This is a genomic window from Roseateles sp. GW823-FHT07B05 (assembly GCF_058794515.1).
Genome location: NZ_JBXAGX010000001.1, coordinates 392,843 through 450,513 on the forward strand (window position 1 = coordinate 392,843; position 57,671 = coordinate 450,513).

Genomic DNA, 57,671 nt, shown 5'->3' on the forward strand with positions numbered 1-57,671 from the left:
GACGCGCTGCTGCGCGAGATCGCCCGCCGCATTGCCCGGGGCATCCGCGTCGAGGACCTGGCCGCGCGGCTGGGCGGCGACGAGTTCGTCATCGTGCTGGGCGGCGTGAACCGGCGCGACGACGTGGAGCCGGTGCTGGCGCGCATGCTGCAGTCGCTGGAGGCGCCGTTCGAACTGCCGGGCGGCGGCCACTGCGCGGTGGGCGCCAGCGTGGGCGTGGCGCTGTGGCCCGACGACGGCCGTCAGGCCGACGAGCTGATGGCCCGCGCCGACGAGGCCATGTACGCCGCCAAGCGGGCCGGCAAGCACCGCATCGAGTTCAGCTCGCCGACCTGAGTTCGAAGCGCTTGATGTCGCCGACGACGAACAGGTAGCAGCACACGGCCACCAGTGCGTTGGCGGCCACGAACACGAGTGCCGCGTTGAACGAGCCGGTGCCCTTGATGAGGTAGCCGATGACGATGGGCGTCGTGATGCCGGCGGTGTTGCCGAAGGTGTTGAACAGCGCGCCCGACAGGCCCGAGATCTCGCGCGGCGACGTGTCCGACACGACGGCCCAGCCCAGCGCGCCCAGGCCCTTGCCGAAGAAGGCCAGCGACATGATGGCGACGACGACGATGGAGCTGTCGACGTAGTTGCACAGGATCATGCTGGTGCTCAGCAGCATGCCGATGACGATGGGGGTCTTGCGCGCGAAGGTGAGGCTCTTGCCACGGCGCAGCAGGCCGTCGGAGATCAGCCCGCCCAGCACGCCGCCGGCAAAGCCGCAGATGGCCGGCAGCGCGGCCACGAAGCCGGCGCTGAGGATGGACATGCCGCGCTCCTTGACGAGGTAGACGGGGAACCAGGTCAGGAAGAAGTAGGTCAGCGTCGTGATGCAGTACTGGCCCACGTAGACGCCCAGCAGCATGCGGTTGCCCAGCAGTTGCTTGATGTAGCCGAGCTTCGGCGTGTTGGGCGCGAAGCTGCGGCTCTGGTTGCCGGGCTGGTCCATGTTGACCAGCGCGCCGCCGGCGGCGAGGTAATCCAGCTCGGCCTGGTTGACGCCGGGATGGGTGCGTGGCGTGTAGATGGTCTTCATCCACACGATGCTGAGCGCGACGCCCAGCAGGCCCATGACGACGAACACCGCCGGCCAGCCGTGGCTGTGCGTGATCCAGCCCATCAGCGGCGCGAACAGCACGGTGGCGAAGTACTGCGCCGAGTTGAAGATGGCCGAGGCGGTGCCGCGCTCGGCGGCCGGGAACCAGCTCGCGACGATGCGGCCGTTGGCCGGGAAGGACGGCGCCTCCGCTGCGCCGACGAGGAAGCGCAGCGCGAACAGCGTGACGACCGCCAGGCCCACGTTGGCCGTGATGAAGCTGATGCCGCCCTGCAGCAGCGTGAAGACGGACCACAGGCAGATGCTGCACGCGTAGACCAGCTTGGAGCCGAAGCGGTCCAGCAGCCAGCCGCCGGGCAGCTGCGCGATGACGTAGGACCAGCCGAACGCCGAGAAGATGTAGCCCATCGTCACGGCGTCGATGCCCAGCTCCTTGGACAGCGCCGGACCGGCGATGGACAGCGTGGCGCGGTCGGCGTAGTTGATCGTCGTGACGACGAAGAGCATCGCGAGGATGCCGAAGCGCTTCCTCGTGCGGGTGGCGCTGTGGCTGGCTGCTTGCGCCAGCGAGGCGGTGGTGGTGTTCATGGAGTCTCCGGGCAATGCAGCGGCTGCGCCTCTGGCCGGGCGCTTGCGCTGAGTGGGGGTGTCAGGCCTGCCGACTAGGCTTGCGTGTAGGCCGTCTTGACCGTCGTGTAGAACTCGGCGGCGTAGCGGCCCTGCTCGCGCGGGCCGTAGCTGCTGCCCTTGCGGCCGCCGAAGGGCACGTGATAGTCCACGCCCGCCGTCGGCAGGTTGACCATCACCATGCCGGCCTGCGAGTGGCGCTTGAAGTGCGTGGCGTGCTTCAAAGACGTGGTGGCGATGCCGGCGGCCAGGCCGAACGGCGTGTCGTTGGAGAGCTGCAGCGCGTGCTCGTAGTCGCGGGCGCGCAGCACGCTGACGACCGGGCCGAACACTTCCTCGCGGTTGATGCGCATCTCGGGTGTCGTGTCGGTGATGAGCGCCGGCGTCAGGTAGAAGCCCGGCGCGCCGTCGGCGTTGTGCTCGATGCGCTCACCGCCTTGCGCCAGCTTGCCGCCTTCGCTCTTGGCGATGCCGATGTAGTCGGTGTCCTGGCCGAGCTGGCTGGCGTCGACGACGGGGCCGATGTCGGTGCCGGCCTTGCGGGCGTCGTCGACCTTCAGCGCCTTCATCTTCTCGACCATCGCGGCGATGAAGCGGTCATGGATGCCGTCGGTGACGATGAGGCGCGACGAGGCCGTGCAGCGCTGGCCCGTCGAGAAGAAGCCGCTGTTGACGGCCGCATTCACCGCGACGCCCAGGTCGGCATCGTCCAGCACGATCATCGGGTTCTTGCCGCCCATCTCCAGCTGGAACTTGGCCATGCGCGCGACGGCGGCGGCGGCGACCTTCTGGCCGGTGGCGACCGAGCCGGTGAAGCTGATGGCCGCCACGCGCGGGTCGTGCAGCAGCTTCTCGCCGACGACCGAGCCGCGGCCCATGACGAGGTTGAACACGCCGGCCGGCAGGCCCGCGCGCGACAGGATCTCGGCCAGCGCCCAGGCTGAGCCCGGCACGAGGTCGGCCGGCTTGAAGACGACGCAGTTGCCCCAGGCCAGCGCCGGCGCGATCTTCCACGCGGGGATGGCGATGGGGAAGTTCCACGGCGTGATGAGGCCGACGACGCCGACCGCTTCACGCGTGACTTCCACGCCGACGCCGGGGCGCACGGAGGGCATGGTCTCGCCGCCGGGGCGCAGCGCCTCGCCGGCGAAGAACTTGAAGATGTTGCCGGCGCGGACCACTTCGCCGATGGCCTCGGGCAGCGTCTTGCCTTCCTCGCGGGCCAGCAGGTCGCCCAGCTCGGCACGGCGGGCCAGGATCTCGGTGCCGACGGCGTCGAGGATGTCGAAGCGCTGCTGCGGCGTCGACAGGCTCCAGGCCGGGAACGCAGCCGCGGCGGCGGTGATGGCGAGGTCGGCCTGGGCCGCGTCGGCCTGCGCGTATTCGCCGATCAGGTCGCGCGTGTCGGACGGGTTGATGTTGCGCGAGACGGCGGTGCCGTCGAGCCATTCGCCGTTGATGAGGTTCTTGAACATCGGTGCTGCTTTCAGTTCAACGGTCCAGGGCGGGCCGCTTGGGGTTGAAGGTCCAGCCAGGGATCAGGTATTGCATCGCGATCGCGTCGTCGCGCGCGCCCAGGCCGTATTGCTTGTAGAGCGCGTGCGCCTTTTCGACTTCCACCATGTCCAGCTCGATGCCCAGGCCCGGCTTCTTCGGCACGGCCACATGGCCGCCAACGATCTGCAGCGGCTCCTTGGTCAGCCGCTGGCCGTCCTGCCAGATCCAGTGCGTGTCGATGGCCGTGACCTTGCCCGGCGCGGCGGCGCCGACGTGCGTGAACATGGCCAGCGACACGTCGAAGTGGTTGTTCGAATGGCTGCCCCAGGTCAGGCCCCAGTCGCGGCAGGTCTGCGCCACGCGGACCGAGCCGGCCATGGTCCAGAAATGCGGGTCGGCCAGCGGGATGTCCACGCTCTGCAGCGACAGCGCGTGCGTCAGCTGGCGCCAGTCGGTGGCGACCATGTTGGTGGCCGTCGGCAGGCCGGTGGCGCGGCGGAACTCGGCCATCACCTCGCGGCCCGAGAAGCCGTCTTCGGCGCCGCAGGGGTCTTCGGCGTAGGCGACGATGCCGCGCATCTGCTGGCCCAGGCGGATCGCGTCCTTCAGCAGCCAGCCGCCGTTGGGGTCCAGCGTCACGCGGGCGTCGGGGAAGCGCTCGTGCAGCGCGCGGACGGCCTCGACCTCCTCGTCGCCGCGCAGCACGCCGCCCTTCAACTTGAAGTCGTTGAAGCCATAGCGCTCGCGCGCGGCCTCGGCGAGCTTGACGATGGCCTCGGGTGTCAGCGCGACCTCGTGGCGCAGGCGGAACCAGTCGTTGTCGGCGCCGGGCTCGGAGTGATAGGGCAGGTCGGTTTTCTTGCGGTCGCCGACGTAGAACAGATAGCCCAGCATCTCGACCGACTCGCGCTGCTGGCCTTCGCCGAGCAGCGCCGCGACCGGCACGTCCAGGTGCTTGCCCAGCAGGTCCAGCAGCGCCGACTCGATGGCCGTGACGGCGTGGATGGTGGTGCGCAGGTCGAAGGTCTGCAGGCCGCGGCCGCCGGCGTCGCGGTCGGCGAAGGTCTGCTGGATCTTCTGCAGCAGGCCCTGGTGGGCGCCGATGGGCTGGCCGACGACGAGGCTGCGCGCGTCCTCCAGCGTCTGGCGGATCTTCTCGCCGCCGGGCACCTCGCCGACGCCGGTGTTGCCCGCGCTGTCGGTCAGGATCAGCAGGTTGCGCGTGAAGAAGGGCGCATGCGCGCCGCTGAGGTTGAGCAGCATGCCGTCACGCCCGGCGACCGGGATGACACGCAGCTCTTTGATGACGGGGGTCGAGGTCATATCAGTACTTCAAAGATGGTGTGCCCCACCAAGTGGCACCCATGGAACTGGCTTTGCCAGGCCATCGGGTGCGCCCCCTTGAGGGGGAGGCGCGTGAGCGCCTCGGGGGTGGGCTCAATCAGTCTGCGGTGATCTTGCGGTCCGTGATCACTTTCTTCCAGCGCTCGAACTCGGCGTGCTGGAAGGCGGTGAACTGCTCGGGCGTGTTGGCGACGATCTCGAAGCCCTGTTCGACGAGCTTGGGCTTCACGTCGGCCGCGTTCAGCGTGGCGACGATGGCCGCGTGCAGCTTGCCCTTGATGTCCGCCGGCAGGCCCTTGGGCGCTGCCACGGCCTGCCACGAGTAGACCTGCAGGCCCTTGATGCCCAGCTCGTCCATCGTCGGCACGTCGGGTTGCACCGGCGAGCGCTTGGCACTCGTGATGCCAAGCGCTCGCAGCTTGCCGGCCTTGATCTGCGGCAGCGCGGTGTTGATGTTCATGAAGCTGGCGTCCACCTGGTTGCCCAGCAGGTCGGTCATCACGGGGCCGCCGCCCTTGTAGGGAATGTGCAGGCCCGAGGTGCCGGTCTGCTGCCAGAAGAGTTCGGCGGTGATGTGGTCGCTGCTGCCGTTGCCGCTGGAGCCGAAGCTCATCTTTTCGGGGTTGGCTTTCAGGAAGGCCAGCACCTCGGCCATCGTCTTGTGCGGCGACGCGGCGGGCACCACCAGCACGTTGGGCGCCTGCACGGCGACGGTGACGTAGTCCAGGTCCTTGGTCGGGTCGTAGGCCAGGTTCTTCAGCAGGTGCGGGCCGATGACCAGCGGGCCCAGCGACGTGACGAGCACGGTGTAGCCGTCGGCGGGCGCACGCTTGACCGCCGTGGTGCCGATGGTGCCGCCGGCGCCACCGCGGTTGTCGACGACGAAGCTGCCGCCGAGCTTCTCCTGCAGCTTGACGCTCAGCAGCCGGGCGATGGCATCGGTGGAGCCGCCGGGCGGGAAGGGCACCAGCAGCGTCACGGGTTTGGCCGGCCAAGCCTGGGCCAGCACGGCACCCGTGGCAGCGAGGCTCAGCAGCACGGAGGTCAGCAGTCGCTTCATCGTCTTGTCTCCTGGTGGTGTCGTTATGGGACGAGAACCTTACTGCGGACCCAGCTTGGCGATCAGCGCGCCGAGCGCGTCGACTTCGGCCGGCAGCAGGTCGCTCAGCGGCGGGCGCACCGGCCCGGCGCTGTGGCCCACCAGCGTGGCACCGGCCTTCACGATGGACACGGCGTAGCCCTCGCCCTTGTTGCGGATGGCCAGGTAGGGCAGGAAGAAGTCGCGGATCAGGCGGTCGCAGGTGGCGGTGTCGCCCGCCGCGTGCGCGTTGTAGAACGCCATCGCCGTCTTGGGGATGAAGTTGAAGACGGCCGACGAGTAGACCGGGCAGCCCATGGCCTTGTAGGCACCGGCGAACACTTCGGCCGTGGGCAGGCCGCCCAGGTAGGCGAAGCGGTTGCCCAGCGTCTGGCGGATGGCGACGAACTTCTCGATGTCGCCCAGGCCGTCCTTGAAGCCGATCAGGTTGGGGCAGCGGTCGGCCAGCACCTGCAGCGATTGCGGCGTCAGCTTGCAGGCGCCGCGGTTGTAGACGACGACGCCGAACTTGACGCTCTTGCAGACGGCCTCGACGTGGGCGATCAGGCCTTCCTGGCTGGCTTCGGTCAGGTAGTGGGGCAGCAGCAGCACGCCTTGCGCGCCCAGGCGCTCGGCCTCCTGCGCGTACTGGATGGCGACGCGCGTGCCACCGCCGGCGCCGGCGAGGATGGGCGTGCGGCCGCGGCAGGTGTCCAGCGCCACCTTGATGACGTCGCTGTATTCGCCCGGCTCCAGCGAGAAGAACTCACCCGTGCCGCCGGCCGCGAACAGCGCGGACGCGCCGTAGGGCTGCAGCCACTCCAGGCGGTCGGCATAGGCCTTGGGCGCGAAGTTGAGCTGGGCGTCGAAGTCGGTCAGCGGGAAGGACAGCAGGCCGGCTTCGAGGACGGCTTTGAGTTCTTGGGGCGACATGGGCGGGTCTCCGTGTGGGGTGTGCGTTGAAGGAAGGCTCGACGGCCGGTCGGCGCCGACTGTTTAAGTTGTAGGTCATCGTACAACTTGGATCAAATCCACAATGATTGGGGAAAACCCGCAATTCGCGTTTCTTTGCGGGCCGGGCGCCGGGCCGCTCCCAAGCCGGCCCGCGTTGGGCGATGTGCTTGCGGCTCAATGCCGCGAGCATCGCCGTCCCCTTGGGGGACCGGCTGGGCTCGCCAGCGTTCAGCGGGGCGAGACCGGGCGAGGGGCTTCCGTTGCGCGCCGGCGGCGTTCGCGGCTGTTGCTGAGGTGGGTGCGCATCGCCGCGCGGGCCGATTCGGCGTCCTGGTTCGTGATCGCGTCCAGGATGTTCTCGTGCTCGGTGTTCACGCGGCGCATATAGGCCTGGCGCTCGGCGCTCATCTCGGCGGCAGGCTCCAGCCGGGCGCGCGGAATGATCTGTGCGCCCAGCGTCGCCATCAGGTCGGCGAAGTGGCTGTTCTGCGTCGCGCGGGCGATCTCCAGGTGGAACTGGAAATCGGCAGCCACCGAGTCCAGCCCCGATTCGACGGCCGCAATCACCGCGTCCAGCGCCTTGCGCAGCGCGATGAGGTTGGCCTCGCTGCGGCGCTGGGCGGCCAGACCGGCGGCCTCGGTCTCCAGCCCGATGCGCAGCTCCAGCACGGCGATGACGTCCTGCAGCGTGCTGAACTGCTCCGGCGTGATCTTGAACGACGGCCCGTCGCCCGGGCCCAGCACGAAGGTGCCGATGCCGTGGCGCGTCTCGACGAGGCCCGCCGCCTGCAGCTTGGAGATGGCCTCGCGCACGACGGTGCGGCTGACCTCGAACTCTTCCATGATGGCCGCCTCGGTGGGCAGCTTGTCGCCGGTCTGCAGCTGGCCGGCGCGGATGCGGTCGCCCAGGGAGTCGACGAGTTCGAGGGCCAGCGTGCGGGGCCGGCGGCGGCCAGGGACTTGATTCAAGGGTTAACCCGAGGTTTTGAAACGAGCAGGGCGTCTAAAGTGACGTAAGTTGTACGACAACTAGACGACGTACAACACCACTGCACTTTAGCCACTCTGCCGCCGGACATGACTGCCGTTTCCCCCCGCCCCCCGCTGACCATCCGCATGCGCGACGAGGACAACGTCGCCATCGTCGCCAACGATGGCGGCCTGCCGGAAGGCACGGTGCTGCCCGCCGGCGTGCCCGGCGCCGGCCTCGCGCTGCGCGACAAGGTACCGCAAGGCCACAAGGTCGCGCTGAAGGACTTCGCCGAGGGCGACGTGGTGCTGCGCTACGGCGTGCCCATCGGCTATGCGCTCAAGGCCATCCCTGCCGGCAGCTGGGTGCACGAGCGCCTGCTGCAGATGCCGTCGGCCCGCGCGCTGGAAGGCCTGCCCATCGCCACCGTGAAGCCACCGGCCGCCGAGCCGCTGGAGGGCTACACCTTCGAGGGCTACCGCAACAAGGACGGCTCGGTCGGCACGCGCAACATCCTCGCCATCACGACCACCGTGCAGTGCGTGGCCGGCGTCGTCGCCCAGGCCGTGGCGCGCATCAAGGCCGAGCTGCTGCCGCTGTACCCGAACGTTGACGACGTCATCGGCCTGGAGCACAGCTACGGCTGCGGCGTGGCCATCGACGCGCCCGATGCCGTCATCCCGATCCGCACGCTGAAGAACATCTCGCTGAACCCCAACTTCGGTGGCGAGGTCATGGTGGTCAGCCTGGGCTGCGAGAAGCTGCAGCCCAACCGCCTGCTGCCGCCGGGGTCTTTTCCCATCGTCGACGAGCGCGGCGCGGACGCCGGCCCCGAGACCGTCTGCCTGCAGGACGACGCGCACGTCGGCTTCATGTCCATGCTGGACGACATCCTGCGGACCGCGAAGCCGCACCTCGAACGCCTGAACACCCGCCGCCGCGAGACCGTGCCGGCCAGCGAACTGGTGGTCGGCGTGCAGTGCGGTGGCAGCGACGCCTTCTCCGGCGTGACGGCCAACCCGGCCGTCGGTTTCTGCGCCGACCTGCTGGTGCGTGCCGGCGCCACCATCATGTTCAGCGAGAACACCGAGGTGCGCGACGCGGTGGAGCAGCTCACCAGCCGCGCCGCCAGCGCGGAAGTGGCCGACGCCATCATCCGCGAGCTGGGCTGGTACGACCGCTACCTGGACCGTGGCCGCGTCGACCGCGCCGCCAACACGACGCCCGGCAACAAGGCCGGTGGCCTGAGCAACATCGCCGAGAAGGCGATGGGTTCCATCATCAAGAGCGGCAGCTCGGCCATCAGCCATGTGCTGTCGCCCGGCGACAAGCTGCGGCCCGACCAGCGCGGCCTCGTCTACGCCGCCACGCCGGCCAGCGACTTCATCTGCGGCACGCTGCAACTGGCCGCCGGCATGAACCTGCACATCTTCACGACCGGCCGCGGCACGCCCTACGGCCTGGCCGAATGCCCGGTCGTCAAGGTCGCCACGCGCAGCGACCTCGCGCGCCGCTGGCACGACCTGATGGACATCAACGCCGGCCGCATCGCCGACGGCGAGATGACGATCGAAGAGGCGGGCTGGGACATGTTCCGCCTGCTGCTGGACGTGGCCAGCGGCCGCAAGAAGACCTGGGCCGAGCACTGGAAGCTGCACAACGCGCTGGTGCTCTTCAACCCGGCGCCAGTGACCTAGGCTGCCTGTGTGACGCTTTTGCGGAGCGAGCAGCTGGCCGCAGCATTGCCGGGAATCCGCCCCGCCGCCGGGTGGGACTCCCGGCAATGCAACGACGAGCGCACGCTTCGCAAAAGCAACCTCGACCCTGCATAGGGAGATTCCTTTCACCCTCTCGCCCTATGCTCGGTGTCCATGAGCACCCAGCCCAACCTGCCCGAAACGACCACCGCGCTTGACGGCGTCACGCAAGTCGTCGCCGAACCCCTGCGCTTCAAGGCCAAGCTGGCCATCGGCGAGAACGCCTACGCGTCGCTGCGCATGATCAACCGCACCCGCGAGATCTGGGATGTGCTGGGCGCGGCTGGCGGCGGGGCCGCGCTGGCCAAGGCGGCGGCGCTGGGGCTGGGCGCGGCAGCCACGCCGGTGGGCTGGGTGGCCATTGCGGCGCTGGCCTCGGGCGGTGCCTGCTACGGGCTGTACCGCTGGCTGGGCAACACCAAGGGTGACCGCGTCATCGAGATCCCCCGGTTCCTGAACACGCCGCTGGACACGCTGGGCCTGGCGCTGTTCGACCTCATCGCGCCGCTGGCGCTGCGGCTGGCGGCGGTGGACGGCGTCATCGAGCCGGCCGAGCGCGCCGCGCTGGCCGCGCACCTGGTGGACGACTGGGGCCTGGACGCCGGCTTCGTGGCCCAGGCCATTGAGCGAATCGAGCCCGGCGTGCTGCAGGGCACGGTCGAGGAGATGGCGGCCGAGCTGTCGGCCTTCCTGCATGCCAACCCCGACTGCAACCACACGGCGATCGCCACCGACCTGGGTCAGTTCCTGCGCCGGCTGCTGGAGGCGGGCGGGCCCCTGTCGGAGGCCGAGGAGGCCGCGCTGGCGGCCAGCGTTGCGCAGCTGATGCAGGTGCCCGACACCGCGCTCGCGCGGGCCTGGGTCGGCGCGAAGGCCGGGGCGGGCAAGGCGGCCGATCAGCTGGGCTCGACGGCCCGGGACGCCGCGGGCCTGTTGAATGCCTCGGCCAAGGAGGCCGCCGCATGGACGCTGGAGCGCCTGCCGACGCAGCAGGAGCTGCAGGCCGTGGCCGGCGCCGCGGCTGCGCAGGTGCAGCAGTCGGCACAGAAGGCCGCGTCGTGGGCGCAGGAGACGGTGCCCGTCGCCAGCCAGCAGGTCGAGGAGCTGGCCAGGCGCTCGCTGGACCTGGCCAGGACCGGCCTGGAGCAGTTGAAGAAGAAGTCGAAGCGCTAGGGGGAGGCTTGCAGATCCTCCCCAGGCAAGGCTGAACGCGGGGCGCCGTGGCGGCCCCGCGTCGAGGTGGCCTTACTGCCCCGCGCGCACCAGCCTCAGCACGCGGTTGCCCGCGCTGCCGGACAGGCCGACGTTGCCGTCCGTGAAGTCCACGTACCAGACGAAGCCGGCCACCGTGGCGGCGGACGATGTCCACACGCTGCTGTTGGGCGTGCCGGGGAAGCGTGTGTGCTGGATGGCGGGGCTGCTGCAGCGCCAGTTCACCAGCGAGGCCAGCTCGTTGCGGTTGGGCACGCGCCAGTCGTTGTAGGTCTTGCCGGCGCCCGCCGCGTCGGCGTTGACGGCCGTGGCGCGGGCCAGCGCGGCCGAGAAGCTGGCGTGCGTCGTCGCCGTGCCGGTGCCGCAGCTGGCGCCGGACAGGCCGTCCACGCACTGCATCCACATCAGCCCGGTGCGGGCGTCGGTGACGGTGCCGTTGCCGTGGTCGGTGTAGCGCGGCGTGGTGGCGTTGTCGCAGTCGGCGTCGGCCGCGGCGGTGCCGGCCACCAGGCGCGTCGCGAAGGTCTTGCCCAGCGGGTTGGTGGCAGGCTCGAAGGCGACGGCGCCGGAGCCGAAGTCCACCACCCAGTTGGCGCGCGTGTCGCCGGCGTAGGCGGTGCCGGTCCACGACGGCACGGCGGCCGTGGTGCCCAGCTTGGCGTCGATGCGCGCGCCGGTCGTCGCCCCGGCGTCCACCAGGCTGGCCAGTTCGGCCGGCGTGGGCAGGCGCCAGTCGGCGCGGCCGCAGCGGTTGGCGGCGTTGGCCGCATCGGCCAGCACCTGCGCGGCGGCCAGCGTGTTGGCGGTGGCCGAGGCGGCGTCCCACAGCAGGCCGGTGACCTGGTCCTGCACGCAGGCGCCGCCGCTGGTGGCGGCGAACGAGAAGCCGACGCGGCCGTCGGCGCCGTCGTTGGTCAGCGCGCTGGCGTCGCGGCCGGCCGCGGCGTCCTGGCCGGCGATGTCGGTGGCCGAGCAGGCGCCCAGCGCGTTGGCCTTGTTCAGGCACTGCGTGATGCCCGTGTCGTTCAGGCCGCCGGCGAAGGTGTTGACGATGCTCGCGCGGTTGGTCGTCGTGCGGCCTTCGAACTCGGTCGTGATGTCCAGCCGCTCGTTGGGCTCGAACGTGGTGTTGGCGCAGGTCGTGATGGGCACGGTCACGCTGCTGGCGCCGGCCGGCACGGTGGCGGTGGCGCGCGTGGCGGTGATGTAGTCCACGCCGACGCTGTTGCAGCGGTCGCCGCCGGTGGCGTCGCCGGTGGTGGCGGTGACGGCGGCGGTGGAGTAGATGACGTCGGCCGGGCCGGTGGCGCCGGCGGCCAGCGTGATCTTGAGGTTCAGCGGCGAGCCGGCCAGTGCCGGGTCCACGGTCACCGTCAGCGGGCCCTTGGGCGGCGGGGGCGGGGGCGGCGTGCTGCCACCACCGCCGCCACCGCCACCGCCGCAGGCGCTCAGCAGCGCGGCGGCGCCAAGCAGGCCGGCGACGGCGACGGGCGACAGGCTGCGCGCGGCGCGGCTGGCAGGGGCGGGCGGGGCGATGAGCGGGCGCGGGGCCGGGCGGTGGGCGAGGGTCATGGCGTCCTCCTGGGGGGTTCTGGCGTCTGTGGGGGCGGCGCGGCCGAGGCGCCGGCAAAGGAGAGCTGCAGCTTGAGCTGGTGCTCGCGCTGCGCCTGGGCATGCAGGGATCGGGCCTGCTGCCGGGTTGTCTGCCAGCGTAGCAGCGCCAGCGTGACATCCAGCAGTCGGCCCGCGCGTGCGGGCCACCAGCGGCAGGCCGCGCGCAGCGCGCCGGCCAGCGGGCCCAGCGCCTGCTCGACCCAGCGGGCCTGCGGGTACAGCAGCACGCAGGCGTCGATGGCGGCGTCGGGCGCGGCGTCCTGCACGCGGGCCAGGAACTGGGCTTCCGCGCGCGGGCCGTCCAGCGGCTCGATGAACAGCACCTCGACCCGTGTGGCCGGCGCCCGGCCCTCGGCCTCGTCGGCCTCGCGCCGCTGCGCGAGCACGCGCTGCGGGCCCAGCCCGGCCAGCACCCAGGCCTCGGCCTTGGCGCCGGGCAGGTCGGCAAAGCGCGCGGCCGACGCGAGCTGGCGCAGCACGAACAGGCGGTGCACGCCGGCCGGCGCGCCGAACCCGGCCTGGATGCGGGCCTGCCAGGCGGCGTCGTCGGCACAGGCTTCCTGGCGGGCCGCCGACGGCGGCGCGGCGGTGGCGGGCGCGGCGACCAGGCCGTGGCCGCGCCACAGCGGCGCCGCGAGGCCGTGGAGGTCCACCGCGGCGCCGCCCAGCCGGTGCGCGCTGGCGGCCAGGCCCAGCACGCTGGTGCGCTCGGTGGCGCGCGTGACGGGGCTGAGTGCGAGGCCGGCGCGGGCCTGCACGGCCTGCGTGAGGTGGGGCATCAGCGTGCGGTCGGGCAGCGTGCGGGCGATGCCGTCGTCCAGGTGCACCTGCGTGCCGGCGACGGTGTAGTCGCGCCCGGGCTGCAGCAGGTCGCGCACCGCCAGCGCCTGGCGCAGCAGCCATTCGCCGCGCTCGGTCTGGCGCCAGAGCGGCGGCAGCCGGGTGATGAGGTCGGCGGCCAGCGCGGCGCCGGCGGTCGTCCACAGCAGGCCTTGCTCGGCGCTCAGCGTGTAGTGCTGCGGCGCCTGCAGCGCGTCCACGGCCGTGCGTGCCTGCAGCAGCGCCTCGCCCAGCGCGGTGCTGTCGTCGGGCACGGACAGCAGCACGGGGTTCACGGCGTCGTCGAACAGCACGCGGTCCAGCTCGTCGATGAGCACGGCGAACACGCCGCGCGTGACCAGCAGGCCCGCGCCGGCCTCGCCCTGCAGCCGCGCCTCCAGGCGTTGCGCGTCGCCGCTGCCGCGCTCGCGGCGGTCGCGGGCGAGGTCGGCGGCCAGGCGGCGGGCCGGCACGATGACGACGTCGGCCGCATAGGCGCGGCGCAGCGCAGCGCCGTTGGCGTCTGAGCCGGCGGGCGCGGCGTTCAGCCCCAGCGCGGCGAACCGTGGCAGCAGCGCGCGGGTGGCCTGCGCGGCGGCCTCGTCGTCGGCCGTCACCAGCATGCAGGGGCGGCCCGACGCGGCCCAGGCGGCGGCGGCCAGCGCCAGCGCCGGGTGGCGGTCCGCCGCGCGCGGCAGTGGCACGGCGCCTTGCAGCACGAGGTGGCAGGCGGCGTCGACGAGCGCGGGCGGCAGCTGCCAGGCGACCTGCGCCGCGGCCAGGCCCTGAGCCAGCGCGGCGTGTTCGGCGGCGGTGTCCTCGCGGTTCAGCGCGCGGCGCAGCGCATGGCCGGCGTCGCGCAGGCTGGCCGCGGGGTCGAACACATGGGGCAGCGCGGCGTCCACGGCGGCGCGCAGCGCTGCCACTTCGACCGCCCGCCCGGCCGGCCGCGGCGCCAGGCCGCGTGGCTCCGCCTGCTGCTCCCGTGGCGGGAACCAGGGCGGGGTCAGCGTCGCCTCAGAGGCCATAACGGTGCTGCAGCAGCTGCTGGAAGCCGGCCCACAGCCGGCTGCCCAGTGGCTTGGCCGCCACGGGCACGCGCAGCACGCCGCTCATGCCGTGCAGCGCCAGGTCGGCGGGCAGCGCGCGCGGTGCGAACTCGGCCTGGATCTCGAAGAAGGCCTCGGCCGCCGTCGTGCCGGTGCTGTCGTCGGGGCGGATGGCCACGTCGCCGCCGCCGCCGAAGCCCAGCGACGGCGACATCAGCCGCTGGCGCTGGTAGGGCACCATGCGCAGGCTGGCCAGGTGCAGCGCCTCGCCGCGGCGGCCGGCCAGCCGCAGCTCGGACTGTGCCGCCGGCGGCAGCGCGCTCAGCTCGGCGGCGTCGGCCTGCGGCAGCACGGCCGCGAAGCGCAGCGCGCTGCGGTCCACCACCTCGCCCACGGGCTGCGCACGGTCCACCCAGGCGCCCAGGCGCTCGTGCAGCTGCGGCGCCACCCACTCGCCATCCTGCGGCGCGCGCAGCACCAGCGCCGCGAGCAGCTTCTCGGTCTCGACGAGGCGGGCGTTCAGCGCGTCCAGCCGCGCCTGCATGGGGCCCACCTCGGCCGGCACGCCGCTGAGCGCCAGGCCCAGCTGGGCGCGCGTCTCGGCGATCTGGCCCTGGATGAGGTCCAGCTGCAGCGCCAGCTCGGGGCTGTCGAAGCGGGCCAGCAGCTCGCCCTTCCTGACGCGCTGGCCGTGGCGCACCGGCATCTCCTGCAGCCGCGCGGCGATGGGCAGGTACAGCGGGCTGCTCTGGCGCGCTTCCAGCACGCCCGGCAGGCGCAGCGCATGCGGCAGCGGCAGCACGAACAGCAGCAGCCACAGCCCCAGCACCATCGCGCCCATGGCCGCGAAGGCACGCGTGCGCAGCGTGCCCGAGGCCATGCGCAGCCAGGCCCACAGCTTGGTGGCCGGCATCAGCACCATGGTGATGACCGTGGTGGCGGCCATGACGACGCCGACGCCGAACCACTGGTCCGTCACATAGGCCAGCACGCCCAGCGTGACGACCCAGCGGTAGCCGAAGGCCAGCGCGCCGTAGACGGTGAACCAGACGCGCTCGTGGCGGTCCTGCGCGGGCTCGGGGTGCTCGCGCTGGCCGAACAGGTACTTCGAGCCGTAGTGCAGCCACTGCGCCTGCGCCTTCTGGTAGAGGTTGGGCATCTCCACCAGGTCGGACAGGATGTAGTACGCGTCGTAGCGCAGCAGCGGGTTGCCGTTGAAGATCAGGCTGGACAGCGAGCCGACGATCATCACGTTGAAGGCCATGCTGTGCACGGTGCCGTCGGCGGTGGAGGCCCACACGACGCAGGCGATGGCGGCCAGGAACAGCTCGGCCAGCATGCCGGCCGCGCCCACGTAGGCGCGCTGCCACTTGTTGCGCAGGCCCCAGCTCGCCGACGCGTCCACGTAGGGCAGCGGCGCCAGCACCAGCACCATGACGCCAAAGGTGGGCACCTGCCCGCCGTAGCGCTTGCAGACGAAGGCATGCGCCAGTTCGTGCACGACCTTGACCAGCGTCGTCGCCAGGTACAGCCACGGCAGGTTGGACAGCGACAGCAGCCCCTCGCTGCCGTTGCCGATGGCGCCGGTGTGCTCGAACGCCGTCGCCGCGCCCCAGGCCACGACGGCCAGCCACACGGCCCCCGCGACACGGCCCGTGCAGGCACGGATGAACGGCAGCATGCGGTCCAGGTACTTGTCCAGCCCGAACAGCGGGAAGCGCCAGAACATGAACGACAGCAGCTTGCCGATGAACTCGCGCGAGCGCTGCTTCTGCAGCCGCTCGGAGATCGCGTCGGCGTGCGGCTGCTCGCGGAAGAACAGCAGGCTGGACAGGTGCAGCTGCGACAGCAGCCGCACGACTTCCTCCTGGCCGGGCGTGCCCTCGGGGTGGCGGCGGGCCAGGTCTTGCCAGACCTCGTCGACGGTTTTTTCGCCATCGAGGGCGCGCAGGAATTCGTAGGCCTGCGGCGTGACGCGGTAGAACCGGTGCGAGTAGCCGTCTTCCAGCAGCACCCAGGGCTGGCCGCGGTAGCGCTGGGCCTGGGCTTCCACGGTGGGCAGCAGCGCGACGCGCGACTGGGCGACCTGGTACCAGCTGTCGGAGAGGGTGCCCTGGGTCATGGGGCTTCTCCGATGGCTGGTTGATGCGAGAGGCCCATGCCGGGACGTCGCCCCGGCGGGCGACCTTCTTTTTGAGCGACCAAAAAGAAGGCAAAAAGTCGCCCCCGAACCGCCCGGCCCTTTGCTTCGCAGCGGGCTGCCCTGCGGTGCTCGGCCCTTGCGGCCCCGCGCAGAACTCGCTCCGCTACGCTGCGCTCAAACAGCTGCGCGGAGTCGGTTGACGAAGTGCGCTGCGCGCACGGCCTCAAGGGCCTGCGCTCCTCGGCGGGCTCAGAGGGGGGGTGATGAGCAGCCGCTGCCAGCAGGCTTGCGGGCTTGGCCGTCGGCATCAAGCTGCGCATGGAACAGCAACTCGTTGCCATGCCGTCACCACCACAGCCACAGCCGCAGCTGGTCGACCAGCCGATGCGTCAGCACCCAGATGATGCGGCGCGGGCCGGCCTCGATGCGGGCGTTGCCGCTCATGCCGGGCCGCCACCAGTCCGCCGGCTTGGACAGCAGCTCGGCGCGCACCATGAACTGGTTGCCTTCCTGGCCCTTGATCTGCGCAACCGGGATGACCGCCGCCACGCGCAGCGGGATCTTCTCGTCGGGCCGCGTCATCAGGCTCAGCTCGCCCAGCGCGCCGGCCTTCAGCTGCGCGGCGTCGCGCTCGGGCACCTGCAGCGTCGCGTACAGCTTCTCGACGCGGGCGAGGCGGTAGAGCTTGTCGCCCTTGCGCACCGGGGCGCCCTGCAGCTCGCGCTTCTCGCCCTCGACGACGACGCCGTCGAACGGCGCGCGGTTGGCGGCCAGCTCGATGAGCTCCACCGTGCGCGCCAGCCGCGCCTGCGCCTGCACCGTGCGCGCGTTGCCCACCTCGGCCTCGGCCAGCGCGCCTGAAGCGCGCGCCTTGTCGGCCTCCGCCGTGTAGCGCTGCACCTCGGCGCGGGCGTCGGCGGCCTGGTTCTGCAGGTCGCGCACGTCCAGCTGCGCCAGCAGTTCGCCTTCCTTGACGGGCTGGCCGGCGCTGACCAGCGCTTCCTCCACGCGGCCGTCGAACTGCGCCGACAGGATGCGCGTGCTGTCCGTGGCCAGCTGTGCGCTGGCGCCGACGCGGTAGTCCCAGTCGACGAACAGCGCCACCAGCAGCGCCAGTGCGCCCACGCCGGCGCCCAGCTTCAGGCCCAGGTGCTGCGGCCCCAGCCACAGCCGCGCGCGGCGGCGCAACTCGTCACTGGCGCGCAGCGTCAGCGCGCGTTCGCGCCAGTGCAGGCTTTCCAGCCAGGGCAGCGCCGCCCGCAGCGCCAGTCGCAGGCGCGCCAGCTGGTCGGCCGGCAGCGGTTCGCCGTCGAACACCATCAGCACGGCCGCGCGTGGCGCGCTGTGGCCGCTGGCCAGTGGCAGCGACGCCAGGCTGACGTCGCCCAGCGACTGCTGCAGCAGCCGGTGCGCGGGCAGCGCCTGCGGCGCGGTGCGGTCGACGCCGGCCAGCTCGGTGCCCGGTGTGTCGGTGGTCTGCACGGCGTCGACGCGCAGGCCTTCGTCATGGTCCAGCGCTTCGTCCAGCGCACCCTCGGTCAGCACGACGGCGTGGGCGAAGCGGTCCAGCTTGTCGCGGTGGCTGAGCGCCACGAGGCGCAGCGCCGCGCCGGCCTCGGCGCGCCAGCCCAAGGCGACCTGCTGCGCGCCCAGCGTGCTGGCCAGCGCGTTGACCAGCGCCAGCGTGGCCGGCTCGAAGCCGTCGTGGGCCTGCGCGAACAGCACGGCGTCCAGCAGCGGCGCCCAGGTCGCCAGCGGCGCGTCGCCGGCCGCGGGCGTGGCCGACGCGGCGGGGGCTTCGCCCGGGGCGGGCAGGTCGGCCACCAGTTGCGCGCGCAGCACCAGCTCGTTCAGGTGCGGCCGCTCGCGGTCGGGCAGGCACAGCAGCCACAGGTCGCTGGCCGCGCGCTCGGGCTGCACGGCCACCAGCCACTGCGTGGCGCCCTGTGCCGAGCGCTGCGGCAGGCTGGCGAAGCCCTGCGTGCGGGCGCGCTGGGCCAGCGCGGCCAGGTCGGTGGCGAAGTCGGTGCGCAGCGGGTCGGGCGACGGGTCGCTGGCGGCGGCCTCGTCGTGCGCCTGGGCCAGCAGCCGCCAGGCGCCGTCGGCCTCGGCGAGCCACCAACCCTGTTGCGCGCGCATCAGCCGCGCGAGCGCGGCGATGACCTGCGGTGCGTAGCTCGCCTGGCCGGCGGCGCCGCGCAGCGCGTGCAGCGCCAGCACCAGCTCGCGGGCGCTGTAGGCGGGGAGCGCGGTTACGACGCCGGGCGCGCTCACTTGGTGGCTCCTCCGTCCAGCTTGACGATGCCCTTGCTGCCCGCCGCGATGCGCCCGCCCGTGTTGGCGAAGCGCACGCGCACCTCCACGAGGCCGCTGGCTGCGTCGGTCACCGGCGAAATGAGGCTGACGTTGCCGTTCACGGTCTCGCCGCCGTCAATGGCGATCGGCAGCGCCTGGTTCTCCTTCAGCTTGCGCGCGACGGCGGCGGGCAGGTTGACGCGCAGGTGCAGCACCGACGCGTCCACCAGCTCCACCAGCGTGTCGCCGGGCTTGGCCCATTCGCCGATGGCGATGCCCACCTTGGTGACGACGCCGGCCACCGGCGCCGTCAGGCGGCGCTGCTGGCGGTCGGCCTCGGCGAGCTGCAGCTCCAGCTTCTCGCGCGCCTTCTGCACCTGCAGCTGCGCCAGCCGGCCGCGCGTGGCGATGAAGTCCAGCTCGTTGCGGGCCGCGTCCTCGCGGCTCAGCGCGCCGCGGCTGGCGGCCAGCTTGCGCGCGTCCTCCGCCAGCGGCTGCACGACCTTCAGGCGCTCCTCGGTGGCGCGCAGCTCGCTCTGGTCCTCGACCTGCGTGCGGCGGCGCTGTTCCTCCAGCGCCTGCGGGCGGTCATCCAGCTGGATCAGCGTCTGGCCGGCGCCCACCTTCTGGCCCGGCTCCACCGCCACCTTGGCGACGACGCCGGTGACCGGCAGGCTCAGCGCGAGTTTGTGGCGGGCATGGACGATGCCGACATAGTCGGCCGCCAGCGCAGGGCCTGCGGCAGCAGCGAGGAGGAGAAGGAGGGCAGAGGCTTTCATTCGATGAGTTGCACGTCGTGGGCGGCCAGCAGGCTGCCGTCCACCAGTTGCAGCGCCACGCGGGCCAGCGCCCAGCGGCTGGCGCCGTCGATGTAGCGCAGCCGCGCGTCCAGCACGTCGGCCTGCAGTCGCAGCAGCCGGTTGCGCGGCGTCGCGCCCAGCGCGAACTGGTCGCGCACGCCGGCTTCCAGCTGCTCGCGGGCTGTCAGCTCCTCGCGCAGCTGCGCCAGCTCGCGGCCCAGCTCGCCGAACTGCGCGGCGCGGTTGAAGTAGTCGCTGGCCAGCGCCTGGCGCACCGAGTGCACCTCCAGCGCCGACTGCTCCACGCGCAGCTGCTGCGCGCGGTACTCGGCCTGCGCGCGGCGGTCGCCGCCAAGGGGCACCTCCATCGCGACGCCGATGGTCCAGTCGGGGTTGCGGCCCTGCGTGGCCTTGATGGCGGCGTCCATCGGGCCGTAGGTCAGGCTGTTGCTGCTGTAGCTGGCCTGCACGTCCAGCGCCGGCAGCTTCTTGCTGTAGGCCAGGCGCATGCGCGCATCGGCCTGCTCGCGCTTGAGCAGCGCCATGCGCAGCGGCGGCCAGGCGGCCTCGATGTCGGGCAGGCGCTCGGCCAGCGCGGCCAGCTCGCGGGCCGGGGCCGGCGGCTCCAGCTCGGGGTCGGCCAGCGTCCAGCCAGCATCCTCGGGCGGCAGGTCCAGCAGCACGCGCACCTTGGCCTCGGCGTCGAACAGCGCCTGCTGCCCACGCGCCAGCTCGGCGCGGCGGGCCGACAGCACGGCCGTCGCCTCGTCCAGCGCGGCGGGCGGCAGGCGGCCGCCGTCCACGCGGCTCTTCACGTCCTCGGCGGTCTCCTGCGCGTTGTCCAGCGCGGCGCGGCGCAGCGCCTGCGTCGAGCGTGCCCGCCACAGCTGCCAGTAGGCCGACAGCGCCTCGCTGCCGATGCGCAGCACCTGCTGGCGGAACTGCCAGCCGCCGATGTCGCGCTCGTAGCGGGCGACGCGCAGGTCGGTCTCGACGACGTCGCGCCCCGCGCCGCGCAGCAGCGGCTGGCGCAGCGACAGCACCAGCGCGCCGGTGGCTTCGGAGTCGCCGGTGGCGAAGCTGGCCGACGCGATGACGTTGCTGCGCCGCTGGTTGCTGCGCCAGGCCAGCGCCACTTCGGCACCGGTGGGCGCCTTCACGCGCACGCCGGCCTCGCCGGCCAGCACATGCTCGTTGAGGCGCGTGATGCCGCCCAGGGCGGCCGTCAGGCGTTCCTCGACGGTGCGCTGGCGGTTGCGGCCCTCGCGGCGCAGGTTGGCGTAGGCGATGGGCATGTACAGGCCCGTCTCGGCCTCGGCCGCCTGCTCGGACACGCGCGACTGCAGCCGTGCGTACAGCACCTCGGCGTTCTGCTCCAGCGCGAGCTGGGCCAGCGTCTTGGCGTCCAGCCGCACCGGGCGCTGCGCGGCCGGCTTGGGCGGTGGCACATAGGGCTCGTAGCGGACGGGCGCAGGACCGAACTCGCCCGTCTGCTGCGCGTCGCTGCGGTCAGCGCCCGCGAACGCCGCACCAGTGCAGGCCGCCGCCGCGGCCACCGCGCCGAGGGCATGGCGCCAGGCCGCGGTGCGAGCAGGCATCAGGCTGCCTTTGCGGGCGCGAGGCGCTTGTCCTTGAGCTGCATCAGCCGCTCGATCTGCGCCAGCGACATCAGCTGCGCGTAGATGGCCGGCAGGAAGCGCTTGGCGCGCAGCTCCAGGAACTTGTCGTTGGAGAGGTTGTTCAGCCGCTCTTCGTTGACGACCCAGCAGCCGGCGATGTTCTTCTCGCGGTCGCCTTCACGCACGCGCATCTGCAGCGGCGTGAACATGTTCAGCTCGGCCAGCGTCTTGGAGAACTCCAGCGTGATCTGGTCCATCTGCTGCAGTTCGGCCAGGTAGCGCTTGACGTTCTCGATGACCTGCGTGGGCTCGCCCTTGTCGTCGAACAGCGGGCTGCCTTCGCCGTCCTTGCCGTCCACGCTGACCAGGCTGCTGCCTTCGTCCAGGCAGATCGTGAAGTGGCCTTCGGTGCCGCTGCCGGCCAGCGCGAAGGGGTAGCGGCGGATGATCGCGGGGATGTAGCTCGCCTCCCACTTGCCAGCGTCCGACACGAACAGGTTCTCGCCGGCATCCAGGCCCAGCAGCGTCACGGGGCGGAAGGCGTCCTTCTCCTTGTCCTCGACGAACACGATGGGGTAGACGGCCGCGGCGCGGGCGAACTCGTGCATCGTCAGGTATGCGATGTGGAAGTCCTTCGCGAAACCGAAACCCGTGATCTCCTTGATGCGGGTGCGGGCGTGGCGCTCACGGTTGACGGGGACGACTTTCTCGAACATCACGAATCCTTCTGGCGGGGTATCAAACGAGGCGCGGCGGTCCATGCAGCAGCCCTGCGCGCAAGCGCTTTTCAGTATCGACGATGGGGCAGGGGGTCGGACACAGGAAAGTCCTAGGCCGCCGGATGTCGCATCGGCCAGGGCAAAGGCGTCTGCAATTTGACGGCCTCTACCCGACCCACTTGAACGCGGGTTGAACGGGTGGTTTGGCTGAAAACTCTCATGGGATTGCCATTGCGCTGACGTTATGCTGCCGAGTATGTTTGCCCACCTCATCGCCCACCCAGCCAGCGCTTGCGCCGGCCATGGCGCTGAGGTGCGCGCGTGAGCGGTCTCGTCCGTCTGGCGCGCGCAATGCGCGACGCCTACAAGCTGGAGGTGCTGGAGCCGCGCGTGCTGCTGTCGGCCGACCCGGTGCTCGGCGCGGCGCATGCGGTGGTCATGCAGCCGGTGGACCCCTACGCGACGTCCGTCGACGGCGCCTACGACCCGGCCGATGCGCTGGCCCAGCATCCGGGCCAGGTGCCGCATGCCAGCCTGCCGGACGGCTGGCAGCAATGGACGCCGCCGCCGGCTGACGCCTCGCCGTCGGGCAACCAGACCTTCGCCGTCGACGCGCGTGCGTTCGACGTCGGCTACTCGCAGACGGCCAGCGGCTTCATGGCCGGCACGGTCATGCTGGACCAGGCCGCCAACGACCCGGCCGAGTTCAACGTCAGCAGCAGCGGCCCCACCATGCATGCGCTGGCGCTCGTCGGCCCGGGCGGCTCGCAGGCCGTGACGACGACGCCGGCCACCGACCTGACGCTGGCCAGCGGCGACGTCTTCGAGATCGAGATCGACGGCACGGGCTCGGACCGCCTCGACGTGTCGGGCGCCGTGTCGCTGAATGGCACGCTCAAGGTCAGCCTCATCAACGGCGCCACGCCCGCCGATGGCCAGATCTACACCTTCCTGTCCTACGGCACCACGCTGACCGGCAGCTTCGCCGAGGGCGAGGGCCTGGTCAGCGTCGGCAACGGGCTGTTCTTCGAGATTCAGCACGACACCACGGCGCATGAGCTCAAGCTCGTGGCCCACCGGCTGGACGCCCCCAGCGCCTTCGCCGTCAACCTGCTTTACGGCGCCGCCGGTGCGCAGGGCCAGGCGCTGGCCGACCAGGCGGGCGAGTGGTTCAACGCGAGCTATTTCGCGCGCAACGTCGGCTTCACGATTGCCAACGCGTCGCTGGACCTGGGCCAGGGCGTCAAGCTGTCCGGCTCGCTGGCGGCCAGCTACACGCAAGGCCTGTCGTTCAGCGACGGCAGCGGCACGCACACCTACGACGTCTGGAAGATCGGCCTGGCCAACGGCGGCGGCTACCTGGGCCTGGACGCCAACGACGCCAGCAAGCCGGGCCTGACCTTCGGCACCATCGACGCGGCCGTCGTCATCCTGGACGGCCAGGGTGCCAACGCCGCCGGCTGGCTGCTGGCCGAAGGCACGGCGGGCAACATCGCGCTGCAGGGCGTCAATCACCTGACGCTGGCGGCCAGCAGCCTGTCGCTGGAATTCAGCCTGGGCCTGGGGCAGCTCAACGGCCAGGCCAACCACGCCGGCATCAACCTGTCCGCGCAGGCGCAGAGCCTGCTGGTGGACGGCACCACCTTCACCTTCGACGGCGATGGCGCCCTGGGCGACTTCGCGTCCATGAGCGGCAGCGGCGTGTTCAGCTACGACCCGGTGACGCTGAGCGGCACCTTCGGGCTGGCCGTGTCGGCCGGCTCGCTGACGGCCGTGGGCGAGCACATCGAGGCGCGCCTGACGACCGGCAGCATTGCGGCCGGCGTCGCCGACGCCGGCTTCGGTGCCGTCATGACGGCCGGCAGCGGCCTGGCGCTGGAGGCCAGTGGCGGCTTCTATCTGTCGGGAGGCGGCTTCGCCAACGTGTCGGCCACGTCCGCGCTGCTGCGCCTGAACATGACCGGCGCCGACCAGAGCGGCCACGTGCTGACGGCGGGTGCCATCAGCCACACCTTCGGCACGATGCCGACCAGCGGCACGCCGGCCGTCGACATCCGCGGCCTGAGCGCCACCATCGCCGACACCTTCAGTCTCAGCGGTGACTACGCCTTCGGCCGCGACGCCAACACCGGCGGCATGGCCATCATCGCGGCCAACGCCAGCGTGCAGCTGGTGGCGGGCAGCTTCAAGGCCGGCGTCACCGGCGCCAATGTCGCCATCGCGATGAACGCGACGAGCGGCGGCGTGGAGCTGGTGGAGTCCAGCGGCTCGCCGTTCCTGCAGCTGGGCAGCGACGTGTCGGCCAGCGCCAGCTCGGTCGCGCTGCGCTGGAATGCCAGCGGCGCCGACGCCAGCGGCCGCGTGCTGTCCGTGGGCAACGCCAGCTACACCTTCGGCAGCGACTTCAGTGCCGGCCTGCAGCAGGTCAGCCTGACCGGTGCGAACCTGACCATCGGCGAGTTCTTCAACGCCACCGGCAACCTGGCCTTCGAGCGCAGCAGCGCCACCGTGCTGCTGGCGGCCGACAACACGACCACCGCCGGCGTCGATGAAGCGACGGCCGGCGTCGCCGTCGACCGCCTGCTGCTGGGCGCCCACGGGCTGACGGCCAACGCCGGCATCCCGGGTGGCCCGGGCCTGGCGCTGGCCGGCGTGGATTTCGCGCTGGCGCTGATGAGCGTGCGCAACGACGCCACGCGCAGCTGGACCAGCCTGCAGGCCAGCGCCACCTCGGTCAGCCTGAACGGCCTGGCCGGCGTCACGCTGAGCGGCAGCAACCTGTCGGTCAGCATCAACACCGCCCGCAACGCGGCCGATGCGGTGGTGGACTACGCCGCCGGCCGCACCGCGCTCAGCGTGCCCACCGGCGCCTCGCCCATCACGCTGAACATGGATGGCGCGCGTGGCCGCCTGATGCAGGCCGCCGGCACGCTGACCTTCGACCTCTACGAGTTCGTGCGCCTGACCGGCAGCCTGGCCGTCATGCGCAGCGACCAGACCGTCACGCTGGACGGCGGCGAGGTCGTGCAGACCCGCATGCTGACCGTCGGCGCCGCCGGCATCACGGGCTTCGCCGGCATGAATGCCGGCCAGGCCAGTGCGATGGGTCTGAACCTGACCGGCCTGGACGTCGCGCTGGCGATGTTCGCCGACCGCAACAACGCCGCGCGCAGCTGGACCAGCCTGCAGGCCACGGCGGCATCGGTGGGCCTCATCGGCGTGGACGGCGTGACGCTGACCGGCAGCAACCTGGCCGTCAGCCTGAACCAGGCCACCGTGCTCAGCGACAAGGTCGTCGACTACGGCGCCACCGCGCTGGCCGTGGCCACCGGCAGCAGCACCAGCATCACGCTGAACATGCCGGGCAGTGCCGGCGAGCTGCTGCGCGCCAGCGGCACGCTGTCGCTGGGCGTGTTCGACTTCTTCAGTGCCAGCGGCAGCCTGGCCATCGAGCGCCGCGACGACAGCGTGCAGCTGGCCGACGGCAGCACCGTGGCGACGCGCCTGCTGGCCATCGGCGGCGCGGGCCTGGGTGGCTTCGCCGGCAACAACGGCGCCTCGGCCGAACGCGTGGGCCTGGAGCTCACCAACCTCGAATTCGGCTTGGCGCTGCAGAGCAGCAAGGCCAGCCCGACACGCAGCTGGACCAGCCTGGACGCCAACGTCGCCAGTGCCGCGCTGGTGGGCGTCAGCGGGCTGACGCTGTCGGGCAGCAACCTGGCGGTCACGATCAACCAGGCCAGCCAGGCGGGCGACCAGGTCGTCGACTACGCGGCCCGCAACCTCGTCGTTGCCACCGGCAGCAGCACCTCGCGCACGCTGGCCCTGGCCGGCAGCGCCGGTGAGACGCTGCGCGCCAGCGGCACGCTGGCGCTGGATGCCTTCGGCTTCGTGCAGCTGGGCGGCGGCTTCACGCTGGAGAGCCAGGACTCGACGCTCAAGCTCGCCGATGGCTCCACCGTCAACACCCGCCTGCTGACAGTCGGCGGCGCCGGCATCAGCGGCTTTGCCGGCAACAACGGCAACTCGGCCGACCGCGTCGGCCTGACGCTGACCGGCGCCGAATTCGCGCTGGCGCTGCAGAGCGACAAGGCCAATGCCGCGCGCAGCTGGACCAGCCTGCAGGCCAGCGTTGACAGCGTCGCGCTGGTGGGCATCAACGGCCTGACGCTGGCCGGCAGCAACCTCGCGCTCAAGCTCAACCAGGCCCGCCAGGCCGGCGACCGGGTGGCCGACTACGCGGCGCAGAACCTCGTCGTCGCGACCGCGCCCGGCAACACGCTGACGCTGGACATGAGCGGCGCCGACGGCCGCGTGCTCAAGGCCAGTGGCGTGCTGTCGCTGGATGCTTTCGGCTTCGTGCAGCTGGGCGGCAGCTTCGCGCTGGAAAGCAAGGATTCGTCCGTCGTGCTGGCCGACGGCAGCACCGTCACCACGCGGCTGCTGGCCATCGGCGGCAGCGGCATCAATGGCTTCGCCGGCAACAACGGCAACTCGGCGGACCGCCTGGGCCTGGAACTGACCGGTGCCGACTTCGCATTGGCGCTGCAGTCGGCCACCGCCACGCCGGCGCGCAGCTGGACGACGCTGCAGGCCAACGTCGCCAGCGTGGGCCTGGTGGGCATCAGCGGCCTGACGCTGTCCGGCACCAACCTGGCGCTGCAGCTGAACCAGGCCCGGCAGCTGAACGACAAGGTCGTCGACTACGCCGCGCAGAACCTCGTCATCGCCACCGGCCCGTCCGGCAGCCGCACGCTGGACCTGTCCGGCGCCGAAGGCCAGATCCTCAAGGCCAGCGGCAACCTCGCGCTGGACGCTTTCGGTTTCGTGCAGCTCAGCGGCGCCTTCGCCATCGAGAGCAAGGACGCCTCGGTCACGTTGGCTGGCGGCGAGGTTGTTCAGACCCGCCTGCTGACCGTCGGTGGCGCCGGCATCAACGGCTTTGCCGGCAACAACGGTAGCTCCGCTGACCGTCTCGGCTTGGAGCTGACGAACGCCGAGTTCGCGCTGGCGCTGCAGTCCAGCAAGGCCGCGCCGGCTCGCAGCTGGACCAGCCTGCAGGCGTCGGTCGGCAGCGTGGCGCTCGTCGGCATCAATGGCCTGACGCTGGCGGGTACCAACCTCAGCATCCAGGTCAACCAGGCCAAGCAGCTCAACGATGCCGTCGCAGACTACGCGGCGCAGAACCTTGTCGTCGCGACGGGTCCGGGCAACACGCTGACGCTGGACATGGCGGGCAGCGAGGGCAAGATCCTCAAGGCCAGCGGCAACCTGGCGCTGGACGCGTTTGGCTTCGTTCAGTTGTCCGGCGGCTTCGCCATCGAAAGCAAGGACGCCTCGGTCACGTTGGCTGGCGGCGAGGTTGTTCAGACCCGCCTGCTGACCGTCGGCGGCGCCGGCATCAACGGTTTCGCCGGCAACAACGGCAACTCGGCGGACAAGCTGGGCCTGGAGCTGACGAACGCCGAATTCGCGCTGGCGCTGCAGTCCAGCAAGGCCGCGCCGGCACGCAGCTGGACCAGCCTGCAGGCATCGGTCGGCAGCGTGGCGCTGGTGGGCATCAACGGTCTGACGCTGGCCGGCACGAACCTCAGCATCCAGGTCAACCAGGCCAAGCAGCTCAACGATGCCGTCGCCGACTACGCGGCGCAGAACCTTGTCATCGCGACGGGTCCGGGTAATACGCTGACGCTGGACATGGCCGGTGCCGAGGGCAAGATCCTCAAGGCCAGCGGCAACCTGGCGCTGGACGCGTTCGGTTTCGTGCAGCTCAGTGGCGCTTTTGCTATCGAGAGCAAGGACGCCTCGGTCACGTTGGCCGGCGGCGAGGTCGTGCAGACGCGCCTGCTGACCGTCGGCGGCGCCGGCATCAATGGCTTTGCCGGCAACAACGGCAACTCGGCCGACCGTCTCGGCCTGGAGCTGACCAACGCCGAGTTCGCGCTCGCACTGCAGTCCAGCAAGGCCGCGCCGGCTCGCAGCTGGACCAGCCTGCAGGCGTCGGTCGGCAGCGTGGCGCTCGTCGGCATCAATGGCCTGACGCTGGCCGGTACCAACCTCAGCATTCAGGTCAACCAGGCGAAGCAGCTGAACGACGCCGTCGCCGATTACGCGGCGCAGAACCTTGTCGTCGCGACCGGGCCTGGCAACACGCTGACGTTGGACATGGCCGGCAGCGAGGGCAAGATCCTCAAGGCCAGCGGCAACCTGACGCTCGATGCTTTCGGCTTCGTGCAGTTGTCCGGCGGCTTCGCCATCGAAAGCAAGGACGCCTCGGTCACGTTGGCCGGCGGCGAGGTCGTCCAGACGCGCCTGCTGACGGTGGGCGGCAGCGGCATCAACGGCTTTGCGGGCAACAACGGCAACTCCGCCGACCGTCTGGGCTTGGCGCTGACCAACGCTGAGTTCGCGCTGGCGCTGCAGTCCAGCAAGATCAACCCGGCGCGCGGCTGGACCAGCCTGCAGGCCAGCGTCGACAGCGTCGCACTCGTCGGCATCAATGGCCTGACGCTGGCGGGCAACAACCTCAGCATCAAGCTCAACCAGGCCAAGCAGCTCAACGACGCGGTGGCCGATTACGCGGCGCAGAACCTCGTCGCCGCGACCGGCCCGGGCAACACGCTGACGCTGGACATGGCTGGCGCCGACGGCAAGATGCTGAAGGCCAGCGGCAACCTGGCGCTGGACGCGTTCGGCTTTGTGCAGCTGTCCGGTGGCTTCGCCATCGAGAGCAAGGATTCGTCGCTGGTGCTGGCCGACGGCACGACGGTGCAAACCCGGTTGCTGACGGTAGGCGGCAGCAACATCAACGGCTTCGCCGGCAACAACGGCAACTCCGCCGACCGCCTGGGCCTGACGCTGACCGGCGCTGAGTTCGGCCTGGCGATGCAGAGCAGCAAGGCCACGCCGGCCAAGAGCTGGACCAGCCTGCAGGCCAACGTCGCCAGCGTCGCGCTGGTGGGCATCGACGGGCTGACGCTGGCGGGCAGCAACCTGTCCATCAAGCTCAACCAGGCCGCGCTGCTTGCCGACCCGGTGGCTGACTACGCCGCGCAGAACCTCGTCGTGGCGACCGGCCCGGCCGACACGCTGACGCTGGACATGGCCGGCGCCGACGGCCGCATGCTCAAGGCCAGCGGCACGCTGGCGCTGGACGCGTTCGGCTTCGTGCAGCTGTCGGGCAACTTCGCCATCGAGAGCAAGGATTCGTCCGTCGTGCTGGCGGACGGCACGACCGTGCAGACCCGCCTGCTGACGGTGGGCGGCAGCAACATCGCCGGCTTCGCGGGCAACAACGGCAACTCGTCCGACCGCGTGGGCCTGGAACTGACCGGTGCCGAGTTCGCACTGGCGCTGCAGTCCAGCAAGGCCGCGCCAGCACGGGGCTGGACGACGCTGCAGGCCAGCGTCGGCAGCGTCGCGCTGGTGGGCATCGACGGCCTGACGCTGGCGGGCAACAACCTGGCCATCCAGGTCAACCAGGCCAAGCAGCTCAACGACAGCGTCGCCGACTACGCGGCGCAGAACCTGACGGTCGCCACCGGCACCAACGACACGTTGACGCTGACGCTGGCCGGCGGCGAAGGCAAGGTGCTGAAGGCCAGCGGCAACCTGCAGCTGGACGCCTTCGGCTTCGTGCAGGTCAGCGGCGGCTTCGCCATCGAGAGCAAGGACTCGTCGGTGGTGCTGGCCGACGGCTCCACGGTGCAGACGCGGCTGATGACCATCGGCGGCGCCGGCATCGATGGCTTCGCCGGCGCGTCGGGTGGCACAGGCCTGCAGCTCACCAACCTCGAGTTCGCGCTGGCGCTGCAGAGCAGCAAGGCCACGCCGGCGCGCAGCTGGACCAGCCTGCAGGCCACGGCCGGCAGCGTCGCGCTGGTGGGCATCGACGGCTTCACGCTGACCGGCAACGACTTGGCGCTGCGGATCAACCAGGCCAAGCAGCTGGGCGACAAGGTCGTCGACTACGCGGCACAGAACCTCGTCGTCGCCACCGGCCCCGGCAACACGCTGACGCTGGACATGGCGGGCAGCGAAGGCAAGGTGCTGAAGGCCAGCGGCACGCTGACGCTGGACGCGTTCGGCTTCTTCCAGGTCAGTGGCGGCTTCGCCATCGAGCAGCGCGACCAAGCCGTCACGCTGTCCGCCGCCACGAACGCGCAGGGCGTGCAGACCGCCGCACCGGCCACCGTCAACGCGCGGCTGCTGACCATCGGCGCCAGCAACGTGCGCGCCTTCGCCGGCATCAACGGCGGCACGGCCGACCAGATCGGCCTGGAGATGACGGGCGCCAACTTCGGCGTGGCGCTGGTCACCGAGGTTGGCGGCGCGGCTCGCAAGTGGACGTCGCTGGAAGCCACGGCCCAGCAGGTCGCGCTGGTCGGCATGCCCGACGGCCTGACCATCCAGGCCAACGACCTCAAGGTGCAGATCAACCGCGCCGGTCAGGTCGTGCCCGCCGGCGCCAAGCCGGCCGTCATCGACTACGCGTCGGGCGCCACGGCGATGACCGTCGCCACCGGCCCGGCCAGCGGCATCACGTTCGACATGCCGGGCGCCAACGGCCCCATGCTGACGGCCACCGGCAACCTGACGCTGGACGCCTTCGGCTTCGTGCAGGTCAGCGGCGGCTTCGCCGTCGAGAAGCGCAGCACCACCGTCACGCTGGCCGCCACGCGTACGCTGCCGGCGCAGAACCTGGCCGTCGACGTGCTGACCTTCGGCATGGACAACGTCACCGTGTTCGCCGGCGTCAACGGCGGCACGGGCGACGCGGCCGGCCTGCAGATCGCCGGCATCGACCTCGCACTGGCGCTGGTCAGCTCGCAGGCGGAGCCGGGCCGCAAGTGGACGGCGCTGCAGGCCAACGCGACGTCGGCCGGCTTCGTGGGCCTGTCGGACCTGCTGCCGACGATCCGCAACCTGACTGTCGAGCTGAACCAGGCCAGCCGCGCCAACGACCGCGTCATCGACTTCTCCGCCGCGCCGCTGACCGTGCTGATCGGCCCGGGACAGACGGTGGACATCGACATCGACGGCGCCGCCGGCGAGCTGGTGCGCGTCGAAGGCGACATCACGCTGCAGCTGTTCGACTTCGCCTACCTGTCGGGCCGCATCGGCTTCGAGAAGTACAGCCCGACGGCGCCCCTCACGCTGGCCACCGCCACGGGCGTGCCGCAGCAGGTCACCGCCACGTCCATGCTGGCCATCACGGGGCAGGGCGTCAGCGTCTTCGTCGGCTACGCGGACGGCGGCTTCGACACCAGCAAGACGCCCGACCAGCAGGCCAGCAACCTCTACGGCTTCGGCGTCAGCAGCGCCGACTTCGGCCTCCTCATCGCGAAGGCAGGCGGCCAGTCGTACACGGCCGCCAAGGCCAACCTGGCGCGCGTCGCGCTGTACGGCTTCGATCCCAACGACTTCGAGCTCAGCGCCAGCGACCTGCAGCTGGAGATCAACCGTGCCGACGCGCAGGGCCGCAGCATCGACTTCGTGCGCAGCTTCGGCGCCGGCGGCCTGGCCCTGGGTTCCACGGGCGCCGTTGCGCTGGACTTCCGCGGCGGCGACCGCATCGGCGTGTTCGCCCGCGAGGCGGTGCTCAAGGTCTCGGACTTCCTGTACTTCCGCGGCGCCATCGGCTTCCAGAAGGCGGACTTCGGCAACACGCTGCGCGCCGGCAACGGCCTCGTGCCGGTGCTGGGCGCCAAGGGCTTCAGCATCGCCGGCAGCGGCATCGATGCGTTCGTCGGCTACGCGGATGGCGGTATCGACCCGAGCAAGTCCTTCGCCGACCAGTCCGGCAGCCTGTACGGCTTCGGCGTGCAGGGCCTGAGCTTCGGCTTCCTGAACGTCAAGGACCAGGCCGGCAAAACCTACCGCGCGCTGCGCGCCGATGCGAGCAACGTCTCCATCTACGGCATCGACGAGAACGACTTCACGCTCAGCGCCAGCGACGTCCACATCGAATACAACAGCGCGACGCCGGGCGTCGGTGGCGTCATCACGCCGCTGAACTTCGCCGGTAGCCGCGCGCTGGACCTGCCCACCGGGGCCGACCCGGTGACGCTGAACTTCTCCGGCGAGCGGCTGATGCTGTCGGCCGCGCAGGCCACGCTGGCGATCTCCGACTTCGTCCTCATCCAGGGCAGCTTCGCGTTCCAGAAGGCCAGCTTCACGGGTCTGCGCAACACGTTGGGCCTGCCCATCCTGAACGCCCGCGGCTTCACGGTCGGCGCCAGCAACGTGGACATCTTCGTCGGCTACGCCGACGGCGGCCTGGACCGCACGAAGCGCTTCCAGGACCAGACCGGCCAGCTCTACGGCCTGGGCGTGCAGGGCGTGGACCTGGGCCTGCTGATGGCCAACGCCGGCGGCATCAAGTACACCGCGCTGAAGGCCCATGCCGATGCCATCGGCGTCTACGGCTTCGATGCCAAGGACTTCGAACTGTCCGCGAACGGCGTCGACATCGAGGTCAACACGGCCAGCGGCGTCGCCCGGCCCATCGACTTCACGGCCGGTGGCAGCACCGGCTTCAACGTGCCCACCGGCGGCGCGCCGGTCGTGCTGGACATGTCCGGCCACGTCATCGCGGCCAGCCTGACCGATGCGCGGCTGACCATCAGCCAGTTCGTCCACATCGACGGCAACTTCGCGTTCCGCAAGGCCGACGACACCCGCCTGACCGTCAAGGGCCCGCTGGGCGTCAGCATCCCCGACGTGAAGATGCGCGCCATCGAGATCGGCGCCAGCGACGTGCATGCCTTCGTCGGCGTGGGCGGCGGGGATGGCACCGACCCGAACGCCATCGGCCTGGTCATCAACGACTTCGACTTCGCGCTGGGCCTGTACAAGGCGCTGCCCGACGTGCTGAACCCGGCGACCAACGTCGTCGCGGGCACCAAGTTCACGGCACTGAAGGCGTCGGCCGCGCAGATCGGCTTCGTCGGCTTCGACCAGTTCATCGAGTTCTCGCTGAATGACGCGCTGGTCGACGTCAACACCAGCAGCAACCCGCTGTACATCGTCGACTTCGCGGCCGGCGGCGGCCACGCCATCGCCACCGGCGGCAGCCCCATCACGCTGAACGCCGCCAACCGCGTCGTCAGCGCCACGGTGGGCCAGGCGCGCGCCAGCGTGGCCGGCATCGTCAGCCTGTCGGGCGGCTTCACGTTCCAGAAGCAGACCGTCGACGACGTCAACTTCAACGCCGTCGGCCTGAACATCGACATCCCGGCCGAGGTGCTGGTCGTCGCCGGCAAGAACGTCAACGCGTTCGCCGGCATCAACGGCCCCTACCGCCGCGACACCAACGGCGACGGCGTCATCGACGCCAGCGACACGCCCAACGACGACGCCATCGGCTTCGCCATCGACAGCCTGGACTTCGCGCTTGCGATGCTGACGCCCACGCCGGGCGCCGGCATCACGCTGCCGGGCAAGTTCTACGCGCTGACGGCCAGCGCCGGCCTGGCGGGCCTGGTGGGCACCGACCCCTACCTGACGCTGCAGGCCACCGACGTCAAGCTGGGCTTCAACGGCGCCTTCCTGGGCAAGTACCCGGTGCCCAGCGCCTACGTGGACTTCAGCAAGCTGCCCGGCGGCGGCCTGGCCATTCCCATCGGCAGCGATGCCGAGGCCTTCAAGCTGAACTTCGACAGCAACTCGCTGCGCATCGCGATGACGGCGACGCTGGGGCTGTTCGACCTGTTCTCGATCAGCACCAGCTTCGACTTCGACTTCGAGCTGCCGTCCACCGGCCTGCTGATCCCGACCATCAGCCTGAAGAAGCTCACCAGCTTCCTGCCGGACAAGTTGCCGGGCTTCGACTTCCTGGACGGCGCGCTCGGGTTCCTGAAGAACCTGGAGCTGTCCATCGGCTTCGATCCCAGCCTGGGCCTGACGCTGTTCGGCTCCATCGAGCTGCCGGACCTGAGCCTGAACATCGGCAACTTCGTCCACATCCACGGCGACTTCAAGCTCAACCTCGGCGAGACCTTCACCGCCGACATGTACACCGGCCTGCCGGCCGAGCTGTCGCTGATCGAGAAGTTGCTGCCCGCCGGCACCGCGACCACCATCCTCAACGGCCTGAAGGCCATCGGCGGCCTGTCCAGCGACTACTCGCGGCTGTCCAACGTCACCTTCAAGGGCCTGAGCTTCGGCGCGGCGGACGTGGACGTCTTCATCGGCGTCGGCGACCCGGACTTCAGCCGGCCGCTGTCCGACCAGAGCGGCCTGATCGGCTTCGGCCTGCAGAACGTCGACCTGGGCCTGGGCTACTACAAGGCCGACCTGCCGAGCTTCTTCAACGCGCAGAACTTCCTGTCGCTGCAGCTGCATGCCGACCAGATCGGCACTTACGGCTTCGGCGACGTGCTGACCATCCGCGCCACCAACGTGACGCTGGAAGTGCAGAACGGCGGCAAGCTGTTCGGCGGTGTCATGCGCTCGACGGCGGACTACTCCAGCATCCGCACCGTCGACAGCGGCGGTGTGACGCGCGTCGGCTACGAGATCAAGACCGGCGGCACGCCGGTGCGGCTGACGCTGCGCGGCAACGACCTCATCGGCATCGACATCGGCCTGGCCGAGATCGCCGTCGCTGACTTCCTGTTCCTGCGCGGCTCGCTGGCCTTCCGCCAGGGCGACGTGTTCAACGTCGCCGTCGACATGGGCGGCCTGCGCCCGCTGCTGGAAAGCCTGGGCGTCAATGGCGACAGCCTGCCGCTGCAGGTGTCGGCGATGACGCTGGGCGGCTCGCACCTGACCGGCTTCGCCGGCGTGGGCGGCCCCTACCGCTACGGCCCCGACGCCAACAACGACGGCCTGCCCGACAACATCAACGACGGTGCGGTCGGCCTGGCGCTGGACGACGTCGACTTCGGCCTGGCCATCATGACGCCGGCCATCGGCAAGTTCATCCCCGGCCTGGAGCAGTACTCGCCGCGCTTCGTGACGGCCAAGGCTGCCGTGGGCTACGCCGGCCTGGTGGGCATCGACCGCAACCTGCTGGACGTGCGGGCCGAGGACGTCGAAGTCAACATCAACACCTTCTACGTGCCGTCGCTGCCCGCGCCGGTGCAGGCGGCCATCCAGCTGTTCGGCCCGCCGGCCATCAACTACCAGCTCAGCCCGTCGTTCAAGGACTACACCGAGGATACGAACGGCAACGGCGTGCTGGACACCGGTGAAGACAGCAACCGCGACGGCAAGCTCAACGCGCATGGCTTCGCGCTGCCGGCCGGTGGTGGCAACACCGTCTTCATCGACTTCACCGGCGACCTGGTACAGGCCAAGGTAGGCTACGCCGCCATCAACCTGGCCGGCTTCGTGCAGATCTCGGCGTCGATGGCGTTCACCAAGCGCGGCTCCGAGCGCGTGACGCTGGACAACGGCGAGGAAACCACCGTCACGACGCTGGCCATCGGCATCAACGACGGCTACGGCTTCATCGGCGTCGGCGGCTACTGGCGCGACAGCAACGGCGACGGCCGCATCAACGAGGCCGACAGCCCCGACACGTCGGCCGTGGGCTTCGCCATCGAGGACCTGGACGTCGGCCTCATCGTCGCCAAGGAGCTGGTCATCACGGCGCAGGGTGCGTCGGTGGGCGTGTACCTGGCGGCCAACGCCAAGGTCACCAGCATCGGCCTCGTCGGCGTGCCCGACGTGACCTTCCGCGCCGACAACCTGGCGCTGGAGCTGAACACCGGCGTGCGCATCCAGATCGGCACGTCGCAGTTCACGCAGGACAGCGCCTCGGGCGCCGTCACGCTGGGCGGCGGCGTCAGCCTGACGGGCAACTTCACCGTCATCGACTTCTCGCGCGCCAACTGGAAGAACAGCCACGGCGTCATCTCGCCGGGCTATGCCATCGAGACCGGCAACCCCGACGAACCCATCGTGCTGCTCTACAACGAGCAGTTCCTGCGCCTGTTCGGCGAGGCCGAGATCGACGTGTTCGGCCTGGTCAACATGACCGGCGTGTTCGACGTGCGCGCCAGCGCGTCGCAGGGCATCTCGGTGTTCGTCGACGTGCAGGCCCGCGTCGGCCCGTCCAGCGCGCCGCTGTTCACGACGCATGCGACCGGCCTGCTGGTCATCCGCAACGGCATTGCGATGCGGCTGCAGCTCGAAAGCAACCTGGACCTCGGCCCCGTGGCCAAGATCCATGCCGAGCTGGAGCTGACGATGAACAGCTTCGGCCAGGAAATCGTCTACGAGGTGCCGGACGAGTTCCTCGACAAGGTCGACTTCCCGGTCTACACGATCGCCGCCACGCCGCCCGGCAAGCCCAACTGGACCGGCCCCTACATGGCGCTGACCGGCAACGGCTCGCTGGAGCTGCTGAGCGGCCTGCTGGACCTGCGCGGCGACTTCGGCGTCATCATCTCGACGAGCGGCGTCGAGCTGGCCGTGTCCGCCGTGCTGGACCTGCCCATCCTGGAACCGCTGTCGGTCACGGGCACGCTGGGCATCGTCTCCGGCGGCATCTACGGCAGCCTGGAAGTGGGCGGCAGCGGCGCCGACTCCAAGATCATCGACGGCGGCGGCATCTTCGACGTCACCGGCCGCTTCCTGCTGCAGATCAACACGACGACGCAGAGCCAGCAGGTGCGCGGCCGCGACGCCAGCGGCAACGTCTACAACGCGCAGGGCCAGCCCGTCATCGTCACGCTGCAGCCGCAGATGCTGCGGCTGAGCGGCGCGGCGTCCATCAACGTCGGCCCCATCTCGCTGGAAGGCGGCATGGACCTGCTGATCGACCAGCGCGGCCTGCAGGCCAGCGGCAACGTCACGCTGGACCTGGGCGACTTCGGCGAGATGGCCTTCGCGCTGGACGCCGCTTTCGGCACCGACTCCGGCAACAACCCGTTCTTCGCGCTGCGCGTGCAGACGCGCCTGGAGTTCGGCATCTCGGTGCTGAACGTCAAGGCCGACGCGCTGCTGCAGATCAACACCAGCAGCAGCGCCTACACGACGTTGTCCGGCCACACCATCGCCGGCAACACGCTGTTCGACCTGGGTCTCAGCGGCCGCATCAAGCTGCTGGCCTTCGACATCGACTTCGGCGGTCGCGTCAGCATCGTCAACGACGTCTTCAAGCTGGAGTTCAACGGCCGGCTGAACTTCTTCAACGCGCTGACCGTCGAGGTCGGCGGCTTCGTCAGCAGCGATGGCCAGTTCGAGATCCGCGGCACCGCGTCGCTGGACATCCACCTCGGCCCGCTGCACCTCGAAGCCGGCATCAGCATGCTGCTGTCCAGCCGCCCGCGCTTCGCCGCGTCGGCCTGGGGCTCGCTGGACTTCGAGCTGGACTTCGGCCTGTTCAGCATCGACTTCACGATCGCCGGTTTCCGCGGCGAGATCGACATCACGCCGGCCAGCGCCTACCTCGCGGCGCAGGCCACCGTCATGGGCATCACCGTGTCGGGCAGCTATATGTGGAGCTTCGGCGCGCCGCCGGACATCTCCCACCTGGCTTCCGACGGCACGCTGTACCTGCACATGGGCGACCAGTCCGGCCGCTACGGCAGCGGCAAGCTGTACGACGACACGACCAACGAGTCGTTCAACGTCGACCAGGACGGCCAGACCATCACCGTGCAGTCGCTGGGCCAGACGCGCACCTACGCGGCCAGCCAGGTCAAGCGCATCGTCGCCAACGGCGGCACGGGCAACGACTTCGTCTACATCGGCCCCGACATCAAGGCCGACCTGCAGATCGACCTGGGCGCCGGCAACAACAACTTCATGATCCTGGGCGGCGCGTCGTCCAGCGTCATCCGCGGCGGCAACGGCAAGAACAAGTTCGTCGGCGGCAGCGTCAACGGCATCCACTTCTACGGCGGCTCGGGCAACGACACCTTCATCGGTGGCGACGGCGCCGAGTTCGTCGACATGGGCGGCGGCGACAACCGCATCTGGGGCAATGGCGGTGATGACACCTTCACCATCACCACCGGCACCAACACCATCGACGGCGGCGCCGGCAACGACACCTTCCTCGTCAGCGGTGGCGGCACGCTGAAGCTCGACGGCGGCGCCGGCTTCGACCGCGTCGTCATTTCGCCCATCGCCAGCACACAGCCCATCCAGCTGAACGACCACGCGCTGGTGCTGACGTCCGCCAGCGGCCGCCGCAACATCGACTTCAACGACAGCGTCGACCGCATCGAGATCACCGACCAGAACGCCGTCCGCACGACGCTGGTCATGACCAACGGCGCGTCGTGGGGCGCCACGTCGCTGTCCATCGACGCGGCCGGCATCGTCGACATCACGCAGGCGCAGCTGGTGGCGCCGCAGGCGCTGTTCAGTGTCAGCGCGGCGGGCGTGGATGGTGTCTTCAACACGCAGCTGGGCCAGCTGTCGGTGCTGAACCGCGCCACGGCCGGCCCGCTGGCCGACATCGTCGTGCGCGAGGCCGACGACCTCACCATCGTCGCCGACGGCCGCGCCGGCGGCGGCCTAGCCACGGCCGGCGGTGCCATCGACGTACGCTTGGCCGGCCGCGAAGCGCTGTTCGCGCACCAGAGCGGCCTCATCAGCGCCGGCGCGGGCAAGTCCATCTCGCTGATCGCCGACGACATGGACCTGGCCGCCGGCACCGACACGGTTCGCGGCAGCGGCACGCTGCTGATCCGCGCGACGGCCGACGTGCAGGGCTACCGCATCGGCGGCGCCGGCCAGACGGCCTTCGCCAACGACAGCTCCATCGGCGCCGGCAGCAGCGGCACGATGGACCTGGGCATGCGCGACCTGTCGGCGCTGCGCACCGGCTTCTCGCGCGTCACCATCGGCCACCGTGCGCCGGGCGTCGTCATGACGGTGGGTGACGCCAAGAACACGCTGATGTTCGACAAGACGTTCTCGGCCCGCTTCGAGGACGACACGCTGCTGCTGGCCGACCGTATGGTCATCGCCGGCGACGTGCAGTCCAGCACCTCGCTGGAGCTGCAGGCCTACACGGTGGACGTGCGCAGCCACAACGTGCACGCGCCGCTCGGCGTGCCGGACTCCGGCGTGCGCGCCCGCGACCTCGTCGTCAACGCGACCGAGCAGGTCGCGCTGGGCGGCTGGCTGATCGCCAACCGCAGCCTGGCCATCAACGTGACGGGCAGCACCGGCACCGGCGCCATCGTGGGCTACAGCGACGGCCCCAACGGCTTCACGGCCGACAAGGGCTCCAGCCTCTACGTCACCGACGCCGGCGCCACGCTGAGCGTGCACACCAGCGGCTCCATCGTCGCCGCCACCTTCATCGAAGGCCAGGGCGCCGGCTCGCGCATCAGCCTGGACGCCGGCACGACGCTGACGCTGCGCGAGGGCGGTGCCGTCATGGCGTCGGCCGCCAACAGCCATGTGGAGCTGACGGCCACGCGCAGCATCCGCCTGCTGAGCGGCTCGGCCGTCGCCGTGGGCGCCGCGTTCGCCGCCGACGGCACGACGCCGCTGCTGACCGGCGCCGGCTCCACGCTGACGCTGCGCTCCGCCGGCGAGCTGCAGATGGCCGGCATCGTTGCCAGCGCCGACGCCGCCACGCTGGATGTGGGCGAGGTCACGTCCGACTACGCCGACTACTTCGACACCTTGCCCGGCCGCACGCTGGCCGCCATCTCCGACCCGGCGCTGGTGCGGGCCGCGCTGGCGCAGCTGGCCCAGGGCGGTCTGAGCCCCGCACTGCTGGCCGCCATCAGCGGCGCCGGCATCACGCTGGGCGCCGGCGCGGCGGTCACGTCGCTGGCCGACTACACGCCGTTCGCGCAGCTGTCCGACGCGCAGAAGGCGCAGGTCGCGCAGAGCCTGGGTTACCTGAGCTATGCCCACGGCGGCTTCTTCAACGCGCAGACCGGCGTGTTCCGCCCCAGCAGCTACGACGCGGCCACCGACACGACGACGCTGACGCTGATCGAAGGCCATGCCGTCGGCTACGACGCCGCCGCCATCAACTGGGGCGCCGCCGGCGTACCGGCCGCGAACGCGACGTTCGAGCAGCTGCCCCCCGCGCAGCAGGCCGCCGTGGCCGCGCAGCTAGGCTACACGGTGCTCGGCGGCGAGGTCTACTACAAGGCCGGCAGCGCGCCGCGCAGCGGCTTCCTGCAGGGCGTGTCGCCCGACTACGACAGCACGCTGATCGACTGGGCCGGTGCCGGCGTGGCCGCACCCGCTGGCCACGTGCCGTTCGCGCAGCTGACGGGCGCGCAGAAGCTGGTCGTCGCCAACGCGCTGGGCTACCGCTTCGACTACAACGCCATCTCCGGCGACACCTGGGCCGCGATGCCGGTGGACTACGCGTCCGTGCCGCGCGAGACCTGGATCGCCGCCTTCTCGGGCAACTTCTCGGTCCTCATCACGGCCGCCCAGTGGGGTGCCGCCGGCGTGCCGGCCCCGGGCACCGAGTACGCGGCGCTGACCAGCGACCAGCGCGCGGTGGTGGACGGCATCGTCGAGTTCGCGCCCAGTGCAGGCACGGCCTACGCCGACCTGTCGGCCGACCAGCGCAGCGTCGTCGACCGCCTGACCCACCCGGGCGAGGAAGTGCTGTTCAAGGACCTGACGACCGCGCAGCGCGCCGTCGTCAACGGCTACCTCGACACCACCACGGACACGGTTCGTTTCTTCAACTACGCCGCCAACCCCGGCAAGAAGCTGGTCACGACCTTCAGCGAAGGCACGCTGACCGACTACAGCAACGCCGACATCTACTGGGGCAGCGCCGGCGCGCCGGCCGCCAACGCCAGCTTCGCCGACCTGACGGCCGCGCAGAAGGCCGTCGTGGCCCACGCGCTGGGCTACGACGTCGAGCAGGGCCCGTCCTTCTACAAGGCCGGCGCTGCCGCGTCGGTGCAGCTGGTGCACGGCTTCACGGCCGGCGGCGCCGACTTCGACACCGCCACCATCGACTGGGGCGGCGCCAGCAAGCCGGCCGCCGGCACGTCGTTCGAGCAACTCACGCCCGCGCAGCGCGACGTCGTCGTGGCCAGCCTGGGCTATGTGCAGCTGCACCAGCAGGTGTTCGTCAACGCGTCGGCCACCGATGCCGCCAAGCGCATCGTGGCGGACTTCGCCGAAGGCGCCGGCAAGGACTTCGACACCGCCAGCTTCGACTGGGGCAGCGTCGCGCCGGCCGCGCCGGGCACGGCCTTCCAGCAGCTCACGCTGGCCCAGCAGGACCGCGTGCTGGCCACGCTGGGCTACGCGCGCTGGGACGGCGTCGTCTACGTCAATGCCAACGCCGCGCCGGCCGACCACTTCCGCCTGAGCTTCGCCGAAGGCAGCGACTTCCGCATCGACGACGTCTTCTGGGCCGCCCCGGCGCCCGGCACCGACTACGCCGGCCTGACGGCCGCCCAGCAGTTCGCGGTGCGCGACCAGACCGGCTTCGAGCTGAACGAGGGCGCCGTCTACTACAAGGCCTCCGCCGCCGCTGGCCAGCAGCTGCGCACCGGCTTCACGCTGGGCGTGGACTACACCAGCGCCTCCGCCGGCACCGCCAACACGACGCGCTGGGTCATCGCCGACGGCAGCACCGCCGCCGACGGCTCGCCGCTGCGCTACCTGGCCTATGCCTACGACGGCAACGGTGACGGCACCGTGGACGAGGTGCGCATCCTCGACCCGCATCCGCTGTTCGGCCAGCGCGGTGCCGGCTTCCTGCTGACCGGCACCGTGACGACGCTGCGGCCCAACGCCGACTTCGTCATGCGCACCGAAGGCGACGTCATCATCCAGGGCAACATCAACCTGCTGGGCGCCGGCTCCGACCTGGTGCTGGAGTCCGACCGCTGGGTCTACTGGCAGGGCGAGGGCCGCATCAACGGCGACATCACGCTGATCGGCCACGGCGCGCCCGAGGCCGGCAAGGCCCAGGCCGGCACCAGCGTCTACGTCAACGCCAGCTCCACGCTGAACTCGCTGGCGGCTGGCAGCCACATCACCATCACCGGCGCGCAGGACGTGGAACTGCACGGCGCGCTGGTGGCCGGCGGCATCGTCGGCGGCACCGGCATCGAATGGCTGGGGCCAGACTCCACCATCGCCGTCACCGCCGGCCAGCAGATCCTCGTCGACACCGCGCTGTCGGCGGCCAAGTCGGTCACGCTGCACACCACCGGGCTGCCGGGCGCCGACGACAACGGCCAGGCCGTCGTCATGACGACGGTGGCGGGCCTGAACGTGGCCGGCCTGGCGTCCAGCACCGCTGGCGTCAACGGCGTCGACATCCGCAGCGTCGGCAGCATCTCGCTGATGGGCAACATCCGCTCCGGCGCTGTCGTCACGACGACGCCGGGCGCCGACGGCAAGCCGGTCGACAACTACGTCTGGTCGGACGATCCGTTCGGCGTCTCCATCAGCACCGACGGCAAGCTGTGGCTGGGCGGCATGGTCAAGGCCGTCAGCGGTGCGCTGGTGGAGCAGGGCGTCACCATCCGTGCCGGCAGCGCCGTCACGCTGGCGGGCGGCATGAGCAGCGACGGCGTCGGCTTCGCGATGCCGGGCGGCGCGCGCATCACCGTCAACGACGCCGACGGCCGCATCACCATCACGTCGCGCCAGGGCGCGCTGGTCAACGGCATGCTGGCGGCCGGTGCCGAGCTGGTGGATCACTACGACCCCGACGGCGCGCTGCTGGGCAGCCTGCTGCACAACTTCGGCGGCAACTCCAGCGTCAGCATCCAGGCCGGCGGCCAGGTGCGCCTGGGCCGCGAGATCCAGGCCGGCCGCACGATCGACGTGCGCGGCGGCACCGCCAGCTTCGACCCCAACTCCACCGACCCGTTCAACGGCTACGGCATGGTGCTGGGCGGCAACGTGCGCCTGCACACCTGGCAGAACGACAGCACCATCTCGCTGTCCGCCGACGGCAACCTGAAGGTCAACGTGTTCGGCAGCAGCGTGCTGCAGCCGGATGGCAGCACCGTCGTCACGCAGCTGCGCGAGGTGCTGACGGCCGACGGCTTCACGCAGTACAACGATGCCCACCTGACGGCGGACAGCGCCTTCCTGCTGACCGTCAACCTGGGCAACGACAGCAGCGGCATCCTGGTCTCGGCCGTCGTCACCGTGCGCGCGGCCGACACCGCCGGCAACCAGGGCGTCGACAGCCTGCGCACCGACCTCATCAACGCCATCCGTGCCGCCTTCGCGGGCCAGCCGCAGAACGTGCTGGACAAGCTGCCCACCGTGCTGCTGGACGACGGCCGCCTGGTGCTGGCCGGCAACAACCCGTTCACCATCGCCGCCGTGACCGGTGGCGGCGCCGAGCGCCTGGGCTTCACGCAGATCGCGTCCACCAACGCCACCGCGGGCGCCGTCATGTCGGCCCGCCCGTACGCCATCGACGCGGCCAACCCCGGCTCCGTCGTCAAGCTGGGCCGTGCCGGTGCGCCGTCGGGCGAGATCACCATCGCCGGCGCCATCCGTGCTTACAGCGCCATCGAGCTGTACGCCGGCACCAGCGCGGCGGGCACGTCGGCCGTCACGTTCACGGCCAGCAGCCTCATCGAGACGATGTCCGGCAGCATGCGCTTCGCCCCCACCGGCGCGGCCGTGCTCAGCGGCGAATTCATCGCGCGCGGCGTGGGCTCGGACATCACCGTCGACGCCCGCGACACGCTGACGCTGGGCGGCAGCTTCACGGCCCAGCGCGACATCATCATCAACGCCGGCACCACGGCGCGCGCCGGCGAGGTCAGCCTGCACACGCTGGGCACCAGCAAGCTCGTCACGCTGGACGCCACCGGCCGCCTGCTGCTGACCGGCCTGAACGACGTGCTGATCGACAGCGTCGTGGGCGGCGGCGCCGGCCAGCTGGGCCCGGTGCAGATCACCGCCACGCAGGGCACGCTGACGCTGGGCGCCACGTCGGGCCGCATCGACAGCGGCGGCCTCATCACGCTGAGCGGCGGCGACGTCGACATCGCCGGCGCCATCAACAACCGTGTCGCCACGCCGGCCAGCTACGACGACGAGTTGACCATCACCGCCGCGCGCAGCATCAACCTGCACGGCACGGTCACGCTGGCGGGCTCCCTGCGCGCCACGGCCGGCGCCAACCTGAACATCTACGACACGGTGCTGTCGGCGCTGGGCAACGGGCAGCGCCTGGTGCTGGCCGCCAGCGGCGGCGTCAACATCGGCAGCGTGGGCGGCCAGACGCGCGCGGCCATCCTCGAAGCCGACGCGCTGCTGCAGATCTCGGCGCAGGGCCGCATCGCGCTGGGCGCCGACGCTCAGCTCTACAGCCGCGCCGACAACAGCAACATCGTGCTGCAGGCCGACACGCTGCGCCTGGCCGGCGCGCTGCGCGCCGGCACCGACCGCGTGTCCATCACCAGCGCCACCGCGCCGTTCGTCGGCCACGCCGCCAACATCGACCTGCAGGCCCGCCGCGACATCGTGCTGGGCGACCTTGGCACCGGCGCCGGCGGCGAGCTGACGGCCACCGGCCGCGTGCTGCTGCAGTCCGGCGTGGCCAGCAGCGGCGTGGGCTTCGAGATGACGGCCGCCAGCCGCATCGTGGCGGACATCACCGGCAAGTCCGACGTCTCCGGCGTCGTCACCTGGAGCGGCGCCGCCGCGACCGGCCAGGCGCTGGTGCGCCTGCAGTCCGACGGCGACATCCGCCTGCGCGGCGCCGTGCTGGCGCGCGGCACCGGCGCCGACGTCGCCGTGGTGTCGCGCTCGCAGGTGTTCGCCGGCGGCCTGGTGCGCGCCAACGACCGGCTGGAGCTGGTGGCCGGCACCGACGAGAGCGGCGTGGCCGTCTACGTCGACCGGCAGGTCACCGACGGCAGCGGCAACTACCTGTCCGGCGGCGCGCTGGACACCGACGAGGCCGGCAGCGTCGTCATCGCCGCCATCGGCAGCGTCGTCATCGAAGGCACCGTGGGCGAGCAGACGGCTGCGCAGGCCGGCGACCTGGGCGGCCATGGCAAGGTGAGCCTGGTAGACATCCAGTCCGTCGCCGGCAACGTGACGGTGATGCGCGAGATCAACGCGGGCAACGCCGTCGTCATCACCGGCGGCGACCTGGCCGTGCTGGCCGACAGCCATGTGTTCGCGCTGGCGTCCAACTCCACGGTCTTCATGCAGGCGCGCAACAACCTGCGCGTGTCGGCCGACAACGGCCAGTCCGGCGCGGCCCACCAGGGCTACGTCAAGGCCGGCGCGCTGGTGCACCTGGCGGCGCCCAACATCACGATCAACGGCCTCGTCGAGGCGCAGGGCCCGGGCGGCCGCGTGCTGCTGTCGGCCGCGCGCCTCATCGACATCGCCGGCGGCGCCATCACGTCCAGCGGCAACATCGACCTGCACGCCGGTGTGGACCTAGCGCTGACGCGCAGCCAGCTCGAAGCCACCACCCTCACCGCCGCCGACGTGCTGGGCGGCCAGGTCTCCATCACCGGCCAGGGCAAGCTGGACGCCGCCGGCCGCCTGGCGCTGCTGGTGGGCGGCGACGTCACGCTGGATGCCGACCCCGCGGTGGGCGGCACGCGCACGCTGCAGGTGCAGACCACCCGCACCGTCGAAGAGAGCGTGCAGGTGCTGACCGGCTACACCAAGGTCGACGCCGGCACCATCACCGTCAACGAGATCAGCTACGACACCACCACCATCACCGAGCAGGTGGGTACCGAGCTGGTCACGGTCGGCCGCTACTACGACACCATGTCGGTGGAGCTGGTGCAGGTCGGCTACTACAACGCCCAGACCAACTCGTTCCGCGAGGTGCTGATCGAGGGCCGCGACTACGTCAACAGCCAGATCGACTGGACCAACACCGACGACGAGCAGGCCAAGATCACCGGCCAGCACCGCACGGTCGCGGCGATCACGGTCTCTGACGGCCAGGCCGGCTTCGTGCCGTTCACGGCGCTCAACGACGGCCAGCGCTGGGCGGTGCTCAACAGCACGCAGTACAAGCCGGTTTACCAACTGGTCTACAAGGACTTCCAGCGCCACGTCACGAAGAACGGCCTGACGTCCATCGACGCGACGAAGACCAAGCCCGACTGGGACACGCCGAGCAACACGTCGCACATCTACGCCATCGACGTGGCCAACTGGCGCGACAAGTACGTGCTGATGCCCGACGGCGCGCAGAAGGACATCCTGTCCGTCGTCACGAACAATCCGACGCTGTACCTGACCGGGGACAACACCGAGAACGGGCTCAACGACGGCAGCTGGGTTGCCAACCCGAACGGCGCCAGCGGCGAGCTGGTGGGCCACTACACCGACTTCGCTCGAGTGGCCTACCGCCAGGCCGGTTCGTCGTGGATTGGTTCCACCGGCAACACCGACTTCTACATCGGCGACGGCCTGCCGTCCTCCTGGACGGCCGACTACTCGGTCAACTCCGGCACGCGCACCTACAGCATCGCGACCGCCGGCACGGTGGCCGGGGCCGCCACGCGCACCTACGATCCGCTATCGCGCGCGCCGGACTGGGCCACGCAGGGCTCGGCCGTCAGCAACGGCACCGAGACGCGCAGCGACATCCAGAACCAGGCCGACTACAACCGCTCCGGCGTCACCGCCATCACCGCGCGCCAGGACTACATCGACGCGCTGCGCACCGGTGTCAACGGCAACGGCGACCCGCTGGGCGACACCGCCTCGCTGACCCGCAGCCTGAGCGGTTCTTACAGCCAGGTGGTGGGCGGCTCGCTGAGCAACCCGTACTCGTTCTACCTGTACGGCGACATCAACTACGGCACCAGCCCGTCGGGCGGCTCGGCCTACTCCACGGCCAACCCGCCGACCGGCGTCCCGCTGCCCAACCAGCTGGGGGACATCCGCGTCACGCTCTACAACGGCAATCGCATCGGCGAGCCGTTCACGGCGCCGCATGACGTCGCCAGCGGGTTCAAGATCTTCTACCCGACCTACCAGGTCCAGCTGTTCGAGCACACCAACTTCGGTGGCCGCAGCTCCATCCTGAACTACAACCAGCCCTGGCTGGGCAATGAGACGGTCGGCAACGACACCGTGTCGTCCTACAAGGCCTGGGGCAACGTCAACGAGACCTTCCGCAACTACACGGTCAGCTGGACCAGCCTGGACCACAAGGTCTACGACCAGCGCGTCAAGCTCAGCTACGCGCTGACGACGCTGAGCACCGACATCAACGAGTACCGCGCCGTCTACGAGACCACCACCTCGCAGATCCAGATCGTCACGCCCAAGACCATCACGGTCTGGAAGGACGTGCCGGTCTACACGACGCAGACGCAGCTGCACACGATCACCGAGCTGCAGACCGTGGGCGCGCGCCAGTACGGCGCGGCCGACGCGTCGCTGACCGGCGCGTCCGTCGACATCGACGCCGGCGCCAGCGTGCGCCTGAGCGGCAAGGTCGCCGCCACCGGCGCACTGGACATCACGGCCGGCAACGAGCTCGCGCTGCGCGGCAATGTGCACGGCAGCCAGGCGCTGCAGCTGTCCACCGAACTGACCGGCCACACGCTGACGCTGAACGCCGGCGTCACGCTGCGCCTGGACGACTCCGCGCTGCTCAGCGGCACCGGCGGCGCGGGCGCCACCATCGCGCTGGGCACCGAGGGCACGATGTTCGTCGGCGGCGCCATCCAGGCCGCCACCGGCAGCACGCTGAGCCAGGTCACGCTGCGCTCGGACGGCGACGTCTTCCTCAGCGGCACCATCACCGCCGGCGCCATCGACATCGCGGCCGGCCACCAGTCCATCCCCGGCACCAGCACCGGTGCCGGCAGCGTCAGCGCCGACGCCGACACCCGCCTGACCGCCACCACGGGTGACCTGGTGCTGCGCGCCGGCGAGTTCGCCGGCAGCATCACCTTCGACACCACGCCGCACGCCAGCGGCGGCGGGGCCGATGCGGCGTCCATCACCGCCGCCGGCACGCTGGACTTCGCCGCGCCGGCCGGCCAGATCAAGATGACCGTCACCGGCAGCGGCGACAACGTCGTGATCTACGGCCAGGTCATCGGCAACAAGCTCAACGCGGTGGCCGAGGCCGGCATCGTGCTGGCCACCAAGGTCGCCGAGATCGACAACCTGCAGCTGACCGGCGCGGGCAACATCGAGCTCGTCAACACCGGCAACCTCATCATCCGTTCCGCGCAGGCGGCCGACGGCTTCATCACCGCGCGCGTGTTCGGCAGCCTGCGCGCCGACAGCGTCGCCACGCTGGGCGCCACCGACCGCAACGACATCACGCTGACCACCTACCAGCTGGAGACCAGCGGCGGCCAGGGCACGCTGGCGCTGCGCGCGCCGGCCGACCTGCTGGTGGGCACCCTGACCAACCTGTTCCGCGGCGACATCCTGCTGCGCGCCCAGGGCAGCGTCGGCCACATCGCCGGCGGCGGCATGCTGACGGCCGACAACCTCACCATCCTGACCGGCAAGGCCGTCGACGCCTCCGGCACGCAGCTGTCCACGACCGTCGACGTCAGCACGCAGGTCAACTCGCTGAGCGTGCGCAACACGTCGGCCGGCAACGTGCGCATCGTGCAGGGCACGCGCAACCTCGTCGTGCAGGACACGCTGGTCTCCAACGGCGACTTCGTGCTGACCGGCGCCGGCGAGGTGGACCTGGCCCAGGTGCACCTGGAAAGCAGCGGCGACGTGGGCGCCAACGCCGCCAACGCCCGCCGCATCGACGTGACGGCCGCCAGCCACCTGCGCGTGCGCGACGTGTCGGCCGGCATCTTCCTGCAGCGCCCCGAGGACCTGCCGGCGGACATGCAGTTCGACGGCCAGGGCACGCGCACCAACGCCGTCACCTCGGCCGGCAACGTGCTGCTGACGTCCACCACCGGCGCCATCACGCAGAACGCCGTCGACGCCGCCGTGGACGTGGTGGCCAACGTGCTGACGCTGCGCGCCGCCACCGGCATCGGCAGCTTCCAGATCGCCGCCAACAAGCTCGACGCCGTGACGACCACCGGCGACATCGTGCTGACCGACATGGACGGCGCGCTGGAGCAGTTCCAGGGCCTGCAGATCGTGCAGGCCGTGACGACCACCAGCGGCACCAGCCAGGTCACCATCACCGCGCAGAACCGCCTGCAGGTGGGCGCCGGCGGCAAGGTGCAGGCGGCCACGCTGCGCCTGACCAGCCGGGCCGACAGCATCGTCGTGGACGACCCGGGCAGCAGCAACCCCGACTCGCTGCTCTACAGCCGCGGCGTGTCCTTCGTGGCCGCCAAGACGCTGCAGCTCTACAAGTTCTTCCAGGCGCAGGAGCTGATGGAGTACCGCGCCGGCGACTACTTCCTGTTCGGCCGCCAGCCCGTCACCGCCGACAACCCCGACGGCGTCACGCGCCTGCTGCCGTCCAACCTGTCGGCCGACACGCTGATCCTGGAGAGCGGCGGCACGCTGAGCCTGACCGGCAACCTGAGCGCCAACAAGCGCCTGGAGCTGGTCTCCGGCCAGGACGTGCGCCTGACCGGCACCGTCACGATCAAGAGCAACTACTTCGGCGGCGGCAGCGACGCCGACCAGCTCATCGACAAGCTGGTCATCACCGCCAAGGGCGCCACCACCGTCAACCAGGTGCTGGACATCAACGGTGACGGGCTCTACACGGTGCTCAACGAGTCCGACCTGCAGGTGGACTGGAACGGCGACGGCGACCTGAACGACACCGTCAACGAGCGCAACACCACGCAGCAGACCGGCGACATCGTCGTGCGCCTGGCCGCGCTGCCGGCCGCTGAATACGAACTGCGCGCGGCCCGCGACATCCACGTCGCGCTGAGCGCGTCGTCGCTGACGCTGTCCGGCTTCGTCGGCGGCATCTCGGGCTTCGACCCGGCCAAGAACGTGCGCTTCGACGTCTCCGGCGACCTGACGCTCAAGGGCGGCCTGGTGCGCGCCGACGACCTCACCGGCACGCTGACCGTGCGCGCCAGCAACCTCATCACCGACAAGGCCTCCGTCTTCATCGCCAAGCGGCTGGACGTCGAGGTGGCCGGCCAGATCCAGGCCAACACGCTGATCGGCACGCTGCGCGCCGTCAGCACCGGCGCGGGCGCCATCGACATCAAGGAATCCAACGCCCTCGTCGTCGAGCTCATCAGCGCGCAGGACGGCGCCATCAACGTCGAGGCCGGCGGCAACGTGTCGGTGCGCAAGATCGTCAACTTCGCCGACGGCGATGACATCACCGTCAAGTCCGGCGGCCGCCTGCTCATCGACAGCATCGAGGCCGGCTCCAGCGTCGGCGCGCAGAAGACCGGCGGCACTATCACCGTGGACGCTGCCAGCGGCATCGCCGAATGGGCGGCGCAGGTGCGCGACGCCAACGGCAACGTCACCGGCACGGCCTTCGACAACACCGCCGCCGACCTCTACGCGTGGAAGGTGGTCGTGCGCGGCTCCACGGACGTGCTGCGCCTCAACTCGCCCAGCGACCAGGGCGGCAACGACACCGTCGAGGTGCGCGTGGGCGCCGGCGGCCTGCAGACCTTCGCCGGCACCAGCGTGTCGCTGGAGAACTCGCAGATCCAGGGCGGCGCCATCGTCGCCGTCGACCCCACGGCCGTGCAGGGCGCCGGCACCGATGCCAAGCAGAGCAGCCTCGTCGGCTTCGACGGCATGCGCGCCGCCGGCCAGATCTACGTCGTCACGCTGGATGGCGTGGACTTCAAGGCCACGCTGGCCGGGCTGACCGATGCCGACTTCAACGCCATGCTCAACCAGCTGGACACGGCCATCAGCGCCTACCAGGTCGGCGGCGTGGCGCAGTACAACGTCAGCGTCGGTGCCGACGACCGCCTGACCGTCGAGGCCATCCAGGACAACCGCGCGTTCACGGCCGTCGCCGCCGTGCACGAGCTGCAGTACGCCGTCGATGCCGGCGCCATCGCCAATGATGGCAGCACGCCCAGCACGGCGCCGGGCCAGAACCTGCCGCAGCTCAGCACGCTGACGCTGGACGCGTCCATCACCACCGTCGACGCCAACAAGACCTTCACCTTCCACGTCGGCGGCCAGACCTACACGCTGAAGCTGAACGACAGCTTCGGCGGGCTGACGGTGGGGTCCAGCGTCGCCTCGCTGATGCAGGTGCTGGGCGCCCACGTCGAGGCCGATCTCGCCATCGACATCGCCGAGCGCACGGTCAACTTCGCCGGCATCGGCAGCCTGTCGGCCACCACCAGCTACCGCGTCGTCGTCGGCACCACGGCGTTCGACTACGAGGCCGTGGCGGGTGACGACGGCATCTCCGTGGCCCGCGCGCTGGCCGCGCTGATCAACGCCGACGCCACCTACGTGGCCCATGCCGAAGGCACCGTCATCGCCATCTCCGGCGGCGTCAGCGGCGCCACCACGCTGACCGCGGGCACGGCCGGCGTCGCCGCCACGGCCGTGACCGCCGCGGCCGGCGTGGCCGTGGACGACACGCCCAACGTGCTGCGCCTGATGGCCGAGGCCAGCAACACGCCGTTCAACGTCGGCGTCACCAGCGTCAGCGACAGCCTGGGCTCCGCCACGACGGCCTACGTCACCGGCCAGGCGCAGATCACGACGCTGACCGTGCCGGGCTCGCCGGGCAACAGCCAGACCTACAACTTCTCGGTGGGCGGCCAGTCCTACTCCGTCACCACCGACGGCTCGGCCACCCAGGCCGAACTGCGCGACCTCATCATCGATGCCGTCAACAACCTCGGCGCTTCCGAGGCCACGGCGCAGGCCAACGGCAACAACGTGCGGCTGACCGGCAAGGTCAACGGCGACACCTTCAGCGTGACGACGTTCTCGGCGTCCAACACGCAGACCGCGGTGGCCGACCAGAAGGAAGTCATCCGCATCACGCCGTCGGCCGACCCGCTGTCCGGCGCTACCTACGCCTTCACGGTGGTCGGCCACAACTACAGCGTCACGACCGATGCCGACGCGACCCGCGCCGAGCTGCTGGCGGCGATGCAGAGCGCGTTGGCCGCCGACACCAACGTCGACGCCACCATCAGCAGCAATCAGCTGGTGCTGACGGCCAAGCTGGCCAACACGCACATCACGGCCAGCTTCGGCGACGCCACCGTCAGCAGCCTGGCCTACAGCGCCAGCCTGCAGACGGCCGCCGACGCCACCCACGCCCAGGTCTCGCACGTCGTGTTCGGCAACACCGCGCTGTTCGCCGGCGACCTGGTGTCGGTCGGCATCAACGGCAAGGGCTACACCGTCACCGTGCAGGCCGGCCAGACGACGTGGACGGCCGTGCTGGGCCAGCTGAAGACGGCCATCAACAACGACGTGCAGCAGCCCGTCACCGCCGACATCGACACCGGCACCCGCACGCTGATGCTGAACGGCGACGACGTCGGCGTGGTCTTCACCGTCAGCCAGGGCACCGTGTCCGGCGGCGCCGCCGCGCCGGTGCTGGTGCAGGGCGCCGGTGCCGATGCCACGCAGGTGTCGCTGCTGGACCTGAACGCCACCACGCTGGGCCTGCACGACCGCCTGTCGGTGGTCGTCGACGGCAAGACCTACAGCGTCAGCGTCGACGGCACGACGGTGACCGCCTCGCTGGCCTCCGCGCTGTCCAAACTGGCCGACGCGATCAACAACGACAACAGCCGTGTCGTCAACGCGGTGGCAGACACGACGGCCTTCACGCTGCAGCTGACGGCGCGCACGGTCAACACCGCGTTCGACGTCACCGGCGCGCAGCTGGAGCACGCCAGCGAGATCGTCGACGGCAACGCCACCGGCGCCGCCGCCCAGACCGCCGCCGCCGGCGTGTCGCGCGCGCAGATCAGCGAGCTGCACACCACCATCACGCCCGAGGCCCAGCAGCAGTTCAAGCTGCGCGTGGGCACCAAGGATTACGTCGTCACCGTGGGCAGCAACGGCGTCACGGCCTCGCTGCCGTCGGTGCTGACGGCGCTGCGCGACGCGGTCATGGCCGACAACGCCCGCGAGGCCGACGTCGCGCTGGCCGGCAGCGACGGCCTGCGCCTGACGGCGCGGCAGGCCAACGACGCCTTCGAGACCGGCCTCGTGGCCACGAAGTCGACCAGCGGCGGTTCTAGCCAGGTCAACACCGACCCCAACGGCTGGGTGCTCATCGTGCCCGACCGTGTCGCCACCGGCACGGCCAGCTACACCGCCACCGGCAACCTCAGCGTCGTCGACCTGCCGGTGTTCTCCGGCGAGCGCATCACGCTGGCCGCGGGCAGCAACAGCTCGCTGGTGGTGGTGTCCGCGCTGGACGTCGGCGCCACGGGCGAGCTGACGCTCAGCGCCGGCAAGTCGCTGACGGTGGGCAGCGAGACCGGCGGCGGCATCGTCGCGTCCAAGCTCACCGCCACGGCCGGCGACGACCTGACGCTGGTCACGCGCGTGGGCCACCTGAACGTGACGCTGAGCGGCGCCGGCAGCGACTTCGCGCTCAAGCAGACCGGCGACCTCATCATCGACAACCTGTCGCTGCAGGGCGGCGACATCACCATCGTCGCCAGCGGCAACGTCACCATCACGCAGCTGGTCGGCACGCTGAGCGGCAACGGCAACATCAGCATCACGGCCGGCGGCAGCATCACCATCGGCGGCGACCTGGCCACGGCCATGAAGGCCGGCCACGTGACGCTGATCTCGCAGGGCGGCGACATCGACGTCGTGCTGGATGCCAGCACGATGGACGTGCAGTCGGCCGGCAACATCAAGATCCGCGACCGCGGCGACCTGACGATCTCCGGCCTCAGCAGCGGCCACCGCGTCGTCGGCGGCATCGCCCGCGACGCCGTGGACATCCAGTCCAGCGGCTCGCTGGCGGTCGACGCGGCCATCACGGCCACCGGCAGCAACGCCGTCACGCTGGCCGGCGCCGGCGGCACGCTGACGCTGACGCAGGGCATCACGACCGCGTCCGGCGCCATCACGCTGAGCGCGCACCACGACACCGGCAGCGCGCCGCTCATCAACTTCGCCATCACGCTGGGCGCCCAGGCCGACCTCACCAGCACCAGCGGCAACATCACGCTGAACAGCGGCAGCGGCTCCATCGACCTGACGGCCGAGACCTATCTCCACGCGGACCAAGGCACGCTCAGCCTGACGGCCGGCGGCCAAATCCAGCTTGGCAAGTTGTTCAGCGGCTCCAGCGGCGACCTCGTCGTGCACGCCGGCGGCCTCGTCAAGGCGGCCGTGCAGGACGGCGGTGAGGGCGACACCGACATCGTGGCCGCCAACGGCCGCCTGGTCATCACGTCCAGCGGCGGCATCGGCTCGGCCGCCGACGCGATCGAGATCCAGGTGCGCGCACTCGACGCCGTCAACAACGGCGGCGGCGTCGGCACGGGCGGCGCCATCAACATCGAGGAAGTCGACGACATCGTCATCGAGCGCATCCAGCAGGTCGCCAGCGATGCCACCGCCATCCTCAACGAAGTGCAGCTCACCACGCTGCACGGCAGCATCACCGTCACGGGCCAGGGCATCACGACGGCCGGCGGCCGCGTCGTGCTGTACGCCGGCGCCGCGGCCGGCACCGTCGCCGCGCCGGACGGCCGCTTCCTGGCGCTGAACGCCAACATCGTCTCCAACGGTGGCGCCGTCACGCTGATCGCCGAGGCGCAGAACCTCGTGCTGGGCGCCGGCATCGACGCCAGCGGCAGCGGCCCGCGCGGTGGCGACATCACGCTGCGCGCCGTGCAGGGCTCCGTGCTGACCGACGCCGTCGCCTCCGGCTGGGAGCGCACGGGCGGCGCGTTCAAGTCCGAGCTGGCCTGGGCGCTGTCCAACGGCCGCTTCACGGCCAACGCGGCCACCGGCGAAGTGGTGGCCTCGGGCCTCACGCCGGTCGAGCTGGCCACGCGCGGCATCACCGCCAACGAGGTGCTGCGCAGCGCCGGCGGCGCCTTCCTGAAGACCAACCACGGCCTCGTCACGCTGAACGCGCTGCACCAGGTCGGCGAGAAGGTTGACGGCTTCGACGTCAGCCCGCTGGCCATCTACATCAGCGCCGACAACGTCGTGGCCACCAGCAGCAACCGCGAGACGGTGGCCGTCGTCGCGGCCAGCGGCGTCACGCTGGGCACGGGCAGCGGCAGCGGCTCGCGCGCCGGCAGCACCGGCGTCGTCAGCCTCGACAAGAACAGCAAGCTCAACCTGTCGTCCACGCTGGACGCCAACGGCGACAACGTCGACATCGCCGCCAACGACGTCGACATCAGCGCCGCCGTGCGCAGCGCCGGCGGCAACCTGAGCTTCCGCACCATCGACCCGACGCGCACGATCTCGCTCGGCTCCATCGTCAACGGCGCGCTGTCGCTGGACAACACCGACCTGAGCAACTTCAAGGACGGCTTCCGCCAGATCGTGCTGGGCTCCGACGGCGGCTCCAACAGCATCCAGATCAACGGCGGCGCGGGCGGCGTGCAGCTCAAGGACGACCTGGTGCTCTACACCAACGGCGTCGGCGGCCACGTCACCATCGGCAGCAACCTGCAGGCGCCGTCGCTGACGATCTTCGGCTCGGGCGACACGACGCTGGTGTCCGGCGACGCCACCGCGACGACCGGCGAGATCTTCATCAACGACTCGGTGCGCATCTCCGGCAACCGCGTGCTGACGGCGCTGGCTGGCGGCATTTCGCTGGGCGGCACCAACCTGCACTACCTCGGCGGCGACAGCGCCTCCACCACCGACACGCTGACGCTCGATGCCCGCAACGGCAACGTGCACGTCAGCGGCCGCATCGGCGGCGGCGAGGAGAACAGCGACCTGCTGAACAAGCTGGAAGTGCTGAACGCGCAGGACGTCGTGTTCGACCAGGACGTCACCATCGACGGCGACCTCGTCATCCGCGCCACCGGTGTCGTCACGTTCTCGGGCTCCATCACGTTGCTGAACGGCGGCAGCCTGAAGATCCTCGGCACCAGCCAGATCGTGCTGAAGGGCAGCGTCGTGCTGTCCGGCGTCAACGCCGGCCATTCGGGCGACGTCGTGCTGGAAGGCGACGAGATCGACCTGCGCATGAGCGAGGCCCAGTTCGTCGGCAGCGGCGTGCTGACGCTGCGCACCACCACCGTGTCGCAGGCCATCGCCATCGCGTCGCCGGCCGGCGTGGGCAGCGCCAACGTGCTGAACCTCGACGTCGCCGAGCTGCGCACGCTGGCCGACGGCTTCGCCGGCATCGTCATCGGCCACCAGTCCGGCGGCCACGCGCTGGCCAGCGCCGGCGCCGTCACCATCGGCGCGCGTGCCGACCTGAACAGCCTGACCTTCAACGACAGCCTCACCGTCTACGGCTCCACGATCTCCGTGACGGACTTCACCGAGGCCGGCACCGTGCTGCGCCTGGGCGGCAACAGCCAGCTGACGCTGGACGCCAGCAGCCTCATCACGATCTCCAACGAGGTCGAGGCGCACAGCATCGCGCTGGTGTCCGGCTCGTCCGGCGTGCGCCAGGTGGACGCCGGCGCGGACGGCCTGCTGAACGAGGCGCTGCGCGCCGTCAACCTGAGCGTCACCGCCACCGGCGGCGTGTCGCTGGGCTCGCTGGAAGTCAGCACGCTCGACATCGTCAACAACGGCTCGGGCGCCATCAGCGTGACGACCAACGCCGCCCGCGACAGCTTCAACATCGGCCAGACGCTGGTGGACGGCCGCGTCAACATCCAGCGCCTGGCGCAGCTGGCCACGACCGAATCCGGCGCCATCGACTTCACCAGCCAGGGCGGCGACGTGACGCTGCTGTCCAGCGGCGCCGGCGCGTACACGCTGGGTGCCGGCGGCATCAGCCTGAAGGCCGCAGGCAGCGGCGCCGCGCTGCGCGTGCAGCAGCTGGTCACGACCATCGGCGGCACCCTCGCGCTGGAAGCCGCGGGCCTGTTGGCCACCAGCGGCGCCGGCCGCATCGCGCCCAGCGGCGGCGCCGCCATCAACCTGACGGCCGGCGGCGACCTGCAACTCGACACCGACGTGACGGCGCTGGGCGGCCTGGTCACGCTGACCGGCGCGGCCGGCCTGCGCATGGGCGACGGCGTCGTCCTCAGCTCGCTGGGCGGCAGCGCCAACGACGCCCGCCGTGTCGCCGTCGATGTGGCCGGCGATGCGCGTGTCTCCATCATCTCGGCCGGCTCGTCCATCGCGCTGGCCAGCAGCGGCGGCGCCCTCATCGACGGCCTGACCGGCGACGCCGCCAACCTGCGCACCGACGCGCTGCGCCTGACCGCCGGCACGGCCATCGGCTCGGCCGCGCTGCCGCTGCGCACCGACGTGACGACGCTGGCCGCCAGCGTCACCGCCAGCACCGACGGCCTGTACGTCATCGAGGCCAACGGCCTGCGCCTGGGCAGCGGCGGCCTGAGCCTGGCCGGCGCCAGCGGCGTGCTGCAGCTGGCCACGGCCAGCGGCGACCTGCTGATCGACCAGTCCATCAACCACACCGTCGCGGCCGGCGGCGACATCCGCCTGTCCGCCCTGGCCGGCGGCGCCAACCTGACCGTCTCGGCCATCGTCTCCACCGACACCGGCGCCGTGCAGCTGCAGGCCGCGGCCAACGTCGTGCTGACCGCGTCCGGCCGCGTGCAGAGCAAGTCCACGTCCGCGGCGCTGGACGTCGCGGCCGGCGGCAGCCTGCTGATGGCCGCCGACGCCCGCTTCGTCACGGCCGGCGGCACGCAGCGCCTGGCGGCCGTGGCCGGCGTCGTGCTGGGCCAGGTGGCGGCCGGCAACGGCGTCGTGGCCATCACGACGTCGGGCAGCATCACCGATGCCGACGCCTCCGGCGGCGCGCAGACCGTCAACATCGCCGCCGCCGGCCTGCAGCTCAGCGCAGCGGGCGGCATCGGCAGCGTCGGCAACGCCATCGAGACCTCCATCAACACGCTGGCCGTCCGCGCGGTGGCCGGCGGCGTGTTCGTCGCCGAAGGCAACGGCCTGGAAGTCGGCAGCGTCGCCGCCGTCGGCGCCAGCGGCGCGATGGCCGGTGCGCAGGGCGGCGGCAACATCGTCATCACCAGCGGCAACACGCACGAAGGCCGCCTGACCGTCAACCAGGACGTCGTCAGCACCGGCAGCGGCAACGTGCTCATCGCCGTCAACACGGCCGCGCTGAACCCG

The 57,671-nt window shown here is 70.9% G+C and carries 17 protein-coding genes (2 of these 17 running past the window's edge); 4 read left to right on the forward strand and 13 right to left on the reverse strand.

What is annotated here, in order from left to right; all coding sequences use genetic code 11:
• A protein-coding gene (locus tag AC1Q7O_RS01695) for a sensor domain-containing diguanylate cyclase (RefSeq protein WP_492662307.1) crosses the window boundary here: on the forward strand, positions 1-336 show its 3' portion. Its footprint begins 1,506 nt before the window's first position; only the last 336 of its 1,842 coding nucleotides appear in the window; its start codon lies off the left edge, out of view; the stop codon is at positions 334-336.
• Here the strand turns inward: AC1Q7O_RS01695 and AC1Q7O_RS01700 are convergent.
• The 6 genes from AC1Q7O_RS01700 to AC1Q7O_RS01725 form a co-directional block, all read right to left on the reverse strand.
• The gene (locus AC1Q7O_RS01700) at positions 320-1,690 is read right to left on the reverse strand and encodes an MFS transporter (RefSeq protein ID WP_492662306.1); all 1,371 of its coding nucleotides are present in this window, start codon (positions 1,688-1,690) and stop codon (positions 320-322) included. The genes AC1Q7O_RS01695 and AC1Q7O_RS01700 overlap by 17 nt on opposite strands.
• Before the next feature lie 74 nt (positions 1,691-1,764).
• Positions 1,765-3,204: an aldehyde dehydrogenase family protein gene (locus AC1Q7O_RS01705; RefSeq protein WP_492662305.1), complete on the reverse strand. Its 1,440-nt coding sequence runs from the start codon at positions 3,202-3,204 to the stop codon at positions 1,765-1,767.
• A 16-nt stretch (positions 3,205-3,220) separates the two neighbouring features.
• A complete protein-coding gene (gene gudD, locus AC1Q7O_RS01710) occupies positions 3,221-4,549 on the reverse strand; it encodes a glucarate dehydratase (RefSeq protein WP_492662304.1) in 1,329 nt (442 codons plus the stop codon).
• 118 nt (positions 4,550-4,667) lie between these two features.
• Positions 4,668-5,630: a Bug family tripartite tricarboxylate transporter substrate binding protein gene (locus AC1Q7O_RS01715; protein WP_492662303.1), complete on the reverse strand. Its 963-nt coding sequence runs from the start codon at positions 5,628-5,630 to the stop codon at positions 4,668-4,670.
• Between the two features lie 39 nt (positions 5,631-5,669).
• Positions 5,670-6,581, reverse strand: a complete 912-nt coding sequence (kdgD, locus tag AC1Q7O_RS01720) for a 5-dehydro-4-deoxyglucarate dehydratase (protein ID WP_492662302.1) — start codon at positions 6,579-6,581, stop codon at positions 5,670-5,672.
• Positions 6,582-6,830: 249 nt separating this feature from the next.
• Positions 6,831-7,571 carry a FadR/GntR family transcriptional regulator gene (locus AC1Q7O_RS01725; protein WP_492662301.1) on the reverse strand — a complete coding sequence of 247 codons (741 nt, stop codon included), beginning with the start codon at positions 7,569-7,571 and terminating at the stop codon, positions 6,831-6,833.
• A 108-nt stretch (positions 7,572-7,679) separates the two neighbouring features.
• On the opposite strand from AC1Q7O_RS01725, the gene garD reads away from it, so the two are divergent.
• Both garD and AC1Q7O_RS01735 read left to right on the forward strand, forming a co-directional pair.
• Positions 7,680-9,269 carry a galactarate dehydratase gene (gene garD / locus AC1Q7O_RS01730; protein ID WP_492662300.1) on the forward strand — a complete coding sequence of 530 codons (1,590 nt, stop codon included), beginning with the start codon at positions 7,680-7,682 and terminating at the stop codon, positions 9,267-9,269.
• Between the two features lie 174 nt (positions 9,270-9,443).
• Complete coding sequence (locus AC1Q7O_RS01735) at positions 9,444-10,502, forward strand: TerB family tellurite resistance protein (protein ID WP_492662299.1); 1,059 nt, start codon at positions 9,444-9,446, stop codon at positions 10,500-10,502.
• Positions 10,503-10,574: 72 nt separating this feature from the next.
• Here AC1Q7O_RS01735 and AC1Q7O_RS01740 read toward each other — a convergent pair whose 3' ends face one another.
• From AC1Q7O_RS01740 to AC1Q7O_RS01770, 7 genes are all read right to left on the reverse strand, one after another.
• Positions 10,575-12,113 carry an Lcl C-terminal domain-containing protein gene (locus AC1Q7O_RS01740; protein ID WP_492662298.1) on the reverse strand — a complete coding sequence of 513 codons (1,539 nt, stop codon included), beginning with the start codon at positions 12,111-12,113 and terminating at the stop codon, positions 10,575-10,577.
• The gene (locus AC1Q7O_RS01745; protein ID WP_492662653.1) at positions 12,110-14,002 is read right to left on the reverse strand and encodes a hypothetical protein; all 1,893 of its coding nucleotides are present in this window, start codon (positions 14,000-14,002) and stop codon (positions 12,110-12,112) included. The genes AC1Q7O_RS01740 and AC1Q7O_RS01745 overlap by 4 nt, the downstream gene beginning before the upstream one ends.
• Positions 13,992-16,145 (reverse strand): efflux RND transporter periplasmic adaptor subunit, encoded by a 2,154-nt coding sequence (locus AC1Q7O_RS01750; protein WP_492661832.1) that lies wholly within the window; start codon positions 16,143-16,145, stop codon positions 13,992-13,994. Before AC1Q7O_RS01750 ends, AC1Q7O_RS01745 begins: the two co-directional genes overlap by 11 nt.
• A gap of 366 nt (positions 16,146-16,511) precedes the next feature.
• Positions 16,512-18,440: an efflux RND transporter periplasmic adaptor subunit gene (locus tag AC1Q7O_RS01755; protein ID WP_492661833.1), complete on the reverse strand. Its 1,929-nt coding sequence runs from the start codon at positions 18,438-18,440 to the stop codon at positions 16,512-16,514.
• On the reverse strand, positions 18,437-19,240 hold the full coding sequence (locus tag AC1Q7O_RS01760) for an efflux RND transporter periplasmic adaptor subunit (RefSeq protein WP_492661834.1): 804 nt from the start codon (positions 19,238-19,240) through the stop codon (positions 18,437-18,439). The genes AC1Q7O_RS01755 and AC1Q7O_RS01760 overlap by 4 nt, the downstream gene beginning before the upstream one ends.
• Positions 19,237-20,859, reverse strand: coding sequence for a TolC family protein (locus AC1Q7O_RS01765; protein WP_492661835.1), 1,623 nt, complete (start codon positions 20,857-20,859; stop codon positions 19,237-19,239). The genes AC1Q7O_RS01760 and AC1Q7O_RS01765 overlap by 4 nt, the downstream gene beginning before the upstream one ends.
• Positions 20,859-21,596 (reverse strand): SapC family protein, encoded by a 738-nt coding sequence (locus AC1Q7O_RS01770; RefSeq protein WP_492661836.1) that lies wholly within the window; start codon positions 21,594-21,596, stop codon positions 20,859-20,861. The genes AC1Q7O_RS01765 and AC1Q7O_RS01770 overlap by 1 nt, the downstream gene beginning before the upstream one ends.
• 324 nt (positions 21,597-21,920) lie before the next feature.
• Between AC1Q7O_RS01770 and AC1Q7O_RS01775 the strand changes: the two genes are divergently transcribed.
• Positions 21,921-57,671 carry the 5' portion of an LEPR-XLL domain-containing protein gene (locus AC1Q7O_RS01775; protein WP_492661837.1) on the forward strand. Its footprint extends 4,233 nt past the window's final position, so 35,751 of the gene's 39,984 nt are visible here — the first part of the coding sequence; the start codon lies at positions 21,921-21,923; its stop codon lies off the right edge, out of view.

Bases quoted from the DNA above. Each gene is read 5' to 3' on its own strand.
- AC1Q7O_RS01735 (WP_492662299.1), top strand. From the start codon at position 9,444: ATGAGCACCCAGCCCAACCTGCCCGAAACGACCACCGCGCTTGACGGC.
- AC1Q7O_RS01750 (WP_492661832.1), bottom strand. From the start codon at position 16,145: ATGACCCAGGGCACCCTCTCCGACAGCTGGTACCAGGTCGCCCAGTCG.
- AC1Q7O_RS01760 (WP_492661834.1), bottom strand. From the start codon at position 19,240: ATGAAAGCCTCTGCCCTCCTTCTCCTCCTCGCTGCTGCCGCAGGCCCT.
- gudD (WP_492662304.1), bottom strand. From the start codon at position 4,549: ATGACCTCGACCCCCGTCATCAAAGAGCTGCGTGTCATCCCGGTCGCC.
- AC1Q7O_RS01740 (WP_492662298.1), bottom strand. From the start codon at position 12,113: ATGACCCTCGCCCACCGCCCGGCCCCGCGCCCGCTCATCGCCCCGCCC.
- AC1Q7O_RS01765 (WP_492661835.1), bottom strand. From the start codon at position 20,859: ATGCCTGCTCGCACCGCGGCCTGGCGCCATGCCCTCGGCGCGGTGGCC.
- kdgD (WP_492662302.1), bottom strand. From the start codon at position 6,581: ATGTCGCCCCAAGAACTCAAAGCCGTCCTCGAAGCCGGCCTGCTGTCC.
- AC1Q7O_RS01700 (WP_492662306.1), bottom strand. From the start codon at position 1,690: ATGAACACCACCACCGCCTCGCTGGCGCAAGCAGCCAGCCACAGCGCC.
- garD (WP_492662300.1), top strand. From the start codon at position 7,680: ATGACTGCCGTTTCCCCCCGCCCCCCGCTGACCATCCGCATGCGCGAC.
- AC1Q7O_RS01770 (WP_492661836.1), bottom strand. From the start codon at position 21,596: ATGTTCGAGAAAGTCGTCCCCGTCAACCGTGAGCGCCACGCCCGCACC.
- AC1Q7O_RS01715 (WP_492662303.1), bottom strand. From the start codon at position 5,630: ATGAAGCGACTGCTGACCTCCGTGCTGCTGAGCCTCGCTGCCACGGGT.
- AC1Q7O_RS01745 (WP_492662653.1), bottom strand. From the start codon at position 14,002: ATGGCCTCTGAGGCGACGCTGACCCCGCCCTGGTTCCCGCCACGGGAG.
- AC1Q7O_RS01705 (WP_492662305.1), bottom strand. From the start codon at position 3,204: ATGTTCAAGAACCTCATCAACGGCGAATGGCTCGACGGCACCGCCGTC.